Origin of the sequence: Saccharopolyspora sp. SCSIO 74807 (genome assembly GCF_037023755.1) — a bacterium.
In the GTDB taxonomy this organism is placed as follows: Bacteria; Actinomycetota; Actinomycetes; order Mycobacteriales; family Pseudonocardiaceae; genus Saccharopolyspora_C; species Saccharopolyspora_C galaxeae.
Genome location: NZ_CP146100.1, coordinates 576,716 through 620,000, shown reverse-complemented (window position 1 = coordinate 620,000; position 43,285 = coordinate 576,716). Strand labels below are relative to the sequence as shown.

Here is a 43,285-nt window from a genome sequence, read left to right as displayed (position 1 = left end):
TGAGTTGTGGGTAGGGGTGAAAGGCCAATCAAACTCCGTGATAGCTGGTTCTCCCCGAAATGCATTTAGGTGCAGCGTTGCGTGGTTCCTGGGTGGGGTAGAGCACTGGTTGGTTGATGGGCCTTGTTGGTTACTGAAGTCAGCCAAACTCCGAATACGCCTGGGTTTAGCGTGGCAGTGAGACGGTGGGGGAGAAGCTTCATCGTCGAGAGGGAAACAGCCCAGAGCATCGGCTAAGGCCCCTAAGTGTGTGCTCAGTGGAAAAGGATGTGGGATTGCTGAGACAACCAGGAGGTTGGCTTAGAAGCAGCCATCCTTGAAAGAGTGCGTAATAGCTCACTGGTCAAGTGGTCCTGCGCCGATAATGTAGCGGGGCTGAAGTACACCGCCGAAGCCATGCCGATCATACTTTTGTGTGGTTGGGTAGGGGAGCGTCCTGCATGCAGGGAAGCATCCGGGTAACCGTGGTGTGGAGTGTGTGGGAGTGAGAATGCAGGCATGAGTAGCGAGTGCAGAGTGAGAATCTCTGCCGCCGAGTGACCAAGGGTTCCTGGGGCAGGTTCGTCCGCCCAGGGTGAGTCGGGGCCTAAGGCGAGGCCGACAGGCGTAGTCGATGGAGAACGGGTTGATATTCCCGTACCCGTGTACACGCGCCCATGGTGAAACGGTTGAGACTAACCATCCGCGAGCATTGGTGGTCTTCGGACTTCTGGTGTGAGTGCATGGGACCTGATGCCGGAGTAGTCAAGTGATGGGGTGACGTAGTGGGGTAGCTGTGCCAGTGAGTGGTGGTACTGGTGTAAGCCTGTAGCCCGTTGTCCAGGGAAATCCGGGCAACTATGTGGGTGAGGGGTGATGCGTAGCCGTGGTGGTGAAGTCAGTGTGCCCGTGCTGCCGAGAAAAGCCTCTAGCGATGTGTGTGCATGGCCCGTACCCGAAACCGACACAGGTGGTCCGGTAGAGGATACCGAGGCGGTCGGGTGAACTGTGGTTAAGGAATTCGGCAAATTGCCCCCGTAACTTCGGGAGAAGGGGGGCCAGTGCTGGTGAACCCGCGTGCCGGGGGAGCTGGTGGTGGCCGCAGAGGCCAGGGAGAAGCGACTGTTTACTAAAAACACAGGTCCGTGCGAAGTCGTAAGACGAGGTATACGGACTGACGCCTGCCCGGTGCTGGAACGTTAAGAGGACCTGTTACCTCTCTTTGGAGGGGGAAGCGGAGAATTTAAGCGCCAGTAAACGGCGGTGGTAACTATAACCATCCTAAGGTAGCGAAATTCCTTGTCGGGTAAGTTCCGACCTGCACGAATGGCGTAACGACTTCTCCGCTGTCTCGACCACAGGCCCGGTGAAATTGCAATATGAGTAAAGATGCTCGTTTCGCGCGGCAGGACGGAAAGACCCCGGGACCTTTACTATAGCTTGGTATTGGTGTTTGGTTCGGCTTGTGTAGGATAGGTGGGAGACTGGGAAGTGCTCACGCTAGTGGGTGTGGAGTCGTTGTTGAAATACCACTCTGGTCGTTCCGGGCATCTAACTCGGGTCCGTGATCCGGATCGGGGACAGTGCCTGGTGGGTAGTTTAACTGGGGCGGTTGCCTCCTAAAGGGTAACGGAGGCGCCCAAAGGTTCCCTCAGCTTGGTTGGTTATCAGGTGGTGAGTGTAAGTGCTCAAGGGGGCTTGACTGTGAGACTGACGGGTCGAGCAGGTGCGAAAGCAGGGACTAGTGATCCGGCACTGGCTGGTGGTAGTGGTGTCGCTCAACGGATAAAAGGTACCCCGGGGATAACAGGCTGATCTTGCCCAAGAGTTCATATCGACGGCATGGTTTGGCACCTCGATGTCGGCTCGTCGCATCCTGGGGCTGGAGTTGGTCCCAAGGGTTGGGCTGTTCGCCCATTAAAGCGGCACGCGAGCTGGGTTTAGAACGTCGTGAGACAGTTCGGTCCCTATCCGCCGCGCGCGTAGGAGTCGTGAGGAAGGCTGTCCCTAGTACGAGAGGACCGGGACGGACGGACCTCTGGTGTGCCAGTTGTTCCGCCAGGAGCAGGGCTGGTTGGCTATGTTCGGGAGGGATAACCGCTGAAAGCATCTAAGCGGGAAGCCTGTTCCAAGATGACGGTTCCCACCCTTGATGGGTTAAGGCCCCCTAGAGATGATGGGGTTGATAGGCTCGGCATGGAAGTTCGGTAACGGATGGAGTGGACGGGTACTAATAGGCCGAGGACTTGCCCACAGGGATGTCTCGTGTCCACTATATGGTGTCTGAGGCAACAACTCGTTGGTTGTTGTGTTTGACTTGTGAATATTGGTTTTCACCTTTGGTGAGCACACCCGTATGGGGTTTGGGTGTGTGTTGGTTTGTCGGTGGGTATAGCGGAGCGGGGTACGCCCGGTCCCATTCCGAACCCGGAAGCTAAGCCCTCCAGCGCCGATGGTACTGCACTTGTGTGGGTGTGGGAGAGTAGGACACCGCCGACAATACTCGTAAATGGGGAAGGCCCCGGAACCACGGTTCCGGGGCCTTCTGCTATTCACAGACGGATATCATGAAGTTGCCGCAGGTGCGTTATGTCGCCGCGGCGGTGGCGGACTCGAAGTCCGCCACATCGCGCCTCAGCTCTCGCGCCGTCGAAGCAGCTCGAAGCAGAGCACGGCCGCAGCACTGGCGACGTTCAACGATTCGACCCCGCCCCGCATCGGAATGGCGACCCGCTGCGCGATGCGCGTGGCGACGTCCTCGGACAGTCCGGCCGTTTCGCTGCCCAGCACGAAGGCGGCGCGTGGTCCGAAGTCGGCCTCGAAGACGTTCTCCGGGCCGTGCGCTTCCAGCGCGTAGAGCGGGTAGCCGGCTTCGGTCAGCTGTTCCGCGGCGTCACCCGCGGTCGTTGCACGCAGGACAGGCGAGTGGAACGCGATCCCGGCGGAAGCTTTGACGACCAGCGGATCCAGTCCGGCAACGCCTCGGTGCGGCACGACGATGCCGTCGATCCCGGCGGCCGTGGCGGTCCGGAGGATCATCCCCACGTTCGCCGGCGTGGTCAGTCCGTCGAGCAGCAGTACCTGGCGCGGCGCGGTGGCGGGGTCCTCGAGCGCGTCGACCAGCGGACGCATGTTCCTGGCTACGACGTCGGCGAGCACGCCTTGGTCGTGCCGCCCGTTGCCCGCCAGCACCTTGACCCGATGCGCGCTCGCGCGCTGCACCTTCACCGCGCGATCCGCGGCGGCCTCCTTGATCTGGTTGATCATCGCACCGCCGAGGCCCTCGGCGATGATCACCTTGTCCACGCGCAAGTCCATGTCGGACAGCGCCTCGAGGACCGGTTTCCGGCCGTAGACGGTGACGAACCGATCTTTTGGGGAGGCAGTGCTGGTCACGACGTCCAGTGTCACACGCGGCGCGCGTACGGCTCGTAGCCGCCCGGTGGTGTGCCAGTATCGCGGACATGCCCGATCGCCTCTCCGCCCTCGACGCCTCGTTCCTGTACTTGGAGGACCACACGACGCCGATGCACGTGGGAGGGGTCGCGGTGTTCCGCCGTCCCCGCACCGGGTTCGACTACGACAGCGTGCTGGCGATGATCGACCGCAGGCTGGGCCTGGTGCCGCGGTACCGGCAGAAGGTCCGGCAGATACCGGGCCGGTTGGCGCGACCGGTGTGGGTGGACGATCAGGACTTCGACATCACCTACCACGTCCGGCGTTCGGCGTTGCCGAAGCCGGGCAAGGACGAGCAGCTGCACGATCTGGTGGCGCGGCTGATGTCGCGCAACCTCGATCCGGCGCGCCCGTTGTGGGAGCTCTACTTGGTCGAAGGATTGTCCCGGAACAGGGTCGCGGTGATCACCAAGACGCACCAGGCGATGATCGACGGGATCGGCGCGATCGACATCGGCCAGGTGCTGCTGAACACGGCTGCGGAGAACTCTTCGGCCGAGCGCGAGGATCTGTGGATGCCGCGTCCGGAACCGAGTTCCGCGCAGCTGGTGCTCGAGGCGGTGACCGAAGCGGTCCAGCGCCCTGGCGAAGTCGTGGAGAACGTCCGTTCCGCGGTCGTGGACGCGACCGCGACGGTGCGCAAGGTTTCCAGCGCGCTCGGCGGCCTGGCCTCGGCGGTGCGTGCCGCGGCGTTGCCATCGCCCGGCGGCCCGTTGAACGTCCCGACCTCGACGCAGCGGCGGTTCGCCGTCTCCAGCGCCAGGCTCGACGATTTCCGGGCCGTCCGGCGCGCACACGGCGGGACCGTCAACGATGTCGTGCTCGCGGTCGTGTCTGGCGCGCTGCGCAGTTGGCTGCTCTCGCGCGGTGAGGCGGTGTCCTCGTCGACCACGTTGCGCGCGATGGTGCCGGTCTCGGTCCGCGGCGGCGACGTCGCGGGTGGCGAGTCGGCGGACGGGACCGGCATCGGTTCGGAGACCAATCGGGTTGCCGCGTACTTGGTGGATCTGCCGGTCGGCGAATCGAACCCGGTGTTGCGGCTGCACCACGTCAGCCACGCGTTGCGCGCGCACGCCGAGTCCGGGCAGTCGGTGGCTGCCGAGGCGTTGGTGGGTGTGTCCGGTTTCGCGCCGCCGACGCTGCACGCCTTGGGCGCGCGCGTGGCGAACGTGTTCTCCGACCGGTTGTTCAACGTGCTGATCACGAACGTGCCCGGCCCGCAAGTGCCGCTGTACGCGGCGGGCGCGAAGATGACGGAGATGTTCCCGGTGGTGCCGCTGGCGAAGAACCAGTCGCTGTCGATCGGGGTGACCTCCTACGACGGAGGGATGTACTTCGGGCTCAACGGTGACCGGGATGCGATGTCGGATGTGCACGTGCTTGCGGCGATGATCGGGGAGTCGGTGGAAGAGATGATCGGGACGGTCGACGGATGAGGGTTTATCTGCCCGCCACGGTGCGGATGCTGCGGGGCTTCGTGGAGGACTCGCAGATGCAGCCGCTGAGCGGAACGGCGTTCGCGTTGACGCCCGCGTTGCGGGAGTCCTACGCGGCCGGTGACACCGAGGAATTGGAGTACGCCGCGATGCGGGAGGCCGCCAGGGCCTCGCTGCGGTTGATCGCGAGCGAGCTCGACGAAGAGGAGAAGGGGGAGCTGCGCCGCGTCGTGGTCTCCGCCGATGTCGCGGACCCGACGCTGCGCCCGGACCTGGACAACGCGGTGGTCCGGCTGTCCGGCCCGGTGCCGTGGAAGAAAGTGGCGGCGGTGCACGTGGACACGTCCGAGGCCGAGGAAGCCGTCCGGGCGGCGGCCGAAGTCATCGATGCCGCGGACCTGGGTGATCCGGACGCGGACTTCGTGCTCGGTGAAGCCGAGGACCACGAACTGGCCTGGTACGCGCCGCAGGAAGTGCCGTTCCTGCTGGAACTCATGTGAACCGGGGCGCCGGGGTGCGCTCCGACGCACCCCGGCGCCGAGTCAGCGGCGGAAGGTCACTGCGGTGGCTGTGCCATCGGTAGCGGCCCGCTGGGGAACTCGCCGACCTGCTCGGGCGGTGGCGGCGTGATCTGCACGGGCCCACCCCAGTCGCGGTAGTCGGACTCCAACGACACCTGCCCGGCCTGCGCGACCTTCTGCGCGGCGGCGAACCGCATCGGCAGGCCATCTTGGCCGATCCACAGCTCGTAGCCGATCTCCGGACGCCCGTTGTCCGCGGCCTGCTGCAATCGTCGGCGCTGCTGGTCGTCCGGGGCCTTGGCCGCGGCCGCTGCCGTGAGCACGCGCAGGCTGTAGCGCGTGGCGGGTTTGCCGTCGAGCTGGTCCGGAGCGCTGGACTGGATCTTGGTGGCGGACTCGATGCCCTGGAAGGTCGCGCGCGGATCGGTCGAGTCCTGCAACTGCCGCAGTGCGGGAGCGAGCAGCTTCGCGGCGAAGTCGGTGCCGTCGGGGGCGATCCGCAGCCACGGTTTGGCCGGTTCCGGCCGCAGCAGCGCCGACTTCAGGTATCCGACGCCGTCGAGGATCGCGAGGTCCAGGGCTTGCGGCGGCTGAGCCGGGGAGGGACGAGTGCTCCCGCGCAGGCTCACGTCGGCGTGATCGCCGCTGTAGCGGGCGAGTCCCTGCCCTTGGAGATCGCCGATGAAGCCGAGGTCGCCGCGAACCGTGGTGCGCACGCTGCCGCGCTCGCTGATCCGGTTGATCACGTCGGTGAGCAGTGGTGCGGCGGTGGGTCTCGGGTCGGGACGTGCTGCGGCGGCCGATGCGGGCTTGGCCGGTGGCGGAGTTTCCGGTGCGCTGCAGGCACCGAGACCGATGGTCGCCAGCAGGCTCGCGGACACGATTGCGGTGCAGGAGCGCGCCAGTGCGCTGCGGTCGTGGTTTCGGGCGCGTACTGAGGGCATAACAGCTCCTCGTCGGGAGTCGGCGTCCGCGGCCACGCTAGCAACGTTGCGCGTGCGCGCCAGGCGTCGGCGACGCCGATCACGTGCTGCGCGGCGAGTGAAAATCACCGGGATTCCCGTTGGTGCAACGGTTTTCCCACCTGCGACCGGTACGTGGCGGAACCCGCGCGCCACCCCGGCGGGTGGTCACTGCTCGTCGCGGCCTGCGCGGGAGCGCAGCAACCGGCGCAGCGAGCCGAGCTGCTCGGCGCTGCCGCCTTCGGCGACGTAGGTGTCGAGGTTGCATTCGGGGTCCTCGGCGCCGCCGAGGTGGCCGCAGTTCGGCGGGCACTCTTCGGCCGCTTCGGCGAAACCGGGGAACGCCGCGGTCAGGTCGTCGGGGGTGACGTGCGCCAGCCCGAACGAGCGGATCCCCGGCGTGTCCACGACCCAGCCGCCGTCCGGCAGCGGCAACGCGACCGCGGAGGTCGAGGTGTGTCTGCCCTTGCCCACCCCGCTGACTTCGCCGACGGCGCGCTCGGCCTCCGGGACCAGCTCGTTGACCAGGGTCGATTTGCCGACGCCGGAATGCCCGACCAGCGCGCAGACGCGCCCGCCGAGCGCTTCGCGCAGCTGCTCGTGCGGGTGGTCCATCCGAGTCACCAGCACCGGCAGCGGCAGCGCCGAGTAGCTGCTGAGCATGTCCGCGGGCGAGGCCAGGTCGGATTTGGTCAGGCACAGCAGCGGAACGAGCCCACCCGCGTACGCGGCGACCAGGCACCGGTCGATGAGTCCGGTGCGCGGCGGCGGGTCGGCCAGCGAGGCGACGATGACGAGCCGTTCGGCGTTGGCGACCACGACCCGCTCGTACGGGTCGTTGTCGTCGGCGGTGCGGCGCAGCACGCTGCGGCGTTCGCCGACCCGCACGATCCGGGCGAGCGTGTCCGGCCGGCCGGAGGTGTCGCCGACCAGCCCGACGGTGTCGCCGACGACCACCGGCGTGCGGCCGAGTTCGCGCGCCCGCATCGCCACGACGAGCCGACCGGGATCGCTGTCGAGCGCGCAGGTCCACCGGCCGCGGTCCACGGCGACGACCATCGCCTGGTCCGCGTCGGCGTGTTCGGGACGCAGCTTGCTGCGCGGCCGGCTGTTGCGCCGTCCGGGGCGTACCCGCACATCGGATTCGTCCAGGTCCCGCCAGCCGCGCCGTGCCATCAGGACACCGGCTCCAGCATCGTCGTCCACATGCCGGGAAAGTCGGGGATGGTCTTCGCGGTGGTGGCGATGTCTTCCACGGCGATGCCGGGCACCCGCAGGCCGAGGATGGCCCCGGCGGTGGCCATCCGGTGGTCGGCGTAGGAGTGCCAGGTACCGCCGTGCAGCGCGCGCGGGCGGATCCGCAGCCCGTCGGCGGTCTGCTCGACGTCGCCGCCGACCGCGTTGATCTCGTGCTGCAGCGCGGCGAGCCGATCGGTCTCGTGCCCGCGCAGGTGCGCGATGCCGCGCAGCGTGGAGGGTCCGTTCGCCAGCGCGGCCAGGGCGGCGACGGTGGGCGTGAGTTCGCCGACCTCGTGCAGGTCGATGTCCACGGGCGCCAGCTCGTCCGGGCCGGTGACGGTAAGCCCCGATTCGTCCAGCTCGTTCTGCGCGCCCATCTCGGTGAGGATTCCGCGGATCGCGTCCCCGGCCTGCGTGGTCGCCCGCGGCCATCCCGGCACGGTGATCCGACCGGCCGTGGCCGCTGCCGCGGCGAGGAACGGGGTGGCGTTGGACAGGTCCGGTTCGATCTCCGCGTCCAGCCCGCGGACCGGTCCGGGGGCGACGTACCAGGAATTCGGCTGCTCGTCGTCGACTTCGACACCGCGTTCGCGCAGCATCGCCACGGTCATGTCGATGTGCGGCAGCGACGGAACCGGAGCGCCTTCGTGCACGACGGTCACACCTTGTTCGTACCGCGCGGCGGACAGCAGCAGACCGGAGACGAACTGGGAGGACGCGGACGCGTCGATGGTGACCCGCCCGCCGGGAAGTTTGCCGGTCCCGTGCACGTCGAACGGCAGCGCGCTGCCGCTGACCTCGGCGCCCAGTGCCCGCAGCGCGTCCAGCACGGTGTCCAGCGGACGTTCCCGGGCGCGGGGATCGCCGTCGAAGGAGATCCGGCCTTCGGCGAGGGCGGCGACCGGCGGTACGAAGCGCATGACGGTGCCGGCGAGCCCGCAGTCCACGGTCGCCGGTCCGCGCAGCTCAGCGGGTTCGACCAGCCAGGAACCGTCCGCGCCGTCCCGGACGTCCGCGCCGAGCGCGCGCACCGCCGCGGCCATCAGCTCGGTGTCGCGGCTGCGCAGCGGGTTGCGCACGGTGCAGCGACCGGTGGCCAGCGCCGCGAGCACCAACGCGCGGTTGGTGATCGACTTCGAGCCCGGGACGGGCACGGTCGCTCGCACGGGATGCTCGGCGACCGGGGCTGGCCAGTGCTGCGTCATGTCCCAATGATCCCGCATTCGCCCACGTCGAACCGGTCGGGGCGGGCTCGGGAGTTCGACGCTGTCGGTGGCTGCTGCAACTATGGGTGCACAGACGCCAGTAGAGGAGGTGGCCAGGGCATGTGCGGCAGGTACGCCTCCACGAAGGACCCGGCTGCGCTGGCTGCGGAGTTCGCGGCCACCGATGCCACCGGCCGCGCCGGGCACGCGGCCGACTACAACGTCGCACCGACCAAGGACGTCCCCGCCGTGGTGCAACGGCACCCGCGCGACTCCGCGGGCGAACCCGACCAGTGGCGCACCGAGCGCAGCCTGCGGCTGATGCGCTGGGGCCTGGTGCCGAAGTGGGCGAAGGACCCGAAGATCGGCAACCGGATGATCAACGCGAAGGCCGAGACGGTGACCGGCAAACCGGCGTTCCGCTCGGCCGTACGATCCCGGCGCTGCCTGCTGCCCGCCGACGGCTGGTACGAGTGGCGCCGCGACGCCGACGGCAAGCAGCCGTTCTTCATGACCTGCCCGGACGGTTCCAGCCTGGCGCTGGCCGGAATCTGGGAGACCTGGCGCGATCCGGCGGACGCGGCGGACGCTGCGCCGCTGGTGACCTGCTCGGTGCTGACGACCAGCGCGATCGGCCCGCTTGCCGAGGTGCACGAGCGGATGCCGCTGGTGCTGCCGAACGCGTCCTGGGAGAGCTGGCTGGATCCGGACCGCGCCGATGTGGACGAGCTGCTCGCGCCGTCCCGCGAGGTGGTGGACGCCCTCGAACTGCGCCCTGTGTCGCCTGCGGTGAACAACGTGCGCAACAACGGCGCGGAACTGCTGGCCCCGGTGGCCGATCCCGTTGACCCGGTAGCGTTGGATCATGCGCGGGACTCGGGGTGATGGCTGATGTGCGGGCGATACGCGAACCAGCAGGATCCCGCTGCGTTGGCCGGTGAGTTCGAGGCGGTCGATCGCGCCGAGGGGCTGCTCGGTCCGGACTACAACGTCACGCCGACCAAGACCGTGCCGATCGTCGTCGAGCGCGCGACCGGCTCCGGCCCCGAGCGCAGCCTCCGTCCGGTGCGGTGGGGCCTGGTCCCCACCTGGGCGCAAGATCCCGGCAGCGGTCCGCCGATGATCAACGCCCGGGCGGAGACGATCACCACCAAGCCCGCCTACGCGGAGTCCGCCGCGCGGCGCCGCTGCCTGATGCCCGCGACCGGCTGGTACGAGTGGCGACCCGGCGAACGGCGCAAGCAGCCGTACCTGTGTTCCCGGGGCGACGGGACGAGCCTTGCGATGGCGGCGGTGTTCTCCGCGTGGTGGTCGCCGGACAGCACCACACCGCTGGTTACCTGCGCCGTCGTCACCACCGCCGCTGTTGGTGAGTTCGCCGCGGTGCACCACCGGATGCCGCTGGTGCTGCCCCGGCAGAAGTGGGCGCAGTGGCTCGACCAGACCCGCACGGACGTCGACGAGCTGCTCGCACCGGACGTCCGAGCGCTCGACGAGCTCGAACTCACCGCGGTCTCCAGCGAGGTGAACAACATGCGCAACAACCACCCCGCGCTGCTCGAGCCCGCGGAGCCGGCGCCGGAACCCGCCCAGCAGGGCGCGCTGTTCGAGTCATGACGACCGCCGAGCTGGACACCCCGCACGGCCCGGCGCGGGCGGAGCTGCACTGCGCCGAGGAAGGCCGCGCTGCGCTGCTGCTCGGGCACGGCGCGGGCGGTGGCATAGCAGCACCGGACCTGGTCGCGCTCACGCGTACCGCCACCGAGGCCGGAGTGCACGTCGCGCTGGTGGAGCAGCCCTACCGAGTGGCGGGGCGCCGTGCTCCGGCACCGGCGAAGCAGCTGGACGCGGCGTGGCTCGCGGTCGCCGAGGATCTCGGCCAGCGCTGGTTCCAGGACCTGCCGCTGCTGTTCGGCGGCCGATCCTCCGGCGCCAGGGTGGCTTGCCGGACCGCCGAGGCCGGGGCGGCTTCCGCGGTGCTGTGCCTCGCGTTCCCGCTGCATCCGCCGGGCAAGCCGGAGAAGTCCCGGCTGGACGAACTCGCAGGCGTGGACGTGCCGGTGCTGGTCGTGCAGGGCGAACGGGACGCGTTCGGCCAACCCGAGCCCGCGCACGAGCGGGAAGTCGTGCTGGTCGCCGGGGACCACTCGCTGAAGGCCGGGGTGGACGCGTTGTCCCGCGCCGCCGACGAGTGGCTCGGCCGGATCCTGCGGCTGCTGGACTGAGCGCTCACCCGGCGATGTCGGCGACGCGCGCGTCCAGCAGGCGGACCAGTTCGGCCGGGGCGAGTTCGATCTCCAGGCCGCGCCGTCCGGCGCTGCAGAAGATCGTCGCGAACTGCTCGGCGGAACTGTCCACGACCACCGGCAACCGCTTCTTCTGGCCGAGCGGCGAGATGCCGCCCGCGACGTAGCCGGTGGCGCGCTCGGCGGCGCCCATGTCGGCCAGCTTCGCCTTCTTGCCGCCGCGGGCCGCGGCCAGCGCCTTCAGGTCCAGCTGACCGGTCACCGGCACCACGCCGACCGCGAGCTCGCCGTCGACGTCGGCGACGAGCGTCTTGAACACCTGCTGCGGAGGCTGCCCGAGCGCGTCGGCGGCTTCCAACCCGTACGACTCGGACCGCGGATCGTGCTCGTAGGCGTGCACCTGGTGCGCGATTCCCCGCTGGCCCAGCAGCGCCGTAGCCGGAGTGCTTTTGCCTGCCATGACGACGACCTTATAAGTCGTTCGCACCGCCTACTCTCCGCCAGCGGCGGGCCCGGGCGGAATACGTCCGCCCGGCGTCGTGTTGCACGGGGCGTGACGGATCAGACGAACACATGCGTACTCGAGCGGCGGCCGCGTTCGTCCGGGTGCTCACAAGCGGGTGAGCAGGGCCTGGGACGGGTATCCTCCAAGTGGGTCCATGCGCAGGACGGCATGGGTTCGTCGCCAGCAGCCACCTCGTCCTGGCGGCGGGAAAGGAACCCGGTGGCAGACACCCCGGAGACGCCTGGGAACTCAGGAGCTCCCGACAGCGCAACGCCTGCGGCCGACGCGACCGCACAGGCCGCGGTCGACGGCACCGACGGCGCGGTCGAGGAAACCGCGGCGGAACGCGCCGCCCGCTTCGAGCGGGACGCGATGCCGCTGCTCGACCAGCTCTACGGTGCGGCGCTGCGGATGACCCGCAACGCCCCGGACGCCGAGGACCTGGTGCAGGAGACCTACTTGAAGGCGTACTCCGCGTTCAAGTCGTTCAAGCAGGGCACGAACCTGAAAGCTTGGCTGTACCGGATCCTGACCAACACCTACATCAACGGCTACCGCAAGCGGCAACGGCAGCCGCAGCAGCAGCCCACCGACGAGATCCAGGACTGGCAGCTCGCGCAGGCCGAGAACCACACCTCCAGCGGGCTGCGTTCGGCGGAGCTGGAGGCGTTGGACCGGCTGCCGGACACCGACGTGAAGGATGCGCTGCAGCAGTTGGCGGAAGAGTTCCGCATGGTCGTCTACCTGGCCGATGTGGAAGGTTTCGCCTACAAGGAGATCGCCGAGATCATGGGCACGCCGATCGGTACCGTGATGTCGCGGCTGCACCGCGGCCGCAGGCAGCTGCGGGACATGCTGACGGACGTGGCTCGCGACCGCGGTTTCCTCCGCGCGGGCAAGCAGGAGGTGGGTACCTCGTGACTTGTGGCGAACACGACGAGGCGTCCTGCGAGGACGTGCTCGCGGAAGTCTGGTTGTTCCTGGACAACGAGTGCGACCAGGAACGCCGGGACATGCTCCAGCGCCACCTCGACGACTGCGGCAGCTGCTTGGAGCACTACGGCATTGAGGAGCATCTCAAGGAGCTGCTGCACCGCAAGTGCGGCGGCGAGCACGCGCCGTCCGAGTTGAAGGAGCGGTTGCGCAGCTCGATCCGGGACACCGTGCTGCGGCAGGCCGATGTGACGGTCGAGCGCGGTCCCGAGGGCACTTCGGTGGAGATCCGCGCGAAGCGGACCTCAGCGGCCGAGTAGCAGGCCTGGAACGTGAATGAGCCCCGAACCTCGCGCGGTTCGGGGCTCATCGTCGTTCTGCGGCGCACCGCGCCTCATCCACTCAATGGGCGCTTGCCGTGGTTGGCCTTGTTCTTGCGCCGATCCTTCTTCTTGCGTGCGCGCTTGCCCATTCGGCAACCTCCCTCGCGTCGTCGGGCACTCGGCAAGGTCGCGGAACGTGTTCCCGCGCCGAGTTGGTGACTCTTCGAGTTTCGCACGAGTGCCACCTGCTGCCATCGGGTGGCCCGCGACGTGGTTTCCTTGGACGAGGCCCTCCCGGGCCCGCGCTAGTGAGGGGAAACCATGGCCGAAGAGATCCGTGCCGAAATGGTCGCCAACGTCATGACCGTCTCGGTCGCCGAGGGCGACACCGTGCGGGATGGTGACTCGCTGGTCCTGCTCGAGTCGATGAAGATGGAGATCCCGGTGCTGACCGAGGGCGACGGCACGGTCCGCACGGTCGCGGTCCGAACGGGCGACGTGGTGCAGGAAGGCGACCTGATCGCGGTCGTCGAATCCTGACTAAGGAGTTCCTTGTCGACGCTGAGTGATCTCCTGGCCGAGCACACCGGCCTGTCCGGTGCGGCGGCCGACCACCTCCAGCTCGTGGTCGCGGAGTGGCAGCTGTTGTCCGACCTGTCGTTCGCCGATTTCCTGCTGTGGGTTCCGGTGGGACCGGCGGACGCCCGCGAGGAGCGGTTCCTGTGCGTGGCGCAGGCCCGGCCCACGACGGCTCCGACGGCGCATCCGGAGGACGTCGTCTCCAGCGAGGTCACGCCCGAGGAGCACCCGCAGCTGCGCCGCGCGGCGCTGGAAGGACGGATCTGCCGGGAGGAGGACCCTCGCTGGCACCTGGGGGTGCCGGTGCGGCGGGAGACGATCCCGGTGAATCTGGACGGCCAGGTCGTCGCCGTGCTCAGCCGGGACACGAACCTGGCGGTACCGCGAGTGCCGAGCCCGCTGGAGATCTCCTACTTGGGCAGCGCGGCCGATCTGTGCCAGATGGTCGCCGACGGCACGTTCCCCACTCCGGAACCGGCGCCGGACGTGCACACGAGTCCGCGGGTCGGGGACGGCCTGGTGCGGGTGGACGCTTCCGGCACCGTCGTCTTCGCCAGTCCGAACGCGTTGTCGGCGTATCACCGCATGGGCCACGCCGCTGACCTGGTGGGCGTGCAGTTGGCGCCGCTGACCAGGTCGTTGCTGTCCGATCCGTTCGACGCGGACGAGGTGGCGCAGCGCATCCGGCACGCGATCGCCGGCGAGCCGAGCATGCGCGTCGAAGCCGAAGCGCGGGGTGCCACGGTGCTGTTCCGCGCATTGCCGCTGCAGCCGCGCGGCCAGGTCGCTGGTGCCTTGGTGCTGGTGCGCGACGTTACGGAGGTCAAGCGCCGGGACCGGGCGCTGATGTCCAAGGACGCCACGATCCGCGAGATCCATCACCGCGTGAAGAACAACCTGCAGACCGTGGCCGCGTTGTTGCGGTTGCAGGCCCGGCGCACCGGCAATCCGGAGGCACGGCTGGCGCTGGACGAGTCGGTGCGGCGGGTCACTTCGATCGCGCTCGTGCACGAGACCTTGTCGATGTCGGTGGACGAGCGGGTCGACCTGGACGACGTCGTGGACCGGGTCATCCCGATGATGAGCGATGTCGCGGTCGCGGAGACCGGGGTGAAGGTCCGGCGGGACGGCCGTTTCGGCGTGGTGCAGGCCGAGTTGGCAACGCCGCTGGTCATGGTGCTGACCGAGCTGGTGCAGAATGCGTTCGAGCACGCTTTCCCGGCGGAGACCGGGGGAGAGGTCGTCGTGCAGGCGGAGCGTTCGGCGCGTTGGCTGGACGTTGTCATCACCGATGACGGTCAGGGCCTGCCGAAGGGTTTCTCCCTCGAACGCGCCGAACGCCTCGGCCTGCAGATCGTGCGAACCCTCGTCGAGTCCGAACTGCGGGGTTCGTTGAGCCTGCGCGGTCGAGGTAGGCAACGCGGTACGGAAGCGGTGTTGCGCGTTCCGTTGAAGTACCGGCGCTGAGCTCGCCGCTGCAGGCGGTGCGTCGATGTGTCGGCAGGCCCTGCGGGGTGGCCTGGCTGGGATCGATCGGCTCGGTCGTCGGTGCTACGGGGGTGTGCACCGGGACCGGCATCGACGCTGATCGACCCGGTTCTCGTCGGGGGGTTTCCGTTGTTTCAGTGGCGGCCGCCGTGTGGTCGCCGGGGCGGGAGCAGGGTCGGCCGGGATGCTCTGCGGCCGACCCGCTACGCTAGTTGAGCTGTCAGCGGATTCGCTGCTCAGGCGTTGGTGCGAGCCGCCCGAGTGCGCGAGCTGCGCCGCTTGAGCGCGCGCCGCTCGTCCTCGCTCATGCCGCCCCAGACACCGGCGTCCTGGCCGCTCTCCAGTGCCCAGGCCAGGCACTCGGAAGCAACCGGGCAGCGCCGGCACACGGCTTTCGCCTCGGCGATCTGCAGCAGCGCAGGACCGCTGTTCCCTACGGGGAAGAACAGCTCGGGGTCCTCGTCACGGCAAACCGCATCGTGGCGCCAGTCCATCGTTCCTTGCTCCTCGCTAGGCGCGCCCCGTGGCGCGCCGGTAGTTCGTTCGGGGTGTTTGTGAATGCTTTCACGGAGTCCGTGTGCTTGTGAATGCTTTCACGAACTGCCGTGATGTCAAGAGTTCGATCTAGTCCCGTGAGTCAACTCACCTGAAAGATCGATGGGTCTTGACCAGCGGTTTCAGATGATCGCTGGTCACGGACGGGGTCGCCGACCAGTGATCGGGGTCCGTTACGAGAAGGTTATACAGCGACCCGCAATGCGTCCGGGATCGAAGCGAACTCGATCACCGATCGCTCGCCCAGGTTGTCGCCGTCCACCTGCAAGCGCAACGGCTCCCGACAGGCTACGTGCAGGTGCCCCACGTCCGCACGGCGAAAAGCGTTTCTTCCGTGTGGTTTCGCTCTACCGCGGAGCATCTGCGCGATGTAGCGCAGCACAGCGTAAGCGTTCATGTCGCTGAGCGAGAAGATCCCGAGCCCGGTATCGAACGTGGTGTCCGGATTCATCCGCATCGGCCGGGAGCCGAGGTAGGTCCACGGGTCGGTGTTCGACACGAACGCGGTGTGCAGGCCGCTGACCGGTGCTTCGCCGCCTGCCTGCACGGTGATCTGGGCGGGTCGCTGCGCCACGCGGAAATAGCAGGCCAGCGCGGTGCGCGCGTAGAGCGCCGGGGTGACCTCCCGGCCGCGGCCGCGGAGCCGGTCGACTTCGGCGACCACGTCGGCGTCCCAGCCCACGCCTGCGTTGAAGGTGAACCAGCGGTCGTTGGCCTTGCCCAGGCCGACGCGGCGGCCGGTGCCTGCGGCGACCGCCTCCAGCAGGCGGTGGGTGGCCTCGACCGGATCCTTGGGCAGGCCCAGGGCACGGGCGAACACGTTCGCCGAGCCGCCCGGCACGACACCGAGCGTCGGCACCCGATCCCTGCCCGCGGGATCGGCGAGCATCCCGTTGACGACCTCGTTGACCGTGCCGTCTCCGCCGTGCGCGATGACCAGGTCCACGCCCTCGTCCACGGCGTCGCGCGCGATGTCGGTGGCGTGCCCCCGGTAGCGGGTTTGCACGACCTCCAGCTTCAGCACGTTGGCCAGGGCGTGGGCCAGCACGTCCCGCCCGGCCGCCGTGGTGGCGGTCGCGTTCGGGTTGACGACAAGCACGGCGCGCACGACGTGCAGCCTAGGGGAGGCGCTTCGAGCGTCGCGCAGGGTCCGCCGTGCGGGACGCCGGAGGTTCGGATCAGGCCGAAGCGGGTCTCCCTTCCGCGTCGGGGAAGGGACGGGCCGGAGGCGCTGCTGCCCCGGGCCGACGATGGCCGCGGCTCGCCAATGCCGAGCTGACCGCGTGGCGGGTCCGCTGCTCGCGGTGCGCCCGGTCGTGCGCTTGCCATCGATCTCCGGCGGCGGCTCCGCTGCGGTGCGCAACCCCGAAAGCGCACCGGTGCTCGCCTGCTGCGCCGGCAACGGCCGGAAGCGAAGCGGGTCCGCGGAACACCCCGTAGTCCACGACCGCCGCACCAGCCATGCGCTGATCTTCGCCCGCGGCCCCGGCCGTAGTCATGCGTCGTTCGGGCGGTATTACCATCGAAAGCGCACACGCAGAGTCACGATCGGTGTTATGGGGCGAGTACCGCGCACCGGTGGCTCCGCGCCGCCGACTCTCCCGGAAAGGCGAAGCCGCCGTGCCGTCTCCTGCTCCTCCGCGCACCGTGCGGATCGCCGCCGTGATCACCATCGCCGAGGCCGCCCTCGGGCTCGCCTTCGTCATCGCGCTGCTGGTGCGCGCGCCCTCGGCCGCAGGCGGCGTGGGTGCGCTCAACAGCACCAACACCTTCGGCGAGGCCGGCTACTTCGCGATCATCTCGGCGGCCGTGCTGGCGGCGGGGATCGGGATGTGGCAGGGCAGGTTCTGGGCGCGGACGCCTGCGCTGCTGTTGCAGCTGATCCTGCTCGGCATCGCCTGGTACGCGATCGGGCCGTCCGAACAGCCGCTGATCGGCTTCGTGATCGCGGTTCCGGCCGTGGCCGTGCTGTGGTTCATGTTCAACCGGAACGGGCGCGTGTGGTCGTTCTACGGCGGGGGAACGCACGATTCCGGGGGCGGGGGAGAGTAGCGGCCCGCTCTCAGCTTGGCGGAATGGTGCAGCCTCAGCCTCCGAAGTCGTGCAGCGCCTCGCCGGTGAGCCGGTGCACCGTCCACTCGTCCATGCCGACGGCTCCCACGGATTCGTAGAACTCGATCGCCGGCGTGTTCCAGTCCAGCACCGACCACTCGAGCCGCGAGTAACCGCGCGCGACGCACTCCTGCGCCAGCGTGCGCAGCAGCTGCTTGCCGAGGCCGGAGCCGCGGTGCGCGGGCAGCACGAACAGGTCCTCCAGGTAGATCCCGTGCGTGCCGTGCCAGGTCGAGAAGTTCAAGAACCACAGCGTGAAACCGGCGACCGCACCATCGGCTTCGGCGACGTGGCCGAACAGCGCCGGCTGTTGCGCGAACAGCGCGCGGTGCAGCTGGGCTTCGGTGAGGTGGCATTCGTGCGCCGATTCCTCGTAGTCCGCCAGTGCGTGCACCAGCGCGACGACCGCGGGCACGTCGGGCTCGGTGATCCGGCGGATCTCTTGCGCCACGGTGTTGTTCTCCCGGTTCCTGTCCTGGTCAGCGCGCGTCCTGCGGCGCGGGCACGTTCGAGCGTTCGAGCTGCGGCACGCCGCGCTCGTGACCGAGCACGGTAATCCCGGCCGGATCGAGTGCGAACCGCACGCCTTCGGTGCCGGGCAGGCCGAGCCAGCGCGCGATCAGCACGCGGCTGAAGTGCCCGTGCCCGGACAGCACGACGTCGGTGCGGGGCGGTTCGGCGGTGATCCGCGCGATCAGCTCGTCGGCGCGGGCGGTGACCTCCGCCGCGGATTCGCCGCCGGGGCAGGGGTGGGTCCAGACCGTCCACTCCGGAACGCTCTCGCGGATCTCCGGCGTGGTCCGGCCCTCGTAGTCGCCGTAGTCCCATTCGGCCAGCAGCGGCTCGGTCGCGGGCACCAGCCCGGCGAGTTCGGCGGTGCGCCGGGCGCGTTGCCGCGGGCTGGCCAGCACCGTCGCCGGTGCGTCGCCGCGCAGGTCCGCGAGGGTCTTGCCCGCCGCCCGCGCGAGCCGTTCGCCGCGTCCGGTCAGCGGCACGTCCGTGCGCCCGGTGTGCCTGCCGGTGCTGGACCACTCGGTCTCGCCGTGCCGCAGGACGAAGATCCGGTGCTGCGCCGATTCCGCCACACCCCAAAGTCTAGGTGCGCCGGTTGCACGAAAAGACGCCGGCCGGACGGGTGCGTTCCCGTCGGCCGGCGCCTTGGTCGCTACCGGGAGCTCAGCCCTTCTTGGTCTCCCAGAAGATCTTGTCGATCTCCGCGATGTAGTCCAGCAGCTGCTGCCCGGTGGAGGGGTCCATCGAACCCTTGGTGCCGGTCGCCCCAGCGGCCTTGGTGGCCTTGTTGACCAGCTCGTGCAGCTGCGGGTACTTCTCGAAGTGCGGCGGCTTGAAGTAGTCCGTCCACAGCACCCACAGGTGGTGCTTGACCAGCTCGGAGCGTTCCTCGGCGATGATGATCGCGCGAGTGCGGAACTCCTGGTCCTCGTTGTTCTGGTACTTCTCCTGGATCGCCTTGACCGACTCGGCCTCGATCCGCGCCTGCGCCGGGTCGTACACGCCGCACGGCAGGTCGCAGTGCGCGGTCGCCTCCAGCTTGGGGCTGAGGATTCGGGACAGTAGACCCATCATTCCTCCCTGACAGTGAATGCTCCGACGAGCGTGACCCTACTCTCGAAGATCCGGGACGTCTTCCTGGAGGGCCGGGCTCCGCAGGCGGGCGCGCGCCCGGTTCGAACGGGAGGTGACGCGGTGTCGTGGCTGGACCGCTGGCCTTGGCGGCGGGTGCTGGTGCGCGGTGGCTCGATGGTGCCGTCGCTGCACGACGGAGACGTCGTCGTGGTGCGCACGAGAGCACCGGCGAAGCCGGGCGACGTGGTGCTCGTGCGGTGGGATGCGCGGCCGGAGCAGTTGTCGGTGAAGCGGGCGCTGCGCGAGGACGGCGGCGGTTGGCACGTGCGCGGTGACAACGCGGGAGCGTCCACCGACTCGCGGTCGCTCGGCCCTGCGCGGGTGTTCGGCGTGGTGGTTTGTCGGTTGTGGCCGAAACCGCGGCGAATGCGTCGTGCGCAGGCAGAGTGATCGGCGTTCACTTTCTTTACATCGTTTACGTAAACAGGGTTCACAGTGGCGCTGCGGGACTGCATGCTCACGCTCCATGAGTTTCACCCGCAGGCGCATGCTCGGGCTCGCGGCGCTGCAGACGGCCGCCGCGCTCGGCATCGGCACCGTCTCCACCCGCCCCGCGAAGGCCGCCGAACGCTCCTACGTTCCCGCCGTCGTCGTCGGATCCGGCTACGGGTCGGCGGTCACCGCGCTGCGACTCGGCGAAGCCGGAGTTTCCACGCTGATGCTGGAGATGGGGCGCAGCTGGAACACCGCCGCCGACGACGGCACGATCTTCTCCTCGATGCTGACCCCGGATCACCGCAGCATGTGGTTCCGCAACCGCACCGAGGCACCGCTGGCGAGCTTCCTGTGGCTGGACCTGGCGAACCGCGACATCAAGCCGTTCGCCGGCGTGCTGGACAAGGTCCACTTCGACGAGATGTCGGTCTACACCGGACGCGGCGTCGGCGGCGGCTCGCTGGTCAACGGCGGCATGGCGGTGACACCGCGGCGGGACTACTTCGAGCAGATCCTGCCGCAGGTGGACGCCGAGCAGATGTACGCGCGGTACTTCCCGCGGGCCAACCGGATGCTGGGCACCAACTCGGTGGACCGCTCGTGGTTCGAGCAGTGCGAGTCCTACCGCTACGCGCGGCTTTCCCGGCAGCAGGCGGGCGCGGCCGGGTTCCGCACGGCGTTCGTGCCCAACGTCTACGACTTCGACTACATGCGGCGGGAAGAGGCCGGCGAAGTGCCGAAGTCCGCGCTGGCCTCCGAAGTGATCTACGGCAACAACCACGGCAAGCGCAGCCTGGACAAGAGCTACATCCCCGCGGCGCTCGGCACCGGCAACGTGACGTTGCAGACCCTCACGCAGGTGCGGTCGGTGCGCCGCGAGCCGGGCGGGAACTACGTGCTGACCATCGAGCGCATCGACGAGCTCGGCGAGTCCCGCGGTACCAGCGAGATCGCCTGCAAGTACCTGTTCCTCGGCGCGGGCAGCGTCGGCTCCACCGAGTTGCTGCTGCGCGCCCGGGAAACCGGTGCGCTGCCCGAGCTCTCCGACGCCATCGGTGAGCAGTGGGGCAACAACGGCAACGTGATGCTCGGCCGCGCCAACCATCCGTGGAACGCGACCGGGATGGTCCAGTCCGGAATGCCCTCGCTCGGCATCGACAACTGGGACGACCCGGTGAACCCGGTGTTCGCCGAGATCGCACCGGTGCCCGCCGGGGTCGAGACGTTCGCGAGCCTGTACCTGGCGATCACCCGCAACCCGGAACGCGGCCGGTTCGTCTACGACGCCGCGAGCGACTCGGCGAAGCTGCGGTGGACGGAATCCCAGACCCAGCCGTCGATCGACGCGGCGAAGGCGGTGTTCGACCGGATCAACCGGGCCAACGGCACCGCGTACCGGCACGACCTGTTCGGCGACGACCGGGCCTTCGAGAGCCGGTTCACCTACCACCCGCTGGGTGGCTGCGTGCTCGGCCACGCCACCGACGACTACGGGCGGGTGCGCGGCGGCACGAACCTGTACGTCACGGACGGCTCACTGATCCCGGGTTCGACCGGGGTGAACCCGTTCGTCACCATCACCGCGCTCGCCGAGCGCAACGTGGAACGGGTTCTCGCCGAGGACTTCTGAGGTTCAGGACCGGGCGGCGTGCTGCTCGCGGAGTTCCGCGTAGCGCGCCTGGCACGTTTCGTAGGCGGGCAGCAGTCCGCGTTCGGCGGCTTCGGCGAGCGTGGGCGCGGCCCGGTCCTTCTCGGAGAGCACGGGCTCGCCGGACAGGTAGTGCTCCCACGGCAGCCCGAGTTCGGCGTCCAGCGGCGCGATCCCGTGCTCCGCGCTGGGGTTGAACGGCGTGGAGCACAGGTAGGCCAGCACCGTGTCGTCCTCCAGCGCCAGGAAGGCGTGGCCGAGTCCTTCGGCGGTGTAGAGCGCGCGGTACTCGGTGGAATCCAGCTTCGCCGCGGCCCACTGCCCGAACGTCGGGGACCCGACCCGGATGTCCACCACCACGTCGATCAGCGAACCCTGCGGGCAGTACACGTATTTGGCCTGCCCGGGCGGCACGTCCGCGAAGTGCACGCCGCGGATCACGTTGCGCGCGGAAACGCTGTGGTTCGTCTGCGCCAGCCGCAGCGGGTGGCCGACGGCTTCCAGGAACGCCGACTCCTGGAACGGCGCCACGAAAAGGCCGCGGTGGTCGGGGAAGGACTTCGGGGTGAACTCGTGCACACCGCTGATCTCGAAGGAGCGAACTCGCACGGCGGGCACTCTATGACCGCGCCGGTCGCTGCGTGCGGTGTGGTCCGCGGTCTCGCGGGGGTGGACCGCGGACGGGGTTCGGCGGGAAAATCCGGAAATCTTGCCGTGCTGCGAAGGTTCGACCGGAAACCGCAGTCGTTACACCCGGCTGCTCGATCAAGTCTGTGACCCTGGTCGCAGACAGTCATCGGCGCTGCTGGCACACTGGACGAACCGCAGCGTCCACCGGTCCGCCGTCCGCACCAGGACGACCGGGACCGGTCTCCGACGCCCGCCGTGGCCGGAACCAGCCAGGCAGGCGCGTCGCCGGGTGGCTCGCCGCCACCCATTCGCTCCGGGACCGGGCTCCGTCGCCCGTCCCGCAGGCCATGGCAACAGGAGGGACGCCGTGACCACTGTGAACGACCACACTTCCACTTCCCCCGGCGGTACCGAACTCACCGACGAAGAGATCTTCCGCGCGCACGAGGGCGGCAAGCTCGGCGTCGAGGTGACCGCGCCGCTGTCCAGCCCGCGCGATCTCTCGATCGCCTACACGCCCGGCGTCGCCGACGTCAGCCGCGCCATTTCCGGTGATCAGACCCTCGCCGACCGCTACACCTGGACCCAGGACCTGGTGGCCGTGGTCAGCGACGGCACCGCGGTGCTCGGGCTGGGCGACATCGGGCCGCGGGCATCGCTGCCGGTCATGGAGGGCAAGTCGGCGCTGTTCAAGAGCTTCGGCGGGCTGAACTCCATCCCGCTGGTGCTGGACACCACCGACGTCGACGAGATCGTCGAGACGCTGGTGCGGCTGCGGCCCTCGTTCGGCGCGGTGAACCTGGAGGACGTCGCCGCGCCCCGCTGCTTCGAGCTGGAGCGGCGGCTGATCGAGGCGCTGGACTGCCCGGTGATGCACGACGACCAGCACGGCACCGCCGTGGTCACCCTCGCCGCGCTGCGCAACGCCTGCAAGGTCACCGGCCGCGAGCTGAGCTCGCTGCGCGTGGTGATCTCCGGGGCGGGTGCCGCGGGCGTCGCCTGCGCGGAGATCCTGCACACCGCGGGGGTCGGCGAGATCGTCGTGCTGGACTCGCGCGGGGTGCTGCATTCCGGTCGGGACAACCTCACTCCGATCAAGCAGGAGCTGCTCGGGTACACCAACCCGCGCGGTGTCACCGGCGGGTTGGGTGAGGCGCTGAACGGCGCCGATGTGCTGATCGGCGTGTCCGCCGGGCAGATCCCGGAGGATCTGATCGCGACCATGGCGCCGGGCGCGGTCGTGTTCGCGCTGTCCAACCCGGACCCCGAGGTGCACCCGGACGTCGCGCGGCGGCACGCCTCGGTGGTCGCGACCGGGCGCAGCGACTTCCCGAACCAGATCAACAACGTGCTGGCGTTCCCGGGGATCTTCAAGGGCGCGTTGCAGGCGAACTCCCGGATGATCTCGGACCGGATGAAGGTCGCCGCGGCGGAGGCGATCGCCGCGGTCGTCGACGACGACCTCGACGCCGACCGGATCGTGCCCAGCCCACTGGACCCGCGCGTCGCGCCCGCGGTCACCAACGCCGTGGCCGAAGCCGCTCGCGAGGACGGGGTGGCCACCGCGTGAACCACGCCCGCCCGCCACGCCGCGGGCGCCCGTGCGCCGGCCGCCGGGGTGCACCGTTCGCGGTGCGGCCCGGCGGCCGCGTCGTTGCGGCGGGCGGGGATGGAGTCGTGCGCGTCGCTGCACGGATGCGGCGGTCGGGCCGTCATGCCGCTCCGGGACAATCGTCACCCGATCGGACATCGGCGGTACGGGCGGTGATCGGCCGCCGCATCGACGACGACCAGCGGCTCTTGCCGGACTCCGTGCCGGTAAGGTCTGCTCGGAACTCGCTGTGGTACCGATCACGGGTGGTCGGTCGTCGGTGTGCTCGGAAACGAGGCCGCTGAGCAGGAGGGTGCTGATGACCGACGGGACTCCGGGGGCGGGGCCGGACCGGGACGCCGCGGCGGACGGTGGTCGGAACGTGGTGGTCGACGTGCCCGTCCGGGCGGGCCTGCTGCCCGCCGCGCCTGCCTTGCTGAGCACCGCGGACGGCACGGTCGTGCAGGTGACCGAAGAGGCCGTGCGGCTGGCGGGGGTGGCGGACGCGGATTCGCTGGTAGGCCGCCAGCTTTCCGCGCTGGTGGTGCGGGACGGCCCGATCTCCCGGCTGCGTGCGGAGTGCGACGTGCCGGTGCGGGCGTTGAGCTGGCCGCGTCCGGACGACGAATCGCTGCAGGTGACCGTGCTGGCCGATGTGCGCGACCTGGTCCCGGACGGGGCCCGGCCCTACAGCGGTGTCGAAATCCTCGACGAACGCGCCAGGTTGATCGAGGCGCAGCAGATCGCCCGCGTCGGCAGCTGGAGCATCTACCCGGAAACCGGGCAGATGTACCACAGCCCGATGCTCAAGGAGCTGTTCGCCGCCAGCGGCGCCGACCTGCTGGAAGGCTCGGACCTGGAGCTGGCGGTGCGCGCCGACGACCGGGCCAAGGCCGCCGACTTCGGCACCCGGTTGAAGTCCGCGCCCGAAGGCGAGCTCGTCGAAGTGGAGCTGCACGACCACACCGACCGCGTCTTCCTGTGCACCGGCCGGGTCGAGCGGGACGTTTCCGGGGTGATCGAGCGGATCCAGGGAACCGTGCAGGACGTCACCGAGCAGCGACTCCTGGAACGGCAGCTGCGCGACGAGCGCCGCAAGCTGCACGACGCGCAACGCGCGGCTCGGCTGGGCACCTGGGAATGGGATCCGGACACCGGCGCGACGCGGCTGTCCGAGATGATGCACGAGATCTGCGGCACCCGGCCGGACGCGCCCAGCACCTACGACGAGTACATCGGTTCGGTGCACCAGGAGGACCGGTCCGCGGTGGACCAGGCGTGGCGGGGGCTGGTGCAGCGGCAGGAACCGGTCGAGCTGGAGCACCGGTTCATCCGCCGGGACGGCGCGGTGCGCACCTTCCGCGCGCACGGCGCGGCGATCCGCGATCCGGAAGGCCGGCTCGTGCTGGTCGGCACGGCGCAGGACGTCACCGAGCAGCGCACCGCGGTGACCCGGATGGAACGCTCCACGCAGCGGTTCACCGACCTGGTCGCGGTCACACCGGTCGGGATCGGGTTGTTCGACCAGGGCGAGCACCTGGTGGATGCCAACGACGCGCTCTGCGACCTGCTCGGATACCGGCTGGACCAGCTGCGCGGGATGAGCTCGCGGCAGATGACCCATCCCGACGAGCGGGACTCCGGCCTGCGCACGGCTTCGGAGGAGATCGCGTCGTCGCGCACGGGACGGCGGAAGGTCCCGCAGCGGTTGCTGATCCGCTCCGATGGCGAGCCGGTGTACTGCGAGCTGCACGTGTCGCTGTCGGTGCAGGACGACGGGACGCGGTTCTGGCTGGTGGTGTTCCAGGACATCACCGAACGCCGCCGCGCCGCCGAGGCGCTGCGCTACCAGGCCACCCACGACGACCTCACCGGTTTGCCGAACCGGGCCGCGGTCAAGCAGCTGCTCGGCGCGCTGCTCGGGCGGGTGGATCCGGCGAGCGTGGCGGTGCTGTTCTGCGACATCGACAACTTCAAGCGGGTGAACGATTCGCTCGGCCACGACGCGGGCGACGAGCTGCTGGTCGCGCTGGCTCGCCGGTTGGAAGGCGGGTTGCCGGAGGGGTGCACGGCGGCCCGGTTGTCCGGCGACGAGTTCGTCATCATCTGCTCGGACATCGAGGCGGTCGGTGGGCTGGACTCGCTGGCCACCCGTGTTTCCGGGCTGCTGCGCACGGCGGTGCCGGTGCACGGTCAGCTGATCCGGGTCTCGGCCTCGATCGGGGCCGCGGTGCCCAGCGGCGGCGGTTCCGGCGGCGGGGATCTGCTGCGGTTCGCCGACGCGGCGATGTTCGAGGCGAAGCGGCGCGGCGCCGGCAAGGTCTCGCTGGCCAGTCCGGCGCTGATCGCGTCCGCCGATCGCCAGCTGCACCTGGAGGGGCAGCTGCGGGAGGCGTTGAACAACGACGGCCTCACGTTGCACTACCAGCCGGTGGTCGCCGGGGACGGCACGGTGGTCACCGCGGAGGCGTTGGTGCGCTGGCCGCATCCGGACCGCGGCCTGCTCAGCCCGGATGCTTTCCTGCCGGTGGCCGAGCAGGGCGACCTGCTGCGCGAGCTGGACCGCTGGGTGCTGCGCACCGCGCTGCGGGAGGCCGCGAGCTGGCCCGCGCAGGGCGGGCGCGAGGTCGGCATCGCAGTGAACCTGGCCGGGCTGGTGCCCGGTGGTGCGGACTTCGTCGACGTCGTCGCGGACACCGTCGCGGAGTGCGGCGTGGCCTGGGACCGCGTGGTGCTGGAGCTGGTGGAGACGGCGCTGGTGGACCTGCCGTCGCGGACCCGGCAGGCGATGGGCGAACTGGTGGACCGCGGGGTGCGGTTCGCGGTGGACGACTTCGGCACCGGCTACTCGTCGCTGGCCCGGCTGAAGGACCTGCCAGCGCAGATCATCAAGGTGGACCGGCGGTTCGTGGCCGGTGTCGGCGGCGACCCGTCGGATTTCGCGGTGGCGCAGGCCGTGGTCGGCATGGCGCGTGCGATGGGCCGCCGCTGCGTGGCCGAGGGCGTGGAGACGGCCACCCAGTTCCACGTGCTGTCCGGGGTCGGCGTGGATGCTTACCAGGGCTACCTGTTCTCCAAGCCGGTGCCGCCGCGGGAGTTGCGCGCCATGTTGGCGGCCGGGCCGCTGCCGTTCGCCGAGGGGAAGTGAGCCCGCCCCGCAGAGTTGCTCCCGGATCGTGGGAACTGGCTGCTGACCACGCCCGCTGAAGATCACACAACCGTCTTGGATCATCGCAAGATTCCGACGTCCGGGTTAAGGTCGGCCGGGTTTGCGGCGGTCGGCGAGTGACTGTCGGTGATCAGCGAGGGGGCTCGGTTGATCGAGTTCCGGTCCGTGCGCAAGGCGTACCCGGACGGCACGGTCGCCGTCGAGGACGTGGACCTGACCGTGCGCGCAGGCACGATCACCGCGCTCGTCGGCCCGTCCGGCTGCGGCAAGACCACGCTGCTGCGCATGGTCAACCGGATGATCGAGCCGACGTCCGGCAACGTGCTCGTGGACGGTCAGGACGTGCGCGACGCCGATCCCGCGGTGCTGCGGCGCGGCATCGGCTACGTCATCCAGCAGGCCGGTCTCTTCCCGCACCGCACCGTGTTGGACAACGTCGGGACGGTGCCGCGGTTGTTCCGCAACAGCCGGCGCGCCACCCGGGACCGGGCGCGCGAGCTGCTCGAGCTGGTCGGCCTGCCGGTGTCGTTGGCCGACCGGTACCCCGCGCAGCTCTCCGGTGGTCAGCAGCAGCGGGTCGGGGTGGCCCGCGCGCTCGCCGCCGACCCGCCGGTGCTGCTGATGGACGAGCCGTTCAGCGCGGTCGACCCGGTCGTGCGCGAAGGACTGCAGGAGGAGCTGCTGCGGTTGCAGGGCGAGCTCGGCAAGACGGTCCTGTTCGTCACGCACGACATCGACGAGGCCGTGCGGCTCGGCGATCAAGTGGCGGTGCTGCGAACCGGCGGACATGTGGCGCAGTACGCCGAACCCGACGAGTTGCTGGCCGAGCCCGCGGACGACTTCGTCACCTCGTTCATCGGCCGTGATCGCGGCTACCGGCGGTTGTCGTTCGTGGACGGTTCGGTGGTGCCGGACGAAGTGGCCACGGTGACCCTCGGCGACCGCAGCAGCGCCGATGGCTGGGTACTGGCGCTGGACGGTGACCGCAGGCCGCGCGGCTGGCTGGCCCCGGACGCTGAGGTCACCGGTCCGGTCACCGAAGATCGGCTGCTTGCCGGCGGATCGCTGCACACGACGGGAACACCGCTGCGCGGCGCGCTCGACGCCGCGCTGTCGTCGCCGTCCGGGCTGGGCGTGGTCGTCGACGACCGCGGCGGCTACGTCGGCGTGGTCACCGCGCAGCAAGTCCTCGACGAGATCGAGCGCAGCCGCAGGCAGCGGGTAGCGCCGTGATCGACGAGCTGGCGCACTACTTCTCCAGCCCGAGCAACCGCGAGGTGCTGCTGAGCTCGCTCGGGCAGCACGCGTACCTCGCGCTGATCCCGCTGGTGATCGGCGCGCTGATCGCGCTGCCCCTCGGACGTTTCGCGCAACGGAACCCGCGAGTGCGGGGCGTGCTGCTGGGTTCGGCCAACGTGCTGTACACGGTTCCTTCGCTGGCGCTGTTCGTGATCCTGCCCGCGGTGCTCGGGACCGGAGCGACCGCGTCGATCAACGTGGTCGTGGCGCTGACCATCTACAACGCGGCGCTGCTGGTCCGGCCGGTGATGGACGGGCTCGGCTCGGTGCCCGGCCACGTCGTCACCGCCGCGACCGCGTTGGGCTACCGGCCGCGGCGCCGATTCTTCGCCGTCGAACTCCCGCTGGCGGTGCCGGTGCTGGCCACCTCGTTGCGGGTCGCTTCGGTCAGCAACGTGAGCCTGGTCAGCGTCGGCGCGCTGATCGGCATCGGCGGGCTGGGGCGGCTGTTCACCGACGGGTTCCAGCGCGACTACCTCACTCCGATCCTGCTGGGCGTGGTGCTGACGCTGCTGCTGGCGATGGTCGGTGACCTGTTGATCGTCGCGCTGCGCAGGGCGTTGACACCGTGGCAGCGAGCCGGGGGGCGAGCAGCTTGATCATCGAGGAACTGCTCGGCTGGCTGGCCGACCCCGCGCACTGGTTCTCCTCCGACGGGCTGCTGCTGCAGTGCCTGCTGCACCTGTACTACTGCGTCGTTTCGGTGCTGGCGGCTTCGATCATCGGGGTGCCGATCGGCCTCTGCATCGGGCACACCGGCCGCGGCGGCGCGTCCGCGGTCGTGCTGACCAACTCGATGCGGGCGCTGCCCACGCTGGGCCTGGTCACGCTGTTCGTCCTGCTCGCCGGGATCGGGGTGCTGCCGACGCTGGCCGGGTTGGTGATCCTGGCCGTCCCCGCGGTGCTGTCCGGCGCCTACGCCGGGGTGCAGAGCGTGCCGCCGGAAGCGCGCGATGCCGCCAAGGGCATGGGCATGACGCCGTTGCAGCAGTTGTGGCAGGTGGAGCTGCCGAATGCGGCGCCGCTGCTGTTCGGCGGTGTCCGGACCGCGATGCTGCAGGTCGTGGCCACCGCGTCGGTTGCGGCGTACGTGGGCCTCGGCGGGCTCGGCGCCATCCTGCTGGAAGGCATCAAGGTCTACGACTACGGGCAGACGCTGGCCGCGGCCCTGTTCATCGCGCTGCTCGCGGTCGTGCTGGACGCACTGCTCGCGGGGATGTCGAAGCTGCTGACTCCGAAGGGCCTGCGCGCGAAGCGGCGGGTTCCGGCCGGCGTGGCATGAAGTCGTCCGGATCGGCACGGATTGGGGAGTGCGCCGTGAGGCGGATGAGCGCTGTGGTCCTGTCCCTGCTGGTGGTGCTCGGCCTGGCGGGCTGCGGCGGCGATCCGTTCCAGGCGGGCGACGGCACCGATGGTGCGCTGGTGGTCGGCTCGGCCGACTTCGCCGAAAGCGAACTCGTCATGGAGATCTACGCGGCGGCGCTGCGCGGCACCGGTGCCGAGGTGGAGACCAAACCCCGCATCGGCGCGCGGGAGTCCTACGTCAACGCCGCGGCACAGGGCGAGCTGACCGTGATCCCGGACTACACCGGCAACCTGCTGCAGTACCTGGACCCGCAGAGCACGGCGACCGAGTCGGAGCAGGTCTACGACGAAGTCAAGCGCAGGCTCCCGCCGGGGTTGGACGTGCTGGAGCAGTCGCCTGCCGAGGACTCCGACGTGCTCACCGTGACCAGGCGAACCGCCGAGAGCGGCGTGCGCTCGATGGCCGACCTGGGGCCGTGTTGCGGGCAGTTCACCCTGGGCGCGCCCGCGGAGTGGAAGTCGCGGTGGGAGCAGCGCATCGGCGAGGTCTACGGCTGCCGGTTCCACGAGATCCGGAACCTGGAGGCGGGCTCGGTCACCGTGGACGCGCTCGTCGAGGACACCATCCAGGTCGCGAACCTGTTCACCACGTCTTCGCAGATCAGCGAGAACGACCTGGTCGAGCTCGACGACCCGGCGGACATGTTCCCGGCGCAGCACGTGGTGCCGCTGATCGGCCGCAACCGGCTGACGCCGCCGCAGGCCGATGCGTTGAACCGGGCGTCGCGGGCGCTGACGACCGAGAAGCTCACCGAGCTCAACCGGCGGCTGGAGGTGGACAAGGCGAACCCGGCCGATCTGGCGCGGGAGTTCGTCGCCGGGATCTGATGGAGTGGAAGTTTCCAGTGTGCTGACAGATGTGATTCCCTTTCGGGACGTTCAGCTGTACCTGAGTAGTGCGAGAGAACTGCTCACGCTCAGTCATACAAGCAACCATAGTGGGGAAGTGTCTTCACTTTCGCGCTACTGAGGGTGCTCCAGCGCGGCGCGAGTGCGATTGTTTCCTCGCCGATCGACGAGGGGTTCTGAAGCAGGGCTTCATCGGGATCGGTTGAATCAGATTCAGAAACAACGAGGGGAAATTCGCATGCGTAATTCTGCTCGGATGCTGGGTGCGACCGCTGTCGCCGCCATGGCGCTGATGGGCGCTGCTCCGGCCGCGCTCGCCGCTGACGGCGGCAAGGACCCGTTGGTCGGCGCCGAGTCCGGCGACGGCGGCGAGGGTGGCGCCGGCGGCATCGGCGTCAACCTGATTTGCGGCATCGGTGTCCTCGGCACCGGTAGCTGCGACGCGGCCAACGGTGGGGACGGCGGCGACTCGACCGCCGCGAACCCGATCGGGAACACCCAGGGCTGAGTCGCCCGGTCTTTCCGCCGCGGGAAAGAAAGTGCCCGGTCCTCCTGCGAGGGGACCGGGCACTTCTGCGTGTGCGGATAATCGTTTTCAAAAACAATTTCGGATATCGCGCGGTTCAGCGGTGGCCGTGCACCTGCTCGCTGAGTTCTTCGGCGGTGCGGCGCACTTCCGCGGCGAGCTCCGGCCACGTCCGTCCGCAGGCGGCCGCCGATTCTTCGCAGACGTGCCGGAAGGTCACGCTGATCGCGGCGGCGGGCCAGCGCTGCGCCCCGGAGACGGCACCGGCCACCGAAGCGAAGTCCGCCGTCACGTGCCCGTCCTCGACGGCCCAGCCGAGCTCGCGCTCGGCGGTCAACATGCGGCGCAACTCCGGCAGGCTGCGCGGCCCGCGGGCGGTGCGGCGGGGGAAGCCCGCGGGGAAGCAGGCGCGCCTGCGCGGCGGGCAGCTGCGCGAGCATCGCCCGGCCGGAGGCGGTCAGGTGTGCGGGCAACCGGACGCCGACCTCCGTCACCAGCGTCGGCGGCCGCGTTGACGGGTCCGCCGACGGCCAGGATGGCTGCTGCTTGGTGGGCGCTTGCGGCCAGGACGGCCGCTCCTTGACCAGGTACAGCAGCTCACCGCCGTGCAGCACGCCCAGATGCGCGGTGTGCCCGACCCGATCGGCCAGATTCCGCAGCAGCGGGCCTGCCAGCCGCTCCAGCGGATCGTTGCGCAAGTAGGCGGACCCGAGCTCGAAGGCGGCCACGCCCAGCGCGTAGCGGCGTTCCGCGGGCAACCGCACGACGAAACCGGCGTCGGTCAGCTCGGCGAGCAGGTGGTAGGTCGTCGACCGCGGCAGCTCCAGCTCGCGCGCCAGCGTCGCGGCGGACACCGGACCGGTGTGCCCGGCGAGCGCGGTCAGGATCGACAGGCCGCGCCGCAGCGCGGGGACGTCGCTGCTGCCGTGCACCACCCGCTCCAAGACGTCTGGAATTTCAGACGGAAGAACTCTAACCGGCCTTACGCGCTTCCCGCGCAGCCGTGTGCCATGGGGGTATGCAAAAGGTGCAGGTGACCGGCGAGCTGACCCGGCAACAGGTCGTCGACGTCGCGCGCGGGCGGGCCGCGGTCGAACTCAGTGCCGGAGCCGAACGTGAGATCGCGGCCGCGCGCGAGCACATCGACGCGCTCGCCGCGGCGGAACGGCCCACCTACGGAGTGTCCACCGGTTTCGGTGCGCTGGCGGTGCGGCACATCCCGGAGGATCGGCGCGCGGCGCTTCAGCAGTCGTTCGTGCGCTCGCACGCTGCCGGTGCCGGTGAACCGGTCGAGGCCGAGGTCGTGCGGGGGCTGATGCTGCTGCGGCTGCGCACCATCGCGACCGGGCACACGGGCACGCGCCCGGAGACGGCGCGGGCGCTCCTGGAGATGCTGAACGCGGGCATCGTTCCGGTGGTGCACGAGTACGGCTCGCTCGGCTGCTCGGGTGATCTCGCCCCGTTGGCCGCGGTGGCGCTGGCCGCTACCGGGGAAGGCGAGGTCTTCGGAGCCGACGGCGAGCGGCGACCGGCGGCGGAGGCGTTGGCCGCCGCAGGCATCGAACCGGTAGTGCTGGCCGAGAAGGAAGGTCTCGCGCTGACCAACGGCACCGACGGGATGCTCGCCATGCTGGTGCTGGCGCTGCACGACCTCGCAGCGCTGCTCGAGGTCGCCGACGTGACCGCGGCGATGAGCGTGGAGGCATTGCTGGGCACCGATCGCGTCTTCGCCGCCGACCTGCAGGCGTTGCGGCCGCACCCCGGCCAAGCCCGGTCCGCGGCCCGGATGGCGGCGCTGCTCGAAGGTTCGGAAATCGTGGCCAGCCACCGCGGTCCGGACTGCAATCGCGTGCAGGACGCCTACTCGCTGCGCTGCGCACCGCAGGTGCACGGGTCGGCGGCGGACGGCGCGGAGTTCGCCGCGGCGGTGGCCGAGCGCGAACTGGTCTCGGCGATCGACAACCCGGTGGTGCTCGCGGACGGCCGGGTGGAATCCAACGGCAATTTCCACGGCGCTCCGCTGGCGCACGCGCTGGACTACCTGGCGATCCCGGTCGCCGACGTGGCGAGCATGGCCGAGCGGCGCACCGACCGGATGCTCGACGTGGCGCGTTCGCAGGGGTTGCCCGCGTTCCTCGCCGACGATCCGGGCGTGGACTCCGGGCACATGATCGCGCATTACACGCAGGCGGGGCTGGTCACCGAGGTCAAGCGGTTGGCCGCGCCCGCATCGGTGGACTCCATCCCGACCAGCGCGATGCAGGAGGACCACGTGTCGATGGGCTGGTCGGCGGCGCGCAAGTTGCGGCGCGCGCTGGACGGGCTCGGCACGGTGTTGGCGGTTGAGCTGCTGACGGCGGCCCGTGCGCTGGACCTGCGGGCGCCCCTGGCTCCCGCCGCGGCCACCGGCGCCGTGCGCGACCTGCTGCGCACGCGTGTTCCGGGGCCGGGACCGGATCGGCACGTGGCACCGGAGATCGCCGAGGCAGCGGCGCTCGTGCGCTCCGGCGCCGTCAATTCCACAGTGGACGAACAGTTGGGAGGCCGATCATGAGTGCCGGACCCAGGACCGTGCGCGCCCCGCGCGGAACGACGTTGACCGCGCGGAGCTGGAGCACCGAGGCGCCGCTGCGAATGCTGCAGAACAACCTCGACCCGGAAGTCGCCGAACGCCCCGAAGACCTGGTCGTCTACGGCGGCACCGGCCGCGCCGCGCGGAACTGGGCGAGTTTCGACGCGATCGTGGCCGAGCTGACCGAGCTGGCCGCCGACGAAACGCTGCTGGTGCAGTCCGGGAAACCGGTCGGCGTGCTGCGCACGCACGAGTGGGCGCCGCGGGTGCTGATCGCGAACTCGAACCTGGTCGGGGACTGGGCGAACTGGCCGGAGTTCCGCCGCCTCGACGCGCTCGGGCTCATGATGTACGGGCAGATGACGGCGGGATCGTGGATCTACATCGGCACCCAAGGGATCCTGCAGGGCACCTACGAGACGTTCGCGGCGGTGGCGGCCAAGCGCTTCGGCGGGAGCCTGGCCGGGACGCTCACCGTGACCGCCGGGCTCGGCGGTATGGGAGGGGCGCAGCCGCTGGCGGTGACCATGAACGAGGGTGCGGCGCTGGTCGTCGAGTGCGATCCGCAGCGCGCCCACCGCCGGGTCCGGCACGGTTACCTCGACGTGGTCGCCGATGACCTGGACGACGCGGTTTCCCGTGCTGTGGCGGCGAAACGGCAGCGGCGCCCGGAGTCGATCGGGCTCGTCGGCAATGCCTGCGAAGTGCTGCCCGAGCTGCTGCGCCGCGGCGTCCCGGTGGACATCGTCACCGACCAGACCTCCGCGCACGATCCGCTGTCCTACCTGCCTCGTGGCGTCGAGCTGGACGATTGGGCCGACTACGCGGCGAAGAAACCGGACGAGTTCACCGATCGGGCGCGGGACGCGATGGCCGAGCACGTCGAAGCGATGGTCGGGTTCCTCGACGCGGGTGCGGAGGTGTTCGACTACGGCAATTCGCTGCGCGGTGAGGCGCGCACGGCCGGATGTTCGCGGGCCTTCGACTACCCCGGCTTCGTGCCCGCCTACTTGCGGCCGTTGTTCTGCGAGGGCAAAGGACCGTTCCGGTGGGCGGCGCTGTCGGGAGATCCGGCCGACATCGCCGCCACGGACCGGGCGGTGCTGCGGGAGTTCGGTGCTGACGAGCACCTGGCGCGGTGGATCCGGCTGGCCGGGGAGAAGGTCGGTTTCCAGGGGCTGCCGGCGCGGATCTGCTGGCTCGGGCAGGGCGAGCGGGAGCGGGCCGGGTTGCTGTTCAACGATCTGGTGGCTTCCGGGGAGGTCTCTGCACCGCTGGTGCTGGGCCGCGATCACCTCGACAGCGGGTCGGTCGCCTCGCCGTACCGGGAGACCGAGGGCATGGCCGACGGCTCGGACGCGGTGGCGGACTGGCCGCTGCTGAACGCGCTGGTGAACACCGCATCCGGGGCTTCATGGGTGTCGGTGCACCAGGGCGGCGGGGTTGGCATGGGCCGGTCGTTGCACGCCGGGCAGGTCACGGTGGCGGACGGGACGGAGCTCGCGGCGCAGAAGCTGGCGCGGGTGCTCGGCAACGACCCGGGCACGGGCGTTCTGCGGCACGCGGACGCGGGTTATCAGCGAGCGCGGACTGTCGCTGCCGAGCGCGGTTTGCACGTGCCCATGCCGCACGACGGCTGAAGGAGCCGCCCGATCTGCCCGGCCCGGCTGTCGGTGCAGCGCAGCGCGGGTGTGCCGCCCGCTACCGGGCGATCGCGGGAAAGCGGCCGACACGCCGACGGATCGCCAGTGCGGGTGATCATCCGTGCGCCTCGGATCGAACGCGTGTTTCATGGGCTCGTGGGCGCCGGAAAGCCCGGTGCGGCAAGGGAGATCGCTGGAAGGGGACGAGTGCGATGGGTGCCAATGCGTTGCTGGAGCAGATCGAGGACGTCGGGCGCGATCGGTTGCGCGGCGGATACTCGCGGCACGTGTTCGACTCGGCGGAACGCGAACTGCGGGAATGGTTCGTGGAGCAGGCGCAGGCTCGCGATTTACGGGTGGAGACCGACCGCAACGCCAACATCTGGGCGTGGCTCGGTGAACCTGGCGACGACGCCGTGGTGACCGGCAGCCATCTTGACTCGGTTCCCGGTGGCGGCGCGTTCGACGGACCGTTGGGCGTCGTGTCGGCGCTGAGCGCGATGGATTCGTTGCGGGCCAAGGACTTCGTGCCGCGGAGACCACTGGCCGTCGTGGTGTTCGCCGAAGAGGAAGGCGGCCGGTTCGGCGTGCCCTGCCTCGGTTCGCGGCTGCTCAGCGGGAGCATCGCGCCGGAGCGGGCGCGGGCGCTGCGCGATGTGGACGGCGTGACGTTCGGGGAGGCGATGGGGTCCGCTGCCGAGCGCATCGGCCGCGACGACGCCGCGCTGCGCCGGATCGGGCGGTTCGTGGAACTGCACGTGGAGCAGGGCCGGGGGCTGGTCGGATGGGACCGCCCGGTGGCCGTGGCCTCGTCGATTCTCGCGCACGGCCGTTGGCGATTCCGGTTCCACGGCCAGGGCAACCACGCTGGGGCCACACCGATGCCGGATCGCCGGGACCCGATGCTGCCCGCGTCCAGAACCGTGGTCGCCGTGCGCAAGGAAGCCGCGAAGCTGGGTGCGCGGGCGACGGTGGGCCGCGTGGCGGCCAGTCCGGGCGGCACCAACGTCATTCCCTCCACAGTGGACATGTGGTTGGATGCGCGCGCTCCGCACACCGCGGGGGCGCGCGGGCTGGTGGAGCATCTGTCGGTGCTGGCGCACCGGTTCGCCGCCGATGAGGGCTGCCGGGCCGAAGTGACCGAGGAGTCCTTCGGCGACGAAGTGCACTTCCGGCCCGAGCTGCGCGACGAATTGCGGGCGCTGCTGGACTCCGCGCCTGCGTTGCCCACCGGGGCGGGGCACGACGCGGGAGTGCTGTCCGCGCAGGTCCCGACCGGAATGCTGTTCGTACGCAACCCGACCGGCATCAGCCACGCGCCGCAGGAGCACGCCGAACCGGCCGACTGCGAAGCCGGAGTGGCGGCGCTGGCGCGCGTTCTGGAAGCGTGGGCCGGCTGATGTTCTGGTGCGAATGGGCCTGGCTGGACGGTGCGCCGCGAGCCGGGGTGCTCGTCGACGTCGACGGCCCGCTGATCCGCGATGTGACCACTGTGGACACTCCGCCCGCCGGTGCGCGGCGATTGCCGGGGCTGAGCCTGCCGGGGCTCGCGAACGGGCATTCGCACGCCTTCCACCGGGCATTGCGCGGGCGGACCGGCGGGCGCGGCACGTTCTGGACCTGGCGGGAAACGATGTACGCGGTCGCGGATCGGCTGGATCCGGAGTCGTACCGGCGGCTTGCGGCGGCCGTGTACGCCGAGATGGTGCTGGCCGGGATCACCTCCGTCGGTGAGTTCCACTACCTGCACCACCCCAGCGGTGGCCGCTACGACGATCCGAACGCGATGGGGGCCGCGCTCGTGGCGGCGGCCGAAGACGCCGGGATCCGGCTGACGCTGCTGGACACGTGCTACTTGTCCGCCGGGTTCGGTGCTCCCGCGGAGGGTGTGCAGCGGCGGTTCGCCGATGCCGATGCCGACTCCTGGGCGCATCGCCTCGAGGAGTTCACAGTGGACAGTCAGCGGGTGCGGCTCGGCGCGGCCGTGCATTCGGTGCGCGCGGTGCCCGCCGAACAGGTTCCCGTCGTCGCGGAGTGGTCGCGGCGGGCCGGCGCACCGCTGCACGTCCACCTATCCGAGCAGCGCAAGGAGAACGAGGCGTGCCTCGCCGCGCACGGGTGCACCCCGGCTCAACTGCTCGAATCGCTCGGAGCGCTGGGGCCCGGGACCACCGCGGTGCATGCAACGCACCTCGACGAACGGGACATCGCGGTGCTCGGCGGCAGCGGCACCGGGGTTTGCCTGTGCCCGACGACCGAGGCTGACCTCGGTGACGGCATCGGCCCGGCCTCGGCGTTGGCCGCCGCGGGAAGTCCGCTCTCGGTCGGCAGCGACGGGCACTCCGTGCTCGACGTGCTCGGCGAGGCGCAAGCCGTGGAGGCCGGACAGCGACTACGTGCGGAGAACCGGGGTCACTTCACCACGAACGCGCAACTCGCGATGGCCACGGCGCACCGCGGCCTGGGCTGGAATGCCGGACGCATCGCACCCGGCTGCCGCGCGGATCTGGTCTCGGTCGCGCTCGACGGGCCGCGATTGGCCGGGGTGCCGATGGCGGCGGTGCCCGTGCACGCGCGGGCGGACGACGTTCGGCACGTCGTGGCCGACGGCGAGCACGTCGTCCGGAACGGCGCGCACGAACGGTTTCCCGATGCCGCGCAGCGACTCGGCGCGGTCATCGAGGAGCTGCACGGGACATGACCGGACGGGACGACCGGAACAGCACGACCGGGATCAGCGCTGATCGTTGATCAAGCACTGGAGATGGGCAGCGATGGCATCCACTGTTATCACCGGAATCGGTGAGCTGGTCACGAACGACGACGAACTGGGCGAACTCCGCGACGCCGCGCTGGTGTGCGAAGGCGACCGCATCGCGTGGGCGGGTCCCGCGGCGCGCGCTCCGGCCGCCGACCACGCCATCGACGTCGAAGGCCGGGCCGTGCTGCCCGGCTGGGTGGACAGCCACACGCACCTCGTGTTCGCCGGGGAGCGGACAGCCGAGTTCGCCGCCCGGATGAACGGCGAGCCCTACTCGGCCGGAGGCATCGCGACCACGGTGGAAGCCACTCGTGCCGCGTCCGGCGACGCGCTCGCCAGCACGCTGCGCGGACACGTGGCCGAGGCCGTTTCGCAAGGCACGACCTGCTTGGAGACCAAGACCGGGTACGGACTCACCGTCGAGGACGAAGTGCGCGCCGCGCGGCTGGCCGCGGGTGAGGCCGACGAGGTCACCTTCCTCGGCGCACATCTCGTGCCGTCCGGATGGGATCCCGGCGAGTACCTCGACCTGGTCTGCGGCGAGATGCTGGACGCGGTTTCCGATCACGTGGGCTGGTGCGACGTGTTCTGCGAGCGCGGCGCGTTCGACGCCGAACAATCCAGACGCGTGCTGACCGCGGCCGCCGAACGCGGGCTGGGGCTGCGGGTGCACGGAAATCAGCTCGGGCCGGGACCGGGCGTGCAGCTGGCCGCCGAGCTGGGCGCGGCCAGCGTGGACCACTGCACGTACCTGGACGGGGACGACGTCGCCGCGCTCGCGGGCTCCGAGACGGTGGCGACCTTGCTGCCCGCGTGCGATCTGTCCACCCGCCAGCCGTTGCCACCTGCCCGGGAACTGCTGGACGCGGGCGCGACGGTGGCCCTCGCGTCGAACTGCAACCCCGGGTCGTCCTACACGACTTCGATGGCGTTCTGCGTCACCACCGCCGTGCTGCAAATGCGGATGACCGTGCCCGAAGCCGTCCGCGCGGCGACCTGGGGCGGGGCGCGAGCGCTGCGCCGGGAGAGGGGAGACGGCGCGGTAGGCGTGCTGCGGCCAGGAGCTCGCGCCGATGTGCACGTGCTCGACGCACCCAGTGCCGCGTGGCTCGCCTACCGGCCCGGCGTCCCGCTCACCTACGCGGTGTGGCGCGGTGGTCACCGGCTCCGCTGACCACACCGCTCGACGTCCGCGGTTCGGACGTGCCCAGCTCAGACCCCTCAGCCCATACGCCTCCGGCTCAGAGTCCGAAGACCTTGCGGGCCGTCTCGCCCAGGACGTTTCGCTTGCCCTGCTCGGAAAGGAACGGGATGCCCATGATGCGACCCGGCACGTCGAAATCCCAGTGCGGCCAGTCCGACGAGTACATCAGCGTGTTCTCGGCGTCCATCGCCCGGAACGTGCTCTCCAGCAGGCCCATGTCGGTGATCTCGAGGGGCTGCGAGGTGTAGTACATCTCCCGCATGTAGTCGCTGGGCAGCTTGGTCAGCAACGGAGCGTCCGACTGCCGCATCAGGTACTCGTGGTCCAGCCGCTGCATCATGAACGGCACCCACGCCAGCCCGCTCTCGATCCAGATCGTCTTCAGGCCGGGGAACCGCTCCGGGATGCCGTTGATCACCCAATTCGTCAGGTGCGTCATGTTGCAGGTGACGAACGAGATGGCGTGCGCGGACAGGAACTTGTTCATCGTGGAGGTCATCGAGTCGGCCTGGTTCGGCCCCGCGTGGAAACCGATCGGCAGTCCCAGCCGTTCGAGCTCCGCGTAGATCGGCATGTACTCGTTGCGGTGCACACCGATCGAGTGCTGGCTGGTGATCAAGAATCCGATCACCCCTGGATGGTCGGCGTACTCGCGGATGGTGCGCAACGCCGCATCCGGGTCCTCGATCGGCAGCCCGAGCATCGTCTTGATCCGCGGCTCGGCGGAAAGGATCGTGGAGGTGAACCACCGGTTGTAGGCCATCATCAGCTGCACCGCGGCGCTCGGGCTCGGGTGCAGGCCGATCTCCAGCATCGGCTGCGGGAACACCACCTGCAGATCGATGCCCATCGAGTCCATCGCGCGCCGGACCAGTGTCACGTCGCGGTGCACCTCGCGGTCGGAGACCGGTTCGGCCAGCGACGCCTGGTGCAGGATCCGGCCGCTGACGTCCTGCTGGGTCAGCCCGGGCGGGTGGTTGGACAACGCGAGATTGTGCGCGTTCGGCCAGTTCTGCATCATCTGCCTGCCGCTGTCGCGCAGCACCGGATCCTCGATGTGCTCGATGATCTCCGGCCACGAGTCCAGCTCCACGTGGTGCGAATCCACGTCGACGATGTAGTACTCGTCGAGCCCGTAGCGCTCGATGTCCCGCCGCGCGTTCGCCAGGATTTCGCGGCTGTCGGTGTGGATGGTGATCTCTTGGGTGGCCCGGGGAGTCGCTTCGGTCATGTCCGCCTCCAAGTCAGCCCGCGACGCGGCTGCGCGAGAACCACAGCGCCAGATCGAACGGGTTGAGGTCTCGTGCCTTCAGCAACGCGCAGGTGAGCACCACCGCGTCCGTGGTCGATGCGCTGTCCCGCAACGGTTCCGACGCGTGCGCGGCGCCTTCGTTCGCCGCGGCGTAGAGCCGGGTCGCGGCGGTGACGAGGGCTTGCAGCTGCTCGGCGGGGACCTCGTGCGCACGGCCTTCGGCGATGAGCTGATCGATGTGCTCGGCCAGTGCCGGGATGTCAGACGTGGACATAGATCGTTCCCTCCGCTTCCTCCACATCGAAAGCGCGCAGTTTGATCTGCGGGCGGCCCGGGTGCGAACCGGTGGCCAGGCTGTACTCGAAGCCGTGCCACGGGCAGACGATGTGCAGGTCTTCGGTGTCGAAGTCGAGGCCGCGGCTGCGCTTGTCCGCGTCGAGCTTCTCGGTCACCCGGGACACCAGCCGTCCCTGGCAAACCGGCCCGCCCTGGTGCGGGCACACGTTCTCGTAGGCGTGCAGCACGCCCTGGAAGCGGAAGAGACCGATCGTCGTGCCCGCGATGTCGACGACGTGCCTGCCGCCTTCCGGAACTTCGTCGCTGCGCGCGGCGGCTTGCCGCGCAACCGGGGTAGCGGTCATGGAACCTCCTGTTTCCGCTGTTCAGCGCATTGGTTCCAGGGTGGGTGCGGCAGGCCGGGGCGCGAATCCGTCAGATGACTGGCCGGAAGTGCCGGGTAGCATCCGTGCGGGATGAGCACCGGACTCGACGTCGAGCTGGAGCGCATCGCGGACTCGGTCGCCGCGGGCACCGGAGCGGTGCGCGTGCTGACCGCTCCGCGCGCACGGGGACGCACCACCGCGCTGCGGCGACTCGCCGAGATGACGCGCGCACGGGTTCTGTCCGCGACCTGCACACCGGACGAGAGCGAGACCCCGTTCGCGCTGTTGCACCAGCTCAGCGGGCACACCGGTATCGAAGAGTTCGACGACGTCGCCACGACGCGGCATCGGTTCTGGCGCTTCCTCGTGGCCGCCGAACCGGTGTTGCTACTGGTCGACGACGTGCATTGGGCGGACGACGAGTCGGCGCGGGTGCTCGCCTACGCGGGCCGCCGAGTCGGCGGGCGTTCGCTCGGGCTGGTGTGCACGGCCGCCGCGGAATGGCCGTTGCGCGCGGAATTGGCAACGCTGCCCTCGACGACCGTGCCGGGCAGTTCGGACGGCGATGCCCGCGAACTGCTGGGCGACGTGCCTGCACACGTGGTCCACGGGCTGCTGGAACTGTGCGAGCGCAACCCCCTGGTGCTGCGCGAGACCGCCGCCGAGCTCAGCCCCGAGCAGCTCAGCGGCCGGGTGCCGTTGCCTGCCGAGCCGGTGATCGGGCCGCGGGGTGCCCGAGCCTTCGCACCGGCCGTCCCGGACCGCACCCGCGACTGGCTGTTGCTGCTGGCGCTGGGACCGGCCCTGCCGGTGTGCTTGCGTGCCGCACGGGCGCTCGAGCTGCAACCGGACGATCTGGCGCCGGCTGAGCGGGCGGGCATCGTCCGCACCGCACCCGAGCTCACCTGGCGCTCCGGCCTGGAACGCGCCGCGGTGCGGCAGCGCGCCACGCTCGCCGAAACGGCACGCACCTGCGCGGCCCTGGCCGCGGCGACCGATCCGCAGCAGTGGCCCGCCGAACACGCCGAACACCTCGCCGGTTCGCTGACCGAACCGGAACGTGCCGCGGCAGCGCTCGCCCGCGCTACCGTCCCGATGGCCCAGCAGGGACGGGTGCTGGACGCCTACACCGCTGCCAACCGCGCGGTCGCCGGCGCCACCGACCCCGCGGAGCGGGAGCGGTTCCGCATCATCGCCGCCGAATTGGCCTGGCTGGCCGGGTACGTCGAGCACGCGCTCGACCTGCTCGCGGTGCCGATCCGGCACAGCAGCGATGCGGAGCTGAGCGCGGCGATCATGCGCGCGGTCATCCACGGCTTCACCGAGTCCTGGACCACCGGGTGGCGCCTGCTGCCGATCGGCGGTGGAACGGAACCCGGCAGCTCCGAGCACACCCTGCGGCTCGTCGTCACCGCGCTCACCGCCGGTTGGGAGGTGGCATCCCCCGACTCGTTGCGCCGGGCCGTGGGCTCGCTGCGCGAACGGCTCGGCGCGGCCACCGAATCCGTGCCGGGCGCGGTGCCCGCGCTGGAGACCGTCGTGTCCGGGCACAGCGATCCCGGCGTTGGCGATCGGCAGGCGCTGCGGACGCTGGCGTGGTGGTCGCGTTCCTCGGACGCGGTGCATCCGAAGGCGTGGCCGCCGCCGTTGCTGCCGGTGTTCATCGGCGAGGAGGAGCACTACGCGGAACTGTTCACGCACCTGATGCGTGGTGATCACGTGCGGTCCGCCCCCAGCACGCGAGCCTTGTTGCTGCTCAAGCTGGCGGTGACGAAAACCGCGCTCGGGCAGTGGGATTCCGCCGCACAACGGGCCGCCGACAGCGCCCGCCTGGCCGAAGACCTCGGCCACCACGCCTTGCGCTGCGAGGCGCTGCTGGCCGTTGCGTGGATCAACGCCGGGCAAGGCGATGAGCGCACGTGCCGGTCATGGCTGGAGGAAGCCACCAGCGGGCCGGCGTCACCGGGCGCGGCGCTGACCGAGCAGTGGATCCGCGGCTTGCTCGCGCTGTCCTGCGGGCGCGGTGAAGAAGCCTGGGAGCGCCTGCGCGCGTTGCGGCGTCCCGCGGAGAATCCGCACCACCTGCTCGTGCAACGCATGTCCACAGTGGACGCGACGGAGGCGGCGATGCTGGCCGGGAGGACCGACGAGGCCGCGGAGGTCGTGCGGGGATTCGCGGCTTGGGTCGCCGCAGGTGCGGCCGACTGGGCGCGGCTCGACCTCGCGCGGTGCTGGGCACTGCTCGGCGGCGATGCGGCCGACGGAGCCGAAACCGGCTCGGGCGAAGACCTGCTCGCGATCGCTGCCCGCGCAGGCAGGCCGTTCGCCACCGCGCGCACCGAACTGCAGATCGGCTCCGCGCTGCGCCGCCGCAAACGCCACCAGGACGCCCGCGCGCACCTGCGCTCCGCCGAGGAGCGGTTCGACCGGCTCGGCGCCACCGCTTGGAGCCGCCGCGCGCACGCCGAACTCCGCGCGACCGGGGACGCGCAC

General features: G+C 70.0%; 40 protein-coding genes, 2 rRNA genes and 1 pseudogene (2 of these 43 cut by a window edge). 27 read left to right on the top strand and 16 right to left on the bottom strand.

The genetic code is table 11. The features are described 5' to 3' along the window. Positions 1-2,233 (top strand): 23S ribosomal RNA (locus V1457_RS02795) (it extends 852 nt beyond the left edge of the window). 127 nt (positions 2,234-2,360) lie between these two features. Continuing rightward, positions 2,361-2,478 (top strand): 5S ribosomal RNA (gene rrf, locus V1457_RS02790). Between the two features lie 135 nt (positions 2,479-2,613). On the opposite strand, the gene V1457_RS02785 is transcribed toward rrf, so the two are convergent. Then, entirely contained in the window at positions 2,614-3,375 is a 762-nt protein-coding gene (locus V1457_RS02785) for an RNA methyltransferase (RefSeq protein ID WP_307850313.1), read from the bottom strand. 68 nt (positions 3,376-3,443) lie between these two features. Here V1457_RS02785 and V1457_RS02780 point away from each other — a divergent pair, with 68 nt between their 5' ends. Together V1457_RS02780 and V1457_RS02775 are read left to right on the top strand one after the other, a co-directional pair. Further along, positions 3,444-4,871, top strand: a complete 1,428-nt coding sequence (locus tag V1457_RS02780) for a wax ester/triacylglycerol synthase family O-acyltransferase (protein WP_295148787.1) — start codon at positions 3,444-3,446, stop codon at positions 4,869-4,871. Next, positions 4,868-5,371, top strand: coding sequence for a DUF6912 family protein (locus tag V1457_RS02775; RefSeq protein ID WP_200073233.1), 504 nt, complete (start codon positions 4,868-4,870; stop codon positions 5,369-5,371). Before V1457_RS02780 ends, V1457_RS02775 begins: the two co-directional genes overlap by 4 nt. Positions 5,372-5,427: 56 nt before the next feature. On the opposite strand, the gene V1457_RS02770 is transcribed toward V1457_RS02775, so the two are convergent. The 3 genes from V1457_RS02770 to aroA form a co-directional block, all read right to left on the bottom strand. Next, complete coding sequence (locus tag V1457_RS02770; RefSeq protein WP_295148781.1) at positions 5,428-6,336, bottom strand: hypothetical protein; 909 nt, start codon at positions 6,334-6,336, stop codon at positions 5,428-5,430. Positions 6,337-6,522: 186 nt separating this feature from the next. Next, a complete protein-coding gene (gene rsgA / locus V1457_RS02765; protein WP_338599865.1) occupies positions 6,523-7,530 on the bottom strand; it encodes a ribosome small subunit-dependent GTPase A in 1,008 nt (335 codons plus the stop codon). Then, positions 7,530-8,798, bottom strand: a complete 1,269-nt coding sequence (gene aroA / locus V1457_RS02760) for a 3-phosphoshikimate 1-carboxyvinyltransferase (protein WP_338599862.1) — start codon at positions 8,796-8,798, stop codon at positions 7,530-7,532. Before aroA ends, rsgA begins: the two co-directional genes overlap by 1 nt. Positions 8,799-8,918: 120 nt before the next feature. On the opposite strand from aroA, the gene V1457_RS02755 reads away from it, so the two are divergent. Genes V1457_RS02755 through V1457_RS02745 form a run of 3 tightly spaced genes read left to right on the top strand, consistent with a single transcriptional unit; the run spans position 8,919 to position 11,023 of the window. After that, positions 8,919-9,683: an SOS response-associated peptidase gene (locus tag V1457_RS02755; RefSeq protein WP_338599859.1), complete on the top strand. Its 765-nt coding sequence runs from the start codon at positions 8,919-8,921 to the stop codon at positions 9,681-9,683. 6 nt (positions 9,684-9,689) lie between these two features. Continuing rightward, positions 9,690-10,415: an SOS response-associated peptidase gene (locus tag V1457_RS02750; RefSeq protein ID WP_338599856.1), complete on the top strand. Its 726-nt coding sequence runs from the start codon at positions 9,690-9,692 to the stop codon at positions 10,413-10,415. Then, on the top strand, positions 10,412-11,023 hold the full coding sequence (locus V1457_RS02745) for an alpha/beta family hydrolase (RefSeq protein WP_200073228.1): 612 nt from the start codon (positions 10,412-10,414) through the stop codon (positions 11,021-11,023). Before V1457_RS02750 ends, V1457_RS02745 begins: the two co-directional genes overlap by 4 nt. Positions 11,024-11,027: 4 nt before the next feature. On the opposite strand, the gene ybaK is transcribed toward V1457_RS02745, so the two are convergent. Beyond that, positions 11,028-11,504 (bottom strand): Cys-tRNA(Pro) deacylase, encoded by a 477-nt coding sequence (gene ybaK, locus V1457_RS02740; protein ID WP_338599852.1) that lies wholly within the window; start codon positions 11,502-11,504, stop codon positions 11,028-11,030. A gap of 213 nt (positions 11,505-11,717) precedes the next feature. On the opposite strand from ybaK, the gene V1457_RS02735 reads away from it, so the two are divergent. Beyond that, positions 11,718-12,470, top strand: coding sequence for a sigma-70 family RNA polymerase sigma factor (locus V1457_RS02735; RefSeq protein WP_374220977.1), 753 nt, complete (start codon positions 11,718-11,720; stop codon positions 12,468-12,470). Continuing rightward, a complete protein-coding gene (gene rsrA, locus V1457_RS02730) occupies positions 12,467-12,802 on the top strand; it encodes a mycothiol system anti-sigma-R factor (RefSeq protein WP_200073225.1) in 336 nt (111 codons plus the stop codon). Before V1457_RS02735 ends, rsrA begins: the two co-directional genes overlap by 4 nt. 74 nt (positions 12,803-12,876) lie before the next feature. On the opposite strand, the gene V1457_RS30540 is transcribed toward rsrA, so the two are convergent. Continuing rightward, positions 12,877-12,954, bottom strand: coding sequence for a 50S ribosomal protein bL37 (locus tag V1457_RS30540; protein WP_374220979.1), 78 nt, complete (start codon positions 12,952-12,954; stop codon positions 12,877-12,879). Between the two features lie 172 nt (positions 12,955-13,126). Here V1457_RS30540 and V1457_RS02725 point away from each other — a divergent pair, with 172 nt between their 5' ends. Together V1457_RS02725 and V1457_RS02720 are read left to right on the top strand one after the other, a co-directional pair. Further along, positions 13,127-13,345: a biotin/lipoyl-binding carrier protein gene (locus V1457_RS02725; protein ID WP_200073224.1), complete on the top strand. Its 219-nt coding sequence runs from the start codon at positions 13,127-13,129 to the stop codon at positions 13,343-13,345. 12 nt (positions 13,346-13,357) lie between these two features. Further along, positions 13,358-14,851 (top strand): PAS domain-containing sensor histidine kinase, encoded by a 1,494-nt coding sequence (locus tag V1457_RS02720; protein ID WP_200073223.1) that lies wholly within the window; start codon positions 13,358-13,360, stop codon positions 14,849-14,851. Positions 14,852-15,108: 257 nt separating this feature from the next. Here V1457_RS02720 and V1457_RS02715 read toward each other — a convergent pair whose 3' ends face one another. Together V1457_RS02715 and V1457_RS02710 are read right to left on the bottom strand one after the other, a co-directional pair. Continuing rightward, entirely contained in the window at positions 15,109-15,366 is a 258-nt protein-coding gene (locus V1457_RS02715) for a WhiB family transcriptional regulator (protein ID WP_200073222.1), read from the bottom strand. 245 nt (positions 15,367-15,611) lie between these two features. After that, positions 15,612-16,535 carry a diacylglycerol kinase family protein gene (locus tag V1457_RS02710; RefSeq protein ID WP_200073221.1) on the bottom strand — a complete coding sequence of 308 codons (924 nt, stop codon included), beginning with the start codon at positions 16,533-16,535 and terminating at the stop codon, positions 15,612-15,614. Between the two features lie 512 nt (positions 16,536-17,047). Between V1457_RS02710 and V1457_RS02705 the strand changes: the two genes are divergently transcribed. Next, positions 17,048-17,479 (top strand): hypothetical protein, encoded by a 432-nt coding sequence (locus tag V1457_RS02705; RefSeq protein WP_200073220.1) that lies wholly within the window; start codon positions 17,048-17,050, stop codon positions 17,477-17,479. Between the two features lie 34 nt (positions 17,480-17,513). Here the strand turns inward: V1457_RS02705 and V1457_RS02700 are convergent, their stop codons facing one another. The 3 genes from V1457_RS02700 to sodN all read right to left on the bottom strand — a co-directional run bounded on the left by V1457_RS02700 (position 17,514) and on the right by sodN (position 19,123). Continuing rightward, on the bottom strand, positions 17,514-17,990 hold the full coding sequence (locus V1457_RS02700; protein ID WP_307850312.1) for a GNAT family N-acetyltransferase: 477 nt from the start codon (positions 17,988-17,990) through the stop codon (positions 17,514-17,516). A 28-nt stretch (positions 17,991-18,018) separates the two neighbouring features. After that, complete coding sequence (locus V1457_RS02695) at positions 18,019-18,624, bottom strand: acid phosphatase (RefSeq protein WP_338599838.1); 606 nt, start codon at positions 18,622-18,624, stop codon at positions 18,019-18,021. 91 nt (positions 18,625-18,715) lie between these two features. Further along, positions 18,716-19,123 carry a superoxide dismutase, Ni gene (sodN, locus tag V1457_RS02690; protein WP_338599835.1) on the bottom strand — a complete coding sequence of 136 codons (408 nt, stop codon included), beginning with the start codon at positions 19,121-19,123 and terminating at the stop codon, positions 18,716-18,718. Between the two features lie 33 nt (positions 19,124-19,156). On the opposite strand from sodN, the gene V1457_RS02685 reads away from it, so the two are divergent. Further along, positions 19,157-19,576 carry a S24/S26 family peptidase gene (locus V1457_RS02685; protein ID WP_338599832.1) on the top strand — a complete coding sequence of 140 codons (420 nt, stop codon included), beginning with the start codon at positions 19,157-19,159 and terminating at the stop codon, positions 19,574-19,576. Between the two features lie 76 nt (positions 19,577-19,652). Then, positions 19,653-21,251, top strand: coding sequence for a GMC oxidoreductase (locus V1457_RS02680; protein WP_338599829.1), 1,599 nt, complete (start codon positions 19,653-19,655; stop codon positions 21,249-21,251). 3 nt (positions 21,252-21,254) lie between these two features. On the opposite strand, the gene V1457_RS02675 is transcribed toward V1457_RS02680, so the two are convergent. Then, positions 21,255-21,878, bottom strand: coding sequence for a dTDP-4-dehydrorhamnose 3,5-epimerase family protein (locus V1457_RS02675; RefSeq protein ID WP_295139734.1), 624 nt, complete (start codon positions 21,876-21,878; stop codon positions 21,255-21,257). Positions 21,879-22,266: 388 nt separating this feature from the next. On the opposite strand from V1457_RS02675, the gene V1457_RS02670 reads away from it, so the two are divergent. From V1457_RS02670 to V1457_RS02640, 7 genes are all read left to right on the top strand, one after another. Beyond that, a complete protein-coding gene (locus V1457_RS02670; protein WP_200073215.1) occupies positions 22,267-23,469 on the top strand; it encodes an NADP-dependent malic enzyme in 1,203 nt (400 codons plus the stop codon). Between the two features lie 340 nt (positions 23,470-23,809). Further along, a complete protein-coding gene (locus tag V1457_RS02665) occupies positions 23,810-26,638 on the top strand; it encodes an EAL domain-containing protein (protein ID WP_338599822.1) in 2,829 nt (942 codons plus the stop codon). 168 nt (positions 26,639-26,806) lie between these two features. Further along, positions 26,807-27,892: an ABC transporter ATP-binding protein gene (locus tag V1457_RS02660; protein WP_295146422.1), complete on the top strand. Its 1,086-nt coding sequence runs from the start codon at positions 26,807-26,809 to the stop codon at positions 27,890-27,892. Beyond that, positions 27,889-28,557 carry an ABC transporter permease gene (locus V1457_RS02655; RefSeq protein ID WP_295146420.1) on the top strand — a complete coding sequence of 223 codons (669 nt, stop codon included), beginning with the start codon at positions 27,889-27,891 and terminating at the stop codon, positions 28,555-28,557. Before V1457_RS02660 ends, V1457_RS02655 begins: the two co-directional genes overlap by 4 nt. Beyond that, positions 28,527-29,240, top strand: coding sequence for an ABC transporter permease subunit (locus V1457_RS02650; RefSeq protein WP_338599814.1), 714 nt, complete (start codon positions 28,527-28,529; stop codon positions 29,238-29,240). The genes V1457_RS02655 and V1457_RS02650 overlap by 31 nt, the downstream gene beginning before the upstream one ends. A gap of 44 nt (positions 29,241-29,284) precedes the next feature. Further along, a complete protein-coding gene (locus tag V1457_RS02645) occupies positions 29,285-30,151 on the top strand; it encodes an ABC transporter substrate-binding protein (protein WP_338599812.1) in 867 nt (288 codons plus the stop codon). A gap of 259 nt (positions 30,152-30,410) precedes the next feature. Next, positions 30,411-30,680 carry a hypothetical protein gene (locus V1457_RS02640; RefSeq protein WP_200073211.1) on the top strand — a complete coding sequence of 90 codons (270 nt, stop codon included), beginning with the start codon at positions 30,411-30,413 and terminating at the stop codon, positions 30,678-30,680. A 115-nt stretch (positions 30,681-30,795) separates the two neighbouring features. Here the strand turns inward: V1457_RS02640 and V1457_RS02635 are convergent. Continuing rightward, positions 30,796-31,630, bottom strand: a pseudogene (locus tag V1457_RS02635) (IclR family transcriptional regulator). A gap of 86 nt (positions 31,631-31,716) precedes the next feature. On the opposite strand from V1457_RS02635, the gene hutH reads away from it, so the two are divergent. From hutH to hutI, 5 genes are all read left to right on the top strand, one after another. Next, complete coding sequence (gene hutH / locus V1457_RS02630) at positions 31,717-33,252, top strand: histidine ammonia-lyase (RefSeq protein ID WP_295146644.1); 1,536 nt, start codon at positions 31,717-31,719, stop codon at positions 33,250-33,252. Next, entirely contained in the window at positions 33,249-34,910 is a 1,662-nt protein-coding gene (gene hutU / locus V1457_RS02625) for a urocanate hydratase (protein ID WP_295146642.1), read from the top strand. The genes hutH and hutU overlap by 4 nt, the downstream gene beginning before the upstream one ends. A gap of 215 nt (positions 34,911-35,125) precedes the next feature. Continuing rightward, on the top strand, positions 35,126-36,313 hold the full coding sequence (locus V1457_RS02620) for an allantoate amidohydrolase (protein WP_200073207.1): 1,188 nt from the start codon (positions 35,126-35,128) through the stop codon (positions 36,311-36,313). After that, on the top strand, positions 36,313-37,614 hold the full coding sequence (locus V1457_RS02615) for a formimidoylglutamate deiminase (protein ID WP_338604781.1): 1,302 nt from the start codon (positions 36,313-36,315) through the stop codon (positions 37,612-37,614). Before V1457_RS02620 ends, V1457_RS02615 begins: the two co-directional genes overlap by 1 nt. Positions 37,615-37,687: 73 nt before the next feature. Further along, a complete protein-coding gene (hutI, locus tag V1457_RS02610; protein WP_200073206.1) occupies positions 37,688-38,848 on the top strand; it encodes an imidazolonepropionase in 1,161 nt (386 codons plus the stop codon). Between the two features lie 67 nt (positions 38,849-38,915). Here the strand turns inward: hutI and V1457_RS02605 are convergent, their stop codons facing one another. From V1457_RS02605 to V1457_RS02595, 3 genes are read right to left on the bottom strand one after another with little or no spacing between them, the layout of a single operon-like run. Then, positions 38,916-40,109: an amidohydrolase family protein gene (locus V1457_RS02605; RefSeq protein WP_338599802.1), complete on the bottom strand. Its 1,194-nt coding sequence runs from the start codon at positions 40,107-40,109 to the stop codon at positions 38,916-38,918. Between the two features lie 13 nt (positions 40,110-40,122). After that, a complete protein-coding gene (locus V1457_RS02600; protein ID WP_338599799.1) occupies positions 40,123-40,404 on the bottom strand; it encodes a hypothetical protein in 282 nt (93 codons plus the stop codon). Then, positions 40,391-40,771: a Rieske (2Fe-2S) protein gene (locus V1457_RS02595; protein WP_200073203.1), complete on the bottom strand. Its 381-nt coding sequence runs from the start codon at positions 40,769-40,771 to the stop codon at positions 40,391-40,393. Before V1457_RS02595 ends, V1457_RS02600 begins: the two co-directional genes overlap by 14 nt. Before the next feature lie 111 nt (positions 40,772-40,882). Between V1457_RS02595 and V1457_RS02590 the strand changes: the two genes are divergently transcribed. After that, positions 40,883-43,285, top strand: partial view of a LuxR C-terminal-related transcriptional regulator gene (locus V1457_RS02590; RefSeq protein WP_338599795.1) — the 5' portion only. 207 nt of this gene lie beyond the right edge of the window; 2,403 of the gene's 2,610 nt are visible here — the first part of the coding sequence; the start codon lies at positions 40,883-40,885; its stop codon lies off the right edge, out of view.

Coding starts and splice junctions, on each gene's coding strand:
- V1457_RS02780 (WP_295148787.1), top strand. CDS start 3,444: ATGCCCGATCGCCTCTCCGCCCTCGACGCCTCGTTCCTGTACTTGGAG.
- V1457_RS02775 (WP_200073233.1), top strand. CDS start 4,868: ATGAGGGTTTATCTGCCCGCCACGGTGCGGATGCTGCGGGGCTTCGTG.
- V1457_RS02770 (WP_295148781.1), bottom strand. CDS start 6,336: ATGCCCTCAGTACGCGCCCGAAACCACGACCGCAGCGCACTGGCGCGC.
- rsgA (WP_338599865.1), bottom strand. CDS start 7,530: ATGGCACGGCGCGGCTGGCGGGACCTGGACGAATCCGATGTGCGGGTA.
- aroA (WP_338599862.1), bottom strand. CDS start 8,798: ATGACGCAGCACTGGCCAGCCCCGGTCGCCGAGCATCCCGTGCGAGCG.
- V1457_RS02755 (WP_338599859.1), top strand. CDS start 8,919: ATGTGCGGCAGGTACGCCTCCACGAAGGACCCGGCTGCGCTGGCTGCG.
- V1457_RS02750 (WP_338599856.1), top strand. CDS start 9,690: ATGTGCGGGCGATACGCGAACCAGCAGGATCCCGCTGCGTTGGCCGGT.
- V1457_RS02745 (WP_200073228.1), top strand. CDS start 10,412: ATGACGACCGCCGAGCTGGACACCCCGCACGGCCCGGCGCGGGCGGAG.
- ybaK (WP_338599852.1), bottom strand. CDS start 11,504: ATGGCAGGCAAAAGCACTCCGGCTACGGCGCTGCTGGGCCAGCGGGGA.
- V1457_RS02735 (WP_374220977.1), top strand. CDS start 11,718: ATGGGTTCGTCGCCAGCAGCCACCTCGTCCTGGCGGCGGGAAAGGAAC.
- V1457_RS30540 (WP_374220979.1), bottom strand. CDS start 12,954: ATGGGCAAGCGCGCACGCAAGAAGAAGGATCGGCGCAAGAACAAGGCC.
- V1457_RS02725 (WP_200073224.1), top strand. CDS start 13,127: ATGGCCGAAGAGATCCGTGCCGAAATGGTCGCCAACGTCATGACCGTC.
- V1457_RS02715 (WP_200073222.1), bottom strand. CDS start 15,366: ATGGACTGGCGCCACGATGCGGTTTGCCGTGACGAGGACCCCGAGCTG.
- sodN (WP_338599835.1), bottom strand. CDS start 19,123: ATGGGTCTACTGTCCCGAATCCTCAGCCCCAAGCTGGAGGCGACCGCG.
- V1457_RS02680 (WP_338599829.1), top strand. CDS start 19,653: ATGAGTTTCACCCGCAGGCGCATGCTCGGGCTCGCGGCGCTGCAGACG.
- V1457_RS02665 (WP_338599822.1), top strand. CDS start 23,810: ATGACCGACGGGACTCCGGGGGCGGGGCCGGACCGGGACGCCGCGGCG.
- V1457_RS02645 (WP_338599812.1), top strand. CDS start 29,285: ATGAGCGCTGTGGTCCTGTCCCTGCTGGTGGTGCTCGGCCTGGCGGGC.
- V1457_RS02640 (WP_200073211.1), top strand. CDS start 30,411: ATGCGTAATTCTGCTCGGATGCTGGGTGCGACCGCTGTCGCCGCCATG.
- hutH (WP_295146644.1), top strand. CDS start 31,717: ATGCAAAAGGTGCAGGTGACCGGCGAGCTGACCCGGCAACAGGTCGTC.
- hutU (WP_295146642.1), top strand. CDS start 33,249: ATGAGTGCCGGACCCAGGACCGTGCGCGCCCCGCGCGGAACGACGTTG.
- V1457_RS02620 (WP_200073207.1), top strand. CDS start 35,126: ATGGGTGCCAATGCGTTGCTGGAGCAGATCGAGGACGTCGGGCGCGAT.
- V1457_RS02615 (WP_338604781.1), top strand. CDS start 36,313: ATGTTCTGGTGCGAATGGGCCTGGCTGGACGGTGCGCCGCGAGCCGGG.
- hutI (WP_200073206.1), top strand. CDS start 37,688: ATGGCATCCACTGTTATCACCGGAATCGGTGAGCTGGTCACGAACGAC.
- V1457_RS02605 (WP_338599802.1), bottom strand. CDS start 40,109: ATGACCGAAGCGACTCCCCGGGCCACCCAAGAGATCACCATCCACACC.
- V1457_RS02600 (WP_338599799.1), bottom strand. CDS start 40,404: ATGTCCACGTCTGACATCCCGGCACTGGCCGAGCACATCGATCAGCTC.
- V1457_RS02595 (WP_200073203.1), bottom strand. CDS start 40,771: ATGACCGCTACCCCGGTTGCGCGGCAAGCCGCCGCGCGCAGCGACGAA.